The sequence below is a fragment of the Faecalibacterium sp. OM04-11BH genome, from assembly GCF_003482185.1.
Classification (GTDB): domain Bacteria; phylum Bacillota; class Clostridia; order Oscillospirales; family Ruminococcaceae; genus Faecalibacterium; species Faecalibacterium tardum.
In genome coordinates this window covers 1-57,350 of the sequence record NZ_QULS01000007.1, presented here as the reverse complement: position 1 = coordinate 57,350, position 57,350 = coordinate 1, and the positions used below count along the sequence as shown (strand labels likewise).

General features: G+C 53.6%; 55 protein-coding genes (1 of these 55 running past the window's edge). 44 read left to right on the top strand and 11 right to left on the bottom strand.

What is annotated here, in order from left to right:
• The 10 genes from purE to DXB44_RS07825 all read left to right on the top strand — a co-directional run.
• Window positions 1-208 carry the 3' portion of a 5-(carboxyamino)imidazole ribonucleotide mutase gene (gene purE, locus DXB44_RS07870; protein WP_097779922.1) on the top strand. It extends 293 nt beyond the left edge of the window, so only the last 208 of its 501 coding nucleotides appear in the window; the start codon falls outside the window, past its left edge; it ends in the stop codon at window positions 206-208.
• Between the two features lie 10 nt (window positions 209-218).
• Window positions 219-1,697, top strand: a complete 1,479-nt coding sequence (purF, locus tag DXB44_RS07865) for an amidophosphoribosyltransferase (protein ID WP_118658331.1) — start codon at window positions 219-221, stop codon at window positions 1,695-1,697.
• 4 nt (window positions 1,698-1,701) lie between these two features.
• Complete coding sequence (purM, locus tag DXB44_RS07860; protein WP_005922298.1) at window positions 1,702-2,748, top strand: phosphoribosylformylglycinamidine cyclo-ligase; 1,047 nt, start codon at window positions 1,702-1,704, stop codon at window positions 2,746-2,748.
• Entirely contained in the window at window positions 2,742-3,338 is a 597-nt protein-coding gene (purN, locus tag DXB44_RS07855) for a phosphoribosylglycinamide formyltransferase (protein ID WP_118658330.1), read from the top strand. The genes purM and purN overlap by 7 nt, the downstream gene beginning before the upstream one ends.
• Before the next feature lie 122 nt (window positions 3,339-3,460).
• Window positions 3,461-4,261: an IMP cyclohydrolase gene (locus DXB44_RS07850; protein WP_118658329.1), complete on the top strand. Its 801-nt coding sequence runs from the start codon at window positions 3,461-3,463 to the stop codon at window positions 4,259-4,261.
• A gap of 33 nt (window positions 4,262-4,294) precedes the next feature.
• The gene (locus DXB44_RS07845; RefSeq protein ID WP_118658328.1) at window positions 4,295-5,476 is read left to right on the top strand and encodes a phosphoribosylaminoimidazolecarboxamide formyltransferase; all 1,182 of its coding nucleotides are present in this window, start codon (window positions 4,295-4,297) and stop codon (window positions 5,474-5,476) included.
• 199 nt (window positions 5,477-5,675) lie between these two features.
• A complete protein-coding gene (gene purD, locus DXB44_RS07840; protein WP_118658327.1) occupies window positions 5,676-6,980 on the top strand; it encodes a phosphoribosylamine--glycine ligase in 1,305 nt (434 codons plus the stop codon).
• A 201-nt stretch (window positions 6,981-7,181) separates the two neighbouring features.
• Window positions 7,182-10,874 carry a phosphoribosylformylglycinamidine synthase gene (locus DXB44_RS07835; protein ID WP_118658326.1) on the top strand — a complete coding sequence of 1,231 codons (3,693 nt, stop codon included), beginning with the start codon at window positions 7,182-7,184 and terminating at the stop codon, window positions 10,872-10,874.
• 178 nt (window positions 10,875-11,052) lie between these two features.
• Window positions 11,053-12,498: an adenylosuccinate lyase gene (gene purB / locus DXB44_RS07830; protein ID WP_118658325.1), complete on the top strand. Its 1,446-nt coding sequence runs from the start codon at window positions 11,053-11,055 to the stop codon at window positions 12,496-12,498.
• A 119-nt stretch (window positions 12,499-12,617) separates the two neighbouring features.
• The gene (locus DXB44_RS07825; RefSeq protein ID WP_118658324.1) at window positions 12,618-13,319 is read left to right on the top strand and encodes a pseudouridine synthase; all 702 of its coding nucleotides are present in this window, start codon (window positions 12,618-12,620) and stop codon (window positions 13,317-13,319) included.
• A gap of 35 nt (window positions 13,320-13,354) precedes the next feature.
• Here the strand turns inward: DXB44_RS07825 and DXB44_RS14420 are convergent, their stop codons facing one another.
• On the bottom strand, window positions 13,355-13,534 hold the full coding sequence (locus tag DXB44_RS14420) for a hypothetical protein (protein ID WP_143405985.1): 180 nt from the start codon (window positions 13,532-13,534) through the stop codon (window positions 13,355-13,357).
• 49 nt (window positions 13,535-13,583) lie between these two features.
• Here DXB44_RS14420 and DXB44_RS07820 point away from each other — a divergent pair, with 49 nt between their 5' ends.
• The 6 genes from DXB44_RS07820 (at window position 13,584) to rsmA (ending at window position 20,313) form a co-directional block, all read left to right on the top strand.
• Window positions 13,584-14,669, top strand: coding sequence for a helix-turn-helix domain-containing protein (locus tag DXB44_RS07820; protein WP_055185345.1), 1,086 nt, complete (start codon window positions 13,584-13,586; stop codon window positions 14,667-14,669).
• Between the two features lie 141 nt (window positions 14,670-14,810).
• Window positions 14,811-15,575, top strand: a complete 765-nt coding sequence (gene ftsE / locus DXB44_RS07815; protein ID WP_055185343.1) for a cell division ATP-binding protein FtsE — start codon at window positions 14,811-14,813, stop codon at window positions 15,573-15,575.
• Entirely contained in the window at window positions 15,572-16,480 is a 909-nt protein-coding gene (locus tag DXB44_RS07810) for a permease-like cell division protein FtsX (protein WP_118658323.1), read from the top strand. The genes ftsE and DXB44_RS07810 overlap by 4 nt, the downstream gene beginning before the upstream one ends.
• Window positions 16,481-16,499: 19 nt before the next feature.
• Window positions 16,500-17,864: a M23 family metallopeptidase gene (locus DXB44_RS07805; protein ID WP_118658322.1), complete on the top strand. Its 1,365-nt coding sequence runs from the start codon at window positions 16,500-16,502 to the stop codon at window positions 17,862-17,864.
• Between the two features lie 152 nt (window positions 17,865-18,016).
• Window positions 18,017-19,381 carry a S41 family peptidase gene (locus DXB44_RS07800; RefSeq protein ID WP_118658321.1) on the top strand — a complete coding sequence of 455 codons (1,365 nt, stop codon included), beginning with the start codon at window positions 18,017-18,019 and terminating at the stop codon, window positions 19,379-19,381.
• 80 nt (window positions 19,382-19,461) lie between these two features.
• Window positions 19,462-20,313, top strand: a complete 852-nt coding sequence (gene rsmA, locus DXB44_RS07795; protein WP_112121500.1) for a 16S rRNA (adenine(1518)-N(6)/adenine(1519)-N(6))-dimethyltransferase RsmA — start codon at window positions 19,462-19,464, stop codon at window positions 20,311-20,313.
• Between the two features lie 138 nt (window positions 20,314-20,451).
• Here the strand turns inward: rsmA and DXB44_RS07790 are convergent, their stop codons facing one another.
• The gene (locus DXB44_RS07790) at window positions 20,452-20,631 is read right to left on the bottom strand and encodes a hypothetical protein (protein WP_118658320.1); all 180 of its coding nucleotides are present in this window, start codon (window positions 20,629-20,631) and stop codon (window positions 20,452-20,454) included.
• A gap of 331 nt (window positions 20,632-20,962) precedes the next feature.
• Here DXB44_RS07790 and DXB44_RS07785 point away from each other — a divergent pair, with 331 nt between their 5' ends.
• Window positions 20,963-21,988: a hypothetical protein gene (locus DXB44_RS07785; RefSeq protein ID WP_118658319.1), complete on the top strand. Its 1,026-nt coding sequence runs from the start codon at window positions 20,963-20,965 to the stop codon at window positions 21,986-21,988.
• Between the two features lie 165 nt (window positions 21,989-22,153).
• On the opposite strand, the gene spoIID is transcribed toward DXB44_RS07785, so the two are convergent.
• Window positions 22,154-23,170: a stage II sporulation protein D gene (spoIID, locus tag DXB44_RS07780; RefSeq protein ID WP_118658318.1), complete on the bottom strand. Its 1,017-nt coding sequence runs from the start codon at window positions 23,168-23,170 to the stop codon at window positions 22,154-22,156.
• Between the two features lie 232 nt (window positions 23,171-23,402).
• Between spoIID and DXB44_RS07775 the strand changes: the two genes are divergently transcribed.
• The 12 genes from DXB44_RS07775 (at window position 23,403) to DXB44_RS07720 (ending at window position 35,598) form a co-directional block, all read left to right on the top strand.
• Window positions 23,403-24,773 (top strand): citrate synthase, encoded by a 1,371-nt coding sequence (locus DXB44_RS07775; protein ID WP_005922275.1) that lies wholly within the window; start codon window positions 23,403-23,405, stop codon window positions 24,771-24,773.
• Entirely contained in the window at window positions 24,773-25,558 is a 786-nt protein-coding gene (locus DXB44_RS07770; protein WP_118658317.1) for a hypothetical protein, read from the top strand. The genes DXB44_RS07775 and DXB44_RS07770 overlap by 1 nt, the downstream gene beginning before the upstream one ends.
• 198 nt (window positions 25,559-25,756) lie before the next feature.
• Window positions 25,757-26,788: a type I glyceraldehyde-3-phosphate dehydrogenase gene (gene gap / locus DXB44_RS07765; RefSeq protein WP_117930128.1), complete on the top strand. Its 1,032-nt coding sequence runs from the start codon at window positions 25,757-25,759 to the stop codon at window positions 26,786-26,788.
• Between the two features lie 148 nt (window positions 26,789-26,936).
• Entirely contained in the window at window positions 26,937-27,848 is a 912-nt protein-coding gene (locus DXB44_RS07760; RefSeq protein ID WP_118658316.1) for a tyrosine-type recombinase/integrase, read from the top strand.
• Window positions 27,849-29,008: 1,160 nt separating this feature from the next.
• The gene (locus DXB44_RS07755) at window positions 29,009-30,214 is read left to right on the top strand and encodes an AAA family ATPase (RefSeq protein WP_118658315.1); all 1,206 of its coding nucleotides are present in this window, start codon (window positions 29,009-29,011) and stop codon (window positions 30,212-30,214) included.
• 334 nt (window positions 30,215-30,548) lie between these two features.
• Window positions 30,549-30,908 carry a hypothetical protein gene (locus DXB44_RS07750; protein ID WP_118658314.1) on the top strand — a complete coding sequence of 120 codons (360 nt, stop codon included), beginning with the start codon at window positions 30,549-30,551 and terminating at the stop codon, window positions 30,906-30,908.
• 15 nt (window positions 30,909-30,923) lie between these two features.
• Window positions 30,924-31,217, top strand: coding sequence for a hypothetical protein (locus tag DXB44_RS07745; protein WP_118658313.1), 294 nt, complete (start codon window positions 30,924-30,926; stop codon window positions 31,215-31,217).
• 122 nt (window positions 31,218-31,339) lie between these two features.
• On the top strand, window positions 31,340-31,699 hold the full coding sequence (locus DXB44_RS07740) for a hypothetical protein (protein ID WP_147366417.1): 360 nt from the start codon (window positions 31,340-31,342) through the stop codon (window positions 31,697-31,699).
• Window positions 31,700-31,724: 25 nt separating this feature from the next.
• Complete coding sequence (locus DXB44_RS07735) at window positions 31,725-32,303, top strand: hypothetical protein (RefSeq protein WP_118658311.1); 579 nt, start codon at window positions 31,725-31,727, stop codon at window positions 32,301-32,303.
• Between the two features lie 18 nt (window positions 32,304-32,321).
• The gene (locus DXB44_RS07730; RefSeq protein ID WP_118658310.1) at window positions 32,322-32,648 is read left to right on the top strand and encodes a hypothetical protein; all 327 of its coding nucleotides are present in this window, start codon (window positions 32,322-32,324) and stop codon (window positions 32,646-32,648) included.
• Between the two features lie 163 nt (window positions 32,649-32,811).
• Window positions 32,812-33,084: a hypothetical protein gene (locus tag DXB44_RS07725; RefSeq protein WP_147366415.1), complete on the top strand. Its 273-nt coding sequence runs from the start codon at window positions 32,812-32,814 to the stop codon at window positions 33,082-33,084.
• A 201-nt stretch (window positions 33,085-33,285) separates the two neighbouring features.
• A complete protein-coding gene (locus DXB44_RS07720) occupies window positions 33,286-35,598 on the top strand; it encodes a DEAD/DEAH box helicase family protein (RefSeq protein ID WP_118658308.1) in 2,313 nt (770 codons plus the stop codon).
• Window positions 35,599-36,975: 1,377 nt separating this feature from the next.
• On the opposite strand, the gene DXB44_RS07715 is transcribed toward DXB44_RS07720, so the two are convergent.
• The 6 genes from DXB44_RS07715 to DXB44_RS07690 form a co-directional block, all read right to left on the bottom strand.
• Entirely contained in the window at window positions 36,976-37,161 is a 186-nt protein-coding gene (locus tag DXB44_RS07715) for a hypothetical protein (protein ID WP_117948202.1), read from the bottom strand.
• A 51-nt stretch (window positions 37,162-37,212) separates the two neighbouring features.
• Window positions 37,213-37,611 (bottom strand): hypothetical protein, encoded by a 399-nt coding sequence (locus DXB44_RS07710; RefSeq protein WP_118658307.1) that lies wholly within the window; start codon window positions 37,609-37,611, stop codon window positions 37,213-37,215.
• 198 nt (window positions 37,612-37,809) lie between these two features.
• Window positions 37,810-38,010, bottom strand: coding sequence for a helix-turn-helix transcriptional regulator (locus tag DXB44_RS07705; RefSeq protein ID WP_118658306.1), 201 nt, complete (start codon window positions 38,008-38,010; stop codon window positions 37,810-37,812).
• Window positions 38,011-38,079: 69 nt separating this feature from the next.
• Window positions 38,080-38,364, bottom strand: coding sequence for a hypothetical protein (locus tag DXB44_RS07700; protein ID WP_118658305.1), 285 nt, complete (start codon window positions 38,362-38,364; stop codon window positions 38,080-38,082).
• Between the two features lie 69 nt (window positions 38,365-38,433).
• Window positions 38,434-39,096, bottom strand: coding sequence for a SprT-like domain-containing protein (locus tag DXB44_RS07695; protein WP_118658304.1), 663 nt, complete (start codon window positions 39,094-39,096; stop codon window positions 38,434-38,436).
• A 133-nt stretch (window positions 39,097-39,229) separates the two neighbouring features.
• Entirely contained in the window at window positions 39,230-39,505 is a 276-nt protein-coding gene (locus tag DXB44_RS07690) for a hypothetical protein (RefSeq protein WP_118658303.1), read from the bottom strand.
• A 164-nt stretch (window positions 39,506-39,669) separates the two neighbouring features.
• Between DXB44_RS07690 and DXB44_RS07685 the strand changes: the two genes are divergently transcribed.
• Entirely contained in the window at window positions 39,670-39,981 is a 312-nt protein-coding gene (locus DXB44_RS07685; protein ID WP_118658302.1) for a hypothetical protein, read from the top strand.
• A gap of 168 nt (window positions 39,982-40,149) precedes the next feature.
• Here DXB44_RS07685 and DXB44_RS14780 read toward each other — a convergent pair whose 3' ends face one another.
• Window positions 40,150-40,827: a site-specific integrase gene (locus DXB44_RS14780; protein WP_243111086.1), complete on the bottom strand. Its 678-nt coding sequence runs from the start codon at window positions 40,825-40,827 to the stop codon at window positions 40,150-40,152.
• Window positions 40,793-41,296 carry an N-terminal phage integrase SAM-like domain-containing protein gene (locus DXB44_RS14775; protein WP_243111085.1) on the bottom strand — a complete coding sequence of 168 codons (504 nt, stop codon included), beginning with the start codon at window positions 41,294-41,296 and terminating at the stop codon, window positions 40,793-40,795. The genes DXB44_RS14780 and DXB44_RS14775 overlap by 35 nt, the downstream gene beginning before the upstream one ends.
• Window positions 41,297-41,558: 262 nt before the next feature.
• On the opposite strand from DXB44_RS14775, the gene DXB44_RS07675 reads away from it, so the two are divergent.
• The 14 genes from DXB44_RS07675 (at window position 41,559) to DXB44_RS07610 (ending at window position 57,302) form a co-directional block, all read left to right on the top strand.
• On the top strand, window positions 41,559-43,529 hold the full coding sequence (locus DXB44_RS07675) for a Helicase associated domain protein (RefSeq protein WP_118658301.1): 1,971 nt from the start codon (window positions 41,559-41,561) through the stop codon (window positions 43,527-43,529).
• Between the two features lie 15 nt (window positions 43,530-43,544).
• On the top strand, window positions 43,545-44,297 hold the full coding sequence (locus DXB44_RS07670; protein ID WP_118658300.1) for a sugar transferase: 753 nt from the start codon (window positions 43,545-43,547) through the stop codon (window positions 44,295-44,297).
• Between the two features lie 12 nt (window positions 44,298-44,309).
• Entirely contained in the window at window positions 44,310-45,446 is a 1,137-nt protein-coding gene (locus DXB44_RS07665; RefSeq protein WP_118658299.1) for a glycosyltransferase family 4 protein, read from the top strand.
• Entirely contained in the window at window positions 45,443-46,465 is a 1,023-nt protein-coding gene (locus DXB44_RS07660; protein WP_158581882.1) for a glycosyltransferase family 2 protein, read from the top strand. Before DXB44_RS07665 ends, DXB44_RS07660 begins: the two co-directional genes overlap by 4 nt.
• A gap of 73 nt (window positions 46,466-46,538) precedes the next feature.
• Window positions 46,539-47,528: a glycosyltransferase family 2 protein gene (locus DXB44_RS07655; RefSeq protein ID WP_118658297.1), complete on the top strand. Its 990-nt coding sequence runs from the start codon at window positions 46,539-46,541 to the stop codon at window positions 47,526-47,528.
• Window positions 47,529-47,587: 59 nt separating this feature from the next.
• Complete coding sequence (locus tag DXB44_RS07650) at window positions 47,588-48,688, top strand: polysaccharide pyruvyl transferase family protein (RefSeq protein WP_118658296.1); 1,101 nt, start codon at window positions 47,588-47,590, stop codon at window positions 48,686-48,688.
• The gene (locus tag DXB44_RS07645; protein ID WP_118658295.1) at window positions 48,689-49,864 is read left to right on the top strand and encodes a Coenzyme F420 hydrogenase/dehydrogenase, beta subunit C-terminal domain; all 1,176 of its coding nucleotides are present in this window, start codon (window positions 48,689-48,691) and stop codon (window positions 49,862-49,864) included. It begins immediately after the preceding gene.
• A 56-nt stretch (window positions 49,865-49,920) separates the two neighbouring features.
• On the top strand, window positions 49,921-51,036 hold the full coding sequence (locus DXB44_RS07640; protein ID WP_158581881.1) for a glycosyltransferase: 1,116 nt from the start codon (window positions 49,921-49,923) through the stop codon (window positions 51,034-51,036).
• 19 nt (window positions 51,037-51,055) lie between these two features.
• Window positions 51,056-52,045, top strand: coding sequence for a glycosyltransferase family 2 protein (locus tag DXB44_RS07635; protein WP_118658293.1), 990 nt, complete (start codon window positions 51,056-51,058; stop codon window positions 52,043-52,045).
• Window positions 52,046-52,124: 79 nt separating this feature from the next.
• The gene (locus DXB44_RS07630) at window positions 52,125-53,267 is read left to right on the top strand and encodes a hypothetical protein (protein WP_207665887.1); all 1,143 of its coding nucleotides are present in this window, start codon (window positions 52,125-52,127) and stop codon (window positions 53,265-53,267) included.
• Window position 53,268: 1 nt separating this feature from the next.
• Entirely contained in the window at window positions 53,269-54,315 is a 1,047-nt protein-coding gene (locus DXB44_RS07625) for a polysaccharide biosynthesis protein (RefSeq protein WP_118658291.1), read from the top strand.
• Window positions 54,308-54,874, top strand: a complete 567-nt coding sequence (locus DXB44_RS07620) for a lipid carrier--UDP-N-acetylgalactosaminyltransferase (protein ID WP_118658290.1) — start codon at window positions 54,308-54,310, stop codon at window positions 54,872-54,874. The genes DXB44_RS07625 and DXB44_RS07620 overlap by 8 nt, the downstream gene beginning before the upstream one ends.
• Before the next feature lie 11 nt (window positions 54,875-54,885).
• Window positions 54,886-56,082: an NAD-dependent epimerase/dehydratase family protein gene (locus DXB44_RS07615; RefSeq protein WP_118658289.1), complete on the top strand. Its 1,197-nt coding sequence runs from the start codon at window positions 54,886-54,888 to the stop codon at window positions 56,080-56,082.
• Between the two features lie 32 nt (window positions 56,083-56,114).
• On the top strand, window positions 56,115-57,302 hold the full coding sequence (locus DXB44_RS07610; RefSeq protein WP_118658288.1) for a UDP-N-acetyl glucosamine 2-epimerase: 1,188 nt from the start codon (window positions 56,115-56,117) through the stop codon (window positions 57,300-57,302).
• Window positions 57,303-57,350 lie beyond the last annotated feature (48 nt).

Genomic DNA, 57,350 nt, shown 5'->3' with positions numbered 1-57,350 from the left:
TCTGCTGGCTACCGTGCAGATGCCCAGCGGCATCCCGGTGGCAACGGTGGCACTGAACGGTGCCAAGAACGCCGCATGGCTGGCTGCTGAAATTCTGGCACTGAGCGATGACGCACTGGCTGAAAAGCTGGAGGCTGAGCGCGTAGCCATGGCACAGCAGATCGCAGCAAAGGAAGAAAAGCTGCAGAACGAACTGAACGAGCTGTAAAGGAGAACTAATGTCTGATTTTGCATATCCGCTGCATGAGGAGTGCGGCGTTTTCGGCATCTACGACCGTGCCGGTACCGAGGATGTGGCCGCAGCGGCTTATTCAGCCCTGTATGCGTTGCAGCACCGCGGGCAGGAGAGCTGCGGCATCGCCGTCAACGATGACGGCGTGATCACCGGCCACCGGGATCTGGGTCTTGTGAACGAGGTGTTCACCCCGGAGGTGCTGGCAAGCCTGTCCACTACCACGGCACACATGGCCACCGGCCATGTGCGCTACGCCACCGCCGGCACCCGCGTCCGCGCCAACGCCCAGCCCATGATCGTCCGGCATGGCCGCGGCACCATGGCGCTGTGCCACAACGGCAACTTGACCAACGCCGTGGAGCTGCGCCGCCAGCTGGAAAACGAGGGCGCCATCTTCCACGGCTCCTCGGATACCGAGGTCATCTGCTACCTCATCACCCGCAACCGTCTGCGCATGGGCAGCATCGAGACTGCCATCAGCAAGACCATGGACGTGCTGGAGGGCGCATACAGCCTTGTGATCATGTCTGCCACCAAGCTCATTGCGGTGCGCGACCCCCGGGGCTATCGTCCCCTGTGCATCGGCACCCTGCCCGGCGGCGGCTACGTCTTTGCCAGCGAAAGCTGCGCACTGGATGCCGTCGGCGCCGCCCTGCTGCGGGACGTGGAGCCCGGCGAGATCGTAGTGGTGGATACCAAGACCGGCGAACTGCGCAGCATCAAGGATCACTGCGGCCGCCCGGACACCCAGATGTGCGTGTTTGAGTTCATCTACTTCGCCCGCCCGGACAGCGTCATCGAGGGCAGCTCGGTGCACGAGGCCCGCAAGCAGGCAGGCCGCTTCCTTGCACAGGAGCACCCCGTGGAGGCCGATGTGGTCATCGGCGTGCCGGATTCCGGCCTGGATGCAGCACTGGGCTACTCGCAGGAGAGCGGCATCCCCTACGGCATCGGCTTTATCAAAAACAAATACATCGGCCGCACCTTCATTCAGGGCAGCCAGAAGCAGCGCGAGAACAGTGTGCGCATCAAGCTGAACGTGGTGTCCAGCACCGTCAAGGGCAAGCGCGTGGTGCTGGTGGATGACTCCATCGTGCGCGGCACCACCTCTGCCCGCATCATCAAGCTGCTGCGGGATGCCGGTGCTGCCGAGGTGCACTTTATGGTATCTGCGCCTCCCTTCAAGTATCCGTGCTACTTTGGCACCGATATCCCGGACCAGAAGCTGCTGGTGGCTACCGGCCGCACGCTGGAGCAGATCAACGAGGTCATCGGTGCCGATACGCTGGGCTATTTGTCCAACGAGCACGTTGTCCAGCTTGCCAAAAACGCAAAATGCGGTTTCTGCACCGCCTGCTTTACCGGCGAGTATGCCGTAGAGCCGGAAAGTGTGCTTTCTACCGATATTCACGACCGTCACCTGAACGACCGTCCCAAGGACGCCAAAAAGTTAGGAGAGTAAGAACATGGAAAAGAGCTATTCTGAAAGCTACGCCGCAGCAGGCGTGGACATTACCGCCGGTTACCGCTCTGTGGAGCTGATGAAGCAGTATGTCGCCCGTACCATGAACGAGCACTGCATCGGCGGCTTGGGCGGCTTTGGCGGCCTGTTTGAGCTGGACTGCACCGGTTACAAGCACCCGGTGCTGATCTCCGGCACCGATGGTGTGGGCACCAAGCTGAAGGTGGCCATGATCATGGATAAGCACGATACCATCGGCATCGACTGCGTGGCCATGTGCGTCAACGACGTCATCTGCGCCGGTGCAAAGCCGCTGGTGTTCCTCGATTATATTGCCTGCGGCCGCAACGTGCCGGAAAAGATCGCTAACATCGTCAAGGGCGTGGCCGAGGGCTGCGTGCAGGCCGATTGTGCTCTGGTGGGCGGCGAGACTGCCGAGCATCCGGGCATGATGCCGGAGGACGAGTACGATCTGGCCGGCTTTACCGTGGGCGTTGTGGACAAGGAAAAGATCCTGAGCAACGAGACCATGGCAGCCGGTGACGTGATCCTCGCCCTGCCCTCCACCGGTGTGCACTCCAACGGCTTCTCTCTGGTGCGCAAGGTGTTCAACATCGACGCCGACCCCGATGTGCTGTTCTCCACCCCCGCCGAGCTGGGCGGCAAGACCCTTGGCGAGGCGCTGCTGGCTCCCACCAAGATCTACGTCAAGCCCGTGCTGAAGGTGCTGGAAGAGGTGCAGGTCAAGGGCATCTCCCACATCACCGGCGGCGGTTTCTACGAGAATATCCCCCGCAGCCTGAAAAAGGGCTGCTGCGCCCGCATCAACAAGGCAGATGTGCGCACCCCGGCGCTGTTCCACCTGATGCAGAAGGTGGGCGGCATCTCCGAGCACGATATGTTCAACACCTTCAACATGGGCGTGGGCATGGTGCTCACCGTGCCCGCCGAGCAGGCTGATAAGGCACTGGAGATCCTGCACGCCAACGGCGAGCCGGAGGCTTACCGTCTGGGCGTCATCGCAGAAGGTGAGGGCGTGGAGCTGTGCTGAACATTGCCGTGTTAGTGTCCGGCGGCGGCACCAATCTGCAGGCGCTGCTGGATAGCGAGGCCCGGGGCGAGAACCCCAATGGTAAAATTACGCTGGTAGTGGCCTCCAAGCCCGGCGTCTACGCGCTGGAACGCGCCGCAAAGGCGGGCGTAGAGGGCTGCGTGGTGCGCCGCAAGGACTACGCCGCCAGCGAGGAATTTGACGCTGCGCTGCTGGAAACGCTGCGGGCGCACAAGATCGATCTGGTGGTGCTGGCGGGCTTTCTGTCCGTGCTGGGCCCCAGTGTCATCGCAGCCTATCCGCGCCGCATCCTGAACGTGCACCCCGCGCTGATCCCCTCCTTCTGCGGGCCGGGAATGTACGGCCTGCGTCCCCATGAGGCCGCACTGGCTCGTGGCTGCAAGGTGACCGGCGCCACCGTCCACTTTGTCAACGAGGAGTGCGACGGCGGGCCTATCCTGCTGCAGAAGGCCGTGGACATCCTGCCCGGCGACACCCCCGAGGTGCTGCAAAAACGGGTGATGGAGCAGGCGGAATGGAAGCTGCTGCCCAAGGCGGTGGCTATGATCTGCAACGGTGAAGTGGAGTAAAAACTCCTTCTGTCACGCCTGACGGCGTGCCACCTCTCTCAAGGAGGGAGGCTTAAGGCCCCCTCCCCGAGGGGGCTGTCGCCGCAGGCGACTGGGGGAGTTCCGTAAATAGGAGAACAACAATGGAAAAGATCAACCTGAACGAGTATCTGGCCTCCAACGAGTACCCCGGCCGCGGCATTGCTGTGGCAATGGCTCCGGACGGACGGCAGATGTTTATCGGCTACTTTATCATGGGACGCAGCGAGAACAGCCGCAACCGCGTGTTTGACCCCGTGCCCGAGCGCGGCGGCATCTGCACCGTGGCGGCAGACCCTGCAAAGCTGGAGGACCCCAGCCTGATCATTTATAACCCGGTGCTGACCCTTGGCAAGACTCATATCGTGACCAACGGCGACCAGACCGATACCATCTACGACCTGATGAGTCAGGGCAAGAGTTTTGCCGATGCCCTGCGCACCCGCACCTTTGAGCCGGACTGCCCCAACTACACCCCCCGCATCTCCGCGGTGGTGTATGCCGACGGCAGCTACCAGATGAGCATCCTCAAGTCTGCCGACGGCAACGGCGACAGCGTGCAGCGCTATTTCTTTGATTATCCCCAGCCCGTTGCAGGTGAGGGCCACTTCATCAGCACCTACAAGCACAACGGCAACCCCATCCCCAGCTTTGAGGGCGAGCCGCTGCGCTTTGCCTGCCCGCGCACCATTGGCGATTTTGCCCACGATATGTGGAGCAGCCTGAATCTGGACAACAAGGTGAGCCTGTTTGCCCGGGTCATCGATCTGGACACCGGCGAGAGCGGCGATATGATCTTTAATAAATATGATCCGGTGTGCAGCGACCTTGACGACCCCGAGGAGCCGGAACTGCTGCCCGAGGAGCTGGAACTGCTCAAAAAGCTTGACGCCGAGGAAGAATAAGAGTAAACCTTAGGATATAAGGAGGATGCACCAATGAATGAACTCGCACTGAAGTACGGCTGCAACCCCAACCAGAAGCCCAGCCGCATTTATATGGAAGATGGCTCCGACCTGCCCGTTACCGTGTTGAACGGCAAGCCCGGCTACATCAACTTTCTGGATGCCCTCAACTCCATCCAGCTGGTCAAGGAACTGAAAACCGCCTGCGGTCTGCCCGCAGCGGCCTCCTTCAAGCACGTTTCCCCGGCGGGCGCAGCACTGGGTCTGCCCCTGACCGAGGTGGAGCGCCGGATGTACCACATTGCCCCGGAGACCGCGCTCTCCCCGCTGGCCTGTGCTTATGCCCGCGCCCGCGGCGCAGACCGGATGTCCTCCTTCGGCGACTGGATCGCCCTGTCCGACATCTGTGATGTGCCCACCGCAAAGCTGATTCAGCACGAGGTGTCCGACGGCATCATCGCCCCGGGCTACGAGCCGGAGGCGCTGGCCATCCTGTCTAGCAAAAAGAAGGGCAACTACAACGTGGTCGCCATCGACCCCGCCTATCAGCCCGCCCCCATCGAGCACAAGCAGGTGTACGGCATCACCTTCGAGCAGGGCCGCAACGAGCTGGTCATCAACGCCGACACCATGCTGAACAACTGGGTCACCGAGAATAAGAGTGTGACCGAGGAGCAGAAGCGCGACCTCATCATTGCTCTCATCACCCTGAAGTACACCCAGTCCAACAGCGTGTGCTACACCTATAATGGTCAGACCATCGGTGTGGGTGCCGGCCAGCAGAGCCGCATCCACTGCACCCGTCTGGCCGGTCAGAAGGCCGACAACTGGCAGCTGCGCCACATGGACAAGGTGCTGAACCTGCCCTTCCGTGACGATGTGGCAAAGCCCAACCGCGACAACGCTATTGATGTTTACATCGGCGATACCCCGGAGGATGTCATCGGTGATGACGTCTGGGCAGAGACCTTCACCCGTCAGCCCGAGCCGCTGACCGCCGAGGAAAAGAAGGCTTACCTCAGCAAGGTGACCGGTGTCTGCCTTGGTTCGGACGCTTTCTTCCCCTTCGGTGACAACATCGAGCGCGCCCGCCGCTCCGGCGTGACCGCCATCGTGCAGCCCGGCGGCTCCATCCGCGACCAGCAGGTCATTGACACCTGCAACAAGTACGGCATCGCCATGGCCTTCTGCGGCCTGCGGCTGTTCCATCACTAAGGAAAAGGAACGAACCCTCTCAGTCGCCTGACGGTGCCAGCTCCCCCGAGGGGGGAGCTTTATGCGGGAAAACAGGCAGAAATGCTTCTTCCGTTGGACGCGGCTCCTGCCGTCAGCGGAAAAAGCGCCCCTTTTCGGGGGAGCTGGCATTGCGCAGCAATGACTGAGAGGGTCATTCAAAAACGGGAAGGTGAATGATATGGCTGAAAAAATCTTGGTAGTGGGCGGCGGTGGCCGCGAGCACGCCATCATCAAGGCACTGAAAAAGAGCCCCGACTGCGGCGAGATCTGGTGCGCACCGGGCAACGGCGGCATCAGCTATGACGCTAAGTGCAAAAACATCAAGGCCACCGATGTGGATACCATGGTGGGCTTTGCAGTGGAAGAAAAGTTCGATTACGTTGTGGTGGCACAGGACGACCCCCTTGCACTGGGCATGGTGGACGCGCTGGCAAAGGTGGGTATCCCCGCCTTTGGCCCGGACAAGGCCGCTGCCCGCATCGAGGCTTCCAAGGTGTTCTCCAAGGACCTGATGAAGAAATACGGCATCCCCACCGCAAAGTACGAGACTTTCGATGATCCCGCAAAGGTCATGGACTACATCCGCGCCGAGGGCAAGTACCCGGTGGTTATCAAGGCAGACGGCCTTGCGCTGGGCAAGGGCGTGCTCATCTGCGAAAATGAGCAGCAGGCCGTTGATGGCGTCAAGGAGATCATGCTGGACAAAAAGTTCGGCGCATCCGGCAACCATGTGGTGGTGGAAGAGTTCCTCACCGGGCCGGAGGTCAGCGTGCTGAGCTTTACGGACGGCAAGGTGGTCAAGCCCATGGTCTCCAGCATGGACCATAAGCGCGCCAACGACCATGACACCGGCCTGAATACCGGCGGCATGGGCACCATCGCCCCCAACCCCTACTACACCCCGGAGGTGGCTGCGGAGTGCATGGAAAAGATCTTCCTGCCCACCATCCACGCCATGAACGCCGAGGGCTGCCCCTTCAAGGGCTGCCTGTACTTCGGCCTCATGCTCACCCCGGACGGCCCCAAGGTCATCGAGTATAACTGCCGCTTCGGCGACCCCGAAACGCAGGTGGTGCTGCCATTGCTGGAAAGCGACCTGCTGCACATTATGCAGGCCTGCACCGACGGCACGCTGGCAGAGCAGGAGGTCAAGTTCTCCGATGGTGCTGCGGCCTGTGTGATTCTGGCCTCCGGCGGCTACCCCGTGGCCTATGAGAAGGGCAAGCCCATCTCCGGCCTTGTGGACGGCCAGCTGCCCGATGAGGAGAACGTGACGGTGTACCACTCCGGCACTGCCATCACCGAGGACGGCCAGCTGGTGACCAACGGTGGCCGCGTGCTGGGCGTTACCGCCACCGGCCCGCGCCTGACCAACGCCCTGAGCCACGCCTATGAAGCAGCCGAAAAGATCAGCTTTGAAAAGCTGCATAAGCGCAGCGATATCGGCCTGCGTGCCCTGAAAGCGCTGGCAGAGAAGCAGTAAGAAAGAAAACCCTCTCAGTCGCCTGACGGCGACAGCTCCCCCGAGGGGGGAGCTTTATGCGAGAAAATGGATGAGCCTATACTTTCCATCGAACGCAGTCCTTTCCGTCAGCAAAAAAGCTCCCCCTTTCGGGGGAGCTGGCACGGCGTAAGCCGTGACTGAGAGGGTCGGTTCAAAGAATACAAAGGGGGAACCTACCCAATGGTCTATCGTATTTATGTGGAAAAAAAGCCCGGCTTTGATGTCGAGGCAAACGGTCTGAAAAACGAACTCACCAGCCTGCTGGGCATCAAGGACCTGACCGGTCTGCGCCTGCTGAACCGCTACGATGTGGAAGGCATCGACGAAGCACTGTTCAACCAGTGCGTCAGCACCGTGTTCAGCGAGCCGCCGGTGGATAACACCTACGCAGAGCTGCCCGCTGCCGAGGGCGTGTCCTTCGCGGTGGAGTATCTGCCCGGTCAGTTCGACCAGCGCGCAGCCTCTGCTGCCGAGTGCATCCAGCTCATCAGTCAGGGCGAGCGCCCGCTGGTGCGCTCTGCCCGCGTCTATCTGCTGGAGGGTGCTCTGACCCCCGAGCAGGTGGCCGAGATCAAAAAGTATGTCATCAACCCTGTGGAAGCCCGCGAGGCTTCTCTGGAGACCAAGGACACCCTGAAGATGGATTACCCCGTGCCCGCTGCCGTGGCAGTGCTGGAGGGCTTCAACCAGCTGGACGAGGCAGGTCTTGCCAAGTTCATCGAGGAAAAGGGTCTGGCCATGGATCTGGGCGACATCAAGTTCTGTCAGGAGTACTTCCGCTCCGAGCAGCGCGACCCCACCATCACCGAGATCAAGATGATCGACACCTACTGGTCTGATCACTGCCGCCACACCACCTTCGGCACCATTCTGGACGATGTGCAGATCGACGATGCTGTGGTGCAGGAGGCCTTTGACCGCTACATGGCGATGCGCACCGAGCTGGGCCGTGAGAACAAGCCCCGCTGCATGATGGACCTTGCTACCATTGGTGCCAAGGAGCTGAAGAAGCAGGGTATCCTGAAGAATCTGGACGAGTCTGAGGAGATCAATGCCTGCACCGTCAAGATCAAGTGCGACGTCAACGGCAAGGACGAGGACTGGCTGTTCCTGTTCAAGAACGAGACCCACAACCACCCCACCGAGATTGAGCCCTTCGGCGGCGCTGCTACCTGCATCGGCGGTGCCATCCGCGACCCGCTGTCCGGCCGCAGCTACGTCTATCAGGCGATGCGCGTCACCGGCGCAGGCGACCCGCTCAAGCCGGTCAGCGAGACCATGCCCGGCAAGCTGCCCCAGCGCAAGCTGGTCACCACCGCAGCCGCCGGTTACTCCTCCTACGGCAACCAGATCGGTCTGGCTACCGGTCAGGTGGACGAGATCTACCACCCCGGTTATGTGGCAAAGCGCATGGAGATCGGCGCTGTTGTGGGTGCTACCCCTGCCTCCCACGTCCGCCGCGAGTGCCCCGCTCCCGGCGATGTGATCGTGCTGTTGGGTGGCCGCACCGGTCGTGACGGCATCGGCGGCGCTACCGGCTCCTCCAAGGCACACAAGCTGGACAGCCTTGAGCACTGCGGTGCCGAGGTGCAGAAGGGCAATGCGCCCATCGAGCGCAAGCTGCAGCGCCTGTTCCGCCGCGAGGACGCCTGCAAGATGATCAAGCGCTGCAACGACTTTGGTGCCGGCGGCGTTTCTGTTGCCATCGGCGAACTGGCCGACGGCCTGTATATCGATCTGAACAAGGTCACCAAGAAGTACGAGGGTCTGGATGGCACAGAACTGGCCATCAGCGAGAGCCAGGAGCGTATGGCTGTGGCCCTTGCCCCGGAGGATGTGGACAAGTTCATCGCCATTGCCACCGAGGAGAACCTCGAGGCTACCCCTGTGGCCAAGGTCACCGAGGAAAAGCGCCTGAACATGGTGTGGAACGGCGTTTCCATCGTGAACATCAGCCGTGAGTTTTTGAACTCCAACGGTGCAGAAAAGCACCAGAACGTCCATGTGGAAAAGGGCAGCGTCTGGCAGCCCCAGTGGGCCGGCCTGACCTTCAGCCAGAAGATGAAGTCCATGGTGGGCGATCTGAACGTCTGCAGCAAGAAGGGCCTTTCCGAGCGGTTCGACTCCACCATCGGTGCAGCCACCGTGCTCATGCCCTTTGGCGGTGCATACCAGCTGACCCCCCAGAATGCCATGGTAGCAAAGCTGCCGGTGGACGGCGAGACCTCCACTTGCTCCGGCATGGCATGGGGCTATAACCCCTATCTGATGAGCGCCAACCAGTATGTGGGTGCACGGATGGCTGTTATTGAGAGCGTGACCAAGCTGGTAGCCACCGGCTTCCGCTACGAGGACGCTTACCTGACCTTCCAGGAGTACTTCGAGCGTCTGGGCAACAAGCCCGAGCGCTGGGGCAAGCCGCTGGCTGCCCTGCTGGGCGCACTGGATGCACAGATCGGTCTGGGCATTGCCTCCATCGGCGGCAAGGACAGTATGTCCGGCTCCTTTGAGCAGCTGGATGTGCCTCCTACGCTGGTGTCCTTTGCCACTGCCATCGGCAAGGCAAGCCGCGTAGTCTCCACCGAGTTCAAGAAGCCTGAGAGCACCGTGGTGCTCGTGCGTCCCATCATCGACCCGGAGACCGGCTGCCCCAACTTCTTCTCCCTGAAGGCCAACTACAAGATCGTGGAGAACATGATCGAGGAGGGCATGGTCGCCTCTGCCTGCTCTGTGGGCTACGGCGGCATTGCCGAGGCACTGTTCAAGATGGGTCTGGGCAACCGCATTGGCTTCAAGATGCGTGCGGACATGACCACCCACCAGATGTTCGAGCCCATGTACGGCTCCATCATTCTGGAAATGGTGTCTGATTCTCCCGCCGGTATGCTGCTGGGCGAGACCACCAAGGAGTACACCTTTGAATCCTGCGGCGAAAAGCTGGATATGGCCGAGCTGCAGGAGATTTGGGAGAGCAAGCTGGAGCCTGTGTATCCCTACCGCAAGGCCGGCCCCACCGTGGAGAAGATCAACGGCAGCCTGACCGCTCCCGCCGCACCCAAGATCGGTGTGGCAAAGCCCAAGGTCATCATCCCGGTGTTCCCCGGTACCAACTGCGAGTACGACACCGCTAAGGCCTTTGCCCGCGCCGGTGCCGACCCCGAAATTCTGGTGGTGCGCAACCTGACCCCCGCCGACGTCGCCGAGAGCTGCGAGGCGCTGGTCAAGGCCATTGACGCAAGCCAGATCGTCATGCTGCCCGGCGGCTTCTCCGGCGGCGACGAGCCGGACGGCAGCGCCAAGTTCATCGCCTCCTTCTTCCGCAACCCTGCGGTCACCGAGGCTGTGCGCCGTCTGCTGCAGCAGCGCGACGGCCTGATGCTGGGCATCTGCAACGGCTTCCAGGCTTTGATCAAGCTGGGTCTTGTGCCCTACGGCGATATCCGCCCCATCACCGCCTGCGACCCCACCCTGACCTTCAACACCATCGGCCGTCACCAGAGCATGCTGGTGCACACCCGCGTGGCCTCCACCGGCAGCCCGTGGCTCAGCAAGTGCGAGGTGGGTGAGATGCACACCATCGCCATCAGCCACGGCGAGGGCCGCTTTGTTGCTCCGCAGGAGGTGCTGGACACCATGCTGCGCAACGGTCAGGTTGCTACCCAGTATGTGGATCTGACCGGCGTGCCCACCATGGATCAGAGCTTCAACCCCAACGGCTCTGTGCTGGCTATCGAGGGCATCACCAGCCCGGACGGTCGCGTGTTCGGCAAGATGGGTCACTCGGAGCGCAGCGGCGAGTACCTGTACAAGAACGTCACCGGCGATAAATACCAGCCGATCTTTGAGGGCGGCGTGGACTATTTCAAGGTTTGATGGTAGAATAAATAAGCAAAAGGGTGTCTGCCTATATAGGCAGCGCTTTCAACCGCCAATGCAGCGCTGGTAAAGCCTTCCCCCGGACGGGGGAAGGTGGCGCGCAAGCGCCGGATGAGGGCGCACCGCAGGCAGCTGTTGCCCTTGAGTTCCGTCAGATCATAGGAGGAAACAACCAATGTCACAGCATGATCGCTATATCAGCCCTTTTTCCACCCGCTACGCTTCCGATGAGATGCAGTACATCTTCTCGGACGACAACAAGTTCCGCACATGGCGGCGGCTGTGGGTGGCGCTGGCTCGTGCCGAGATGGAACAGGGCCTGACCAACATCACCCCGGACATGGTGGCCGAGCTGGAAGCCCATGTGGACGATATCAACTACGAAGTGGCCATCGAGCGGGAAAAGCTGGTGCGTCATGACGTTATGAGCCACGTCTACGCCTACGGTCAGCAGTGCCCCAAGGCAGCAGGTATCATCCATCTGGGTGCCACCAGCTGCTATGTGGGCGACAACACCGACATCATCGTGATGCGGCAGGGCCTTGAGCTGGTGCGCAAAAAGCTGGTGGGTGTTCTGGCAAAGCTGGCACACTTCGCCAAGGAGTACAAGGATATGCCCTGCATGGCCTACACCCACTGCCAGCCCGCACAGCCCACCACCGTGGGCAAGCGCGCTACCCTGTGGGCCAACGAGCTGGTGATGGATCTGGCCGAGATCGACCATCGCTTGGCAACCTTGCAGCTGCGCGGCGTTAAGGGCACCACCGGCACGCAGGCTTCCTTTATGGAGCTGTTCAAGGGCGATGCCGACAAGATCCGCGCTGTGGACGCTTCCATTGCAAAGGAAATGGGCTTTGACCCCAAGGCTGTTGTGCCGGTGTCCGGCCAGACTTACAGCCGCAAGGTGGATGCCTTCATCCTGAACGCACTGGCCGGTATTGGTCAGAGCTGCATGAAGTTTGCCACCGACCTGCGCCTGCTGGCGAACTTCAAGGAGATGGAGGAGCCCTTTGAGAAGAACCAGATCGGTTCTTCCGCTATGCCCTATAAGCGCAACCCCATGCGCTGCGAGCGCATCTGCGCCCTTGCCCGCTACCTGATGGTGGATGTGCTGAACCCCAGCTTTACCACCGGCACCCAGTGGTTTGAACGCACGCTGGACGACAGCGCCAACAAGCGCGTGGCCATGGCCGAGGGCTTCCTTGCCACCGATGCCATCCTGAACATCATGCTCAACGTCACCGATGGTCTGGTGGTGTACCCCAAGGTGGTGCGCAGCCGCCTGATGGCCGAGCTGCCCTTCATGGCCAGCGAGAACATCATGATGCAGGCTGTGGAAAAGGGCGGCAACCGTCAGGAGCTGCACGAGCGCCTGCGCCAGCACGCCATCGCCGCCGGTAAGCAGGTCAAGGAAGAGGGCCTGCCCAACGATATGGTGGACCGCATTGCCGCAGACCCGGCCTTTGGCCTGACCCGCGAGGAGATCGTGGCAGGGCTTGTGCCGGAGAACTTTGTGGGCCGTGCACCCCAGCAGGTGGAGGAGTTCATTGCCAACGTCCTGCAGCCCATTTTCGATGCTGACCCCGAGGATGTGGAGCAGCACGCCTCCCTAAGCGTCTGATGACAGTATAAATTGCAAAAAGGAGAAGCCTGCGGGCTTCTCCTTTTTTGCGTTTGTGCCTTGCACGATTTTGTCTGTCATGTTACACTGAGGGCATCATCAACAAAGGAGAACCGCTTATGCGTTTGGATAAATATCTGGCCGAGACTGCCCAGTGCACCCGCAGCGAGGCCAAAACCATGCTGGCAAAGGGGCGCGTGCAGGTAAACGGCGCGGTGTGCAAAAAAGGGGACACCCAGCTGAAATGTACCGACACCGTGGCGGTGGACGGCGCACCGCTGCGCTATCAGAAGTTCGTCTACCTCATGCTCAATAAGCCCGAGGGGGTGGTGAGCGCCTCCACAGACAAGCGGGACACCACCGTGGTAGATCTGGTAGGGGATGCCTACCCCCGGCGGGAGCTGTTCCCGGCCGGGCGGCTGGATAAGACCAGCACCGGCTTTGTGCTGCTGACCGATGACGGCGGCTTTGCCCACGATATCCTGTCCCCCCGGCACCATGTTTCCAAGACCTACACCGTGACCATAGACACGCCCCTCACGCAGGAGATGTGCACCGGCTTTGCAGCGGGGGTCACGCTGGCGGACGGCACCGCTCTTTCGCCCGCCGAGGTGACCGCACTTTCCCCAGATGGGTGCACCGTGCGGGTAGTGCTGCGGCAGGGGGTGTACCATCAGATCAAACGGATGTTCGGCGTGTACGGTGCCGGGGTGAATGCTTTGCACCGGGAGGCCATTGGCGGCCTTGCACTGGATGCACAGCTTGCGCCGGGGCAGTGGCGGGAGCTTTCTGACGAAGAGGTGGCAAAAATTACCAGATAAAATGCTGCGCTTTTCACGCGGTTTTCAAAAATGTATCACATTTTATCGGTAAAATAACGGTAAGAACCACGCAAAAAGGCGCTTTTTTGGCAAAAAATGGCCCCGAAAGATAATTTCAACAAGAAAGAATTATTTTTTTTGTTGAAATCTGTTGCAAAAGTAAATTCTTTTGTGTAAAATATAGATTGTAATGCGGCTAAATTGTTTAAAATCACAACCCATGCCGCCGCGGCTTGCACAAACGAGGAAAAGGGGTATCCATTTATGGCCAATAGAGTATTTCAAAGCGTGATCTACCAGATGAAGGACGCGATCAATCGGGTGGTCGGCGTTGTGGATGAGACCGGCGCTGTCATTTCCTGCTCGGAGCTGAACCTGATCGGCGAGGTGCGCGAGGGCTATATGGCCGAGCGCCTGAACGCAGGCGACCGCTTTGTGCGCGACGGCTATACTTACCAGCAGTTCTCCAACGCCAAGCATAACGATTATGCCGTGTTCGTGGAGGGTGCCGATGAGACTGCAGGGCAGTTTGCCGGTGTGCTGGCTATCAGCCTGCAGAGCATCAAGCAGTACCACGACGAAAAGTTCGACAAGTCCAACTTTATCAAGAACGTGGTGCTGGACAACATCCTGCCCGGCGATATCTACGCCAAGGCACGGGAGCTGCACTTTGCCACCGATGTTTCCCGTGTGGTATTCATCGTGCGGGTGATCAGCGGCGGCGATATCTCTGCCTACGATGTGGTCAGCAGCCTGTTCCCCGATAAGCAGAAGGACTTTGTGTTCAATATCAGCGAGACCGATACCGTGCTGGTCAAAGAGATCCGCAAGGGCATCGACCGCACCGATATGGAAAAGCTGGCTGCCAGCATCGTGGATACCCTCTCCGGCGAGCACTACATCAAGGCCGTGGTTGGCATTGGTACCCCCATTGCCAACGTGAAGGATCTGGCTACCTCCTTTAAGGAAGCCCAGATCGCCATGGAAGTGAGCAAGGTGTTCGATACCGAAAAGCAGATCATCCGCTACGATAACCTGGGCATTGCTCGTCTGATCTACCAGCTGCCCACCACCGTTTGCGAGATGTTCCTGCGCGAGGTGTTCAAGCAGGGCAGCATTGAAAGCCTGGATCAGGAGACCCTGTTCACCATCCAGCGCTTCTTCGAGAACAACCTGAATGTGTCCGAGACCAGCCGCGGCCTGTTTGTGCACCGCAATACGCTGGTGTATCGTCTGGAAAAGATCAAGAAACTGACCGGCCTGGATCTGCGTGAGTTCGACGACGCTATCGTCTTTAAGGTAGCGCTGATGGTAAAGAAGTACCTGTCCAACAACCCGGCCAAATACTGATATTCCGCTGTGCGGGTTTTGCCCCGCCGGCGCCGAACCGGCCGCTCGAAACCGATGCTGGCCGGTTCTTTTTGCAGTGTGGGCTGCGGACGGGTTGTCTTGACCGTCAAAAATCTTGATGTCAGGAGCTAATACGATTCCATGATCGATTTTGAACACGTTTCCAAAGAATATAAAAAGGGTGGCCGCCTTGCGCTGGAGGATATCAACTTCCATGTGGATGAAGGCGAGTTCGTCTTTCTGCTGGGTCACTCCGGCGCGGGCAAATCCACCCTGCTCAAGCTGATCCTGCGGGAGACTCTGCCTACCTCCGGTAAGGTGACCGTGCTGGGCAAGGACGTAGCCAAGCTGCGCCGCCACAAGATCCCTTATCTGCGCCGTCAGATGGGCATCATCTTTCAGGACTTCCGACTGATCCCCAGCATGACCGTGTACGAGAACGTGGCCTTTGCCATGCACGTCCTCAATGTGCCCCGCAAGGAGATCCGTCCCCGTGTGGAGTACATTCTGGAACTGGTGCATCTGGAGGATAAGGCCAAGTGCTACCCGGATACCCTTTCCGGCGGCGAGCAGCAGCGTGTGGCTGTGGCGCGTGCGCTGGTGCATAACCCCAAGCTGGTCATCGCGGACGAGCCCACCGGCAACATCGACCCGGAACTGAGCTTGGAAATGATGCAGTTGCTGGAGCGGGTGAGCAAAATGGGCATTACGGTGCTGGTGGTCACCCACGAGCACGAGCTGGTGCACCGTTTCCATCAGCGTGTGGTCACCCTGAGCCATGGGCGCATTGTCTCGGACGTGCCCGCAGACCCCGTGGCCGCCGCCGAGGACGATCTTTCGCTGGATGTTGCCGCCTTTGATGCGGACGATGCGTCCGCTGCCAAAAAGGAGGTGGCTGCCGTATGATGCGACCCTCTACTTTCTTTTTCCTTACCCGGCGCGGTGTGCGCAACTTGGGCAAGCACTGGGCTATGACCATTGCCTGTATCGCTTCTTTGAGTGTTTGTATGACCCTGAACATCTTTGCCAGCTTGGCCGAGGTGAATGTGGGCAGCATGGTGGCCTATCTGGGAAGCCAGAACGAGACAGTGGTCTATCTGGACCCCGAATGTGATGATGCCACCGCCGCGCAGGTAGGCGAGACCCTTTCGGCTATGCCGGGGGTCAGCGGGGTGCAGTACGTTTCCAAGCAGGACGTGCTCGACACCTACCGCGGTTATATGCAGGATTATTCCTCTCTGTGGGATGAATTTGAGACCGATAACCCCTTTAAGGCCAACTACCGGGTCACCCTGAGCGACCTGACCCAGATGGAGCGCATGAGCGTGAAGATGCAGGCCATCCCGGGCGTTGTCAGCGTTACTGCTCCGGTGGAGATGACCAATATCTTTGTGGAAATCCAGAAAGCCGTCACCAAGGGCGGACGCATGATCGTGCTGGTGCTGATGGTGGTCAGCATCATCACGGTGGGCAGCACCATCCGTCTGAGCGTTTTTGCCCGCCGCCGCGAGATCGAGATCATGAAGTATGTGGGTGCCACCAACCGCATGGTCACCCTGCCTTTCTTTGTGGAGGGCCTGACCATGGGCCTGATCTCCGGTATCCTGACCGCAGCGGTCAGCCTTGGCTGTTACACCTATGTGGTCAACGCTGCCGGTGGTCTGGGCGGCATCTGGCAGATGCTCATGGGCCGCGCACTGGTGCCGGTGGCAAACGTGCTGCCGACCATCGTGGTAACAAGCCTGCTCAGCGGCGCCATCGTAGGCGGCGTGGGCAGTACGTTCTCTATCCGCAAACATCTGAATGTGTGACCGAAAGGAGCCGCGTTTTATGAGTAAAGCGATGCACGCAAAGCCCTTCCGGCTCACAGGCCCTTATACCGCCCGGCACGCCCGGCCGGAAAGCCCCCGCAGCAAGCTGATCCGTGTGGTCAGCCTTGGGCTGGCCTGTGTCTGCCTGCTGCTGACAGCCACGGTGTACCCGGCCTCGGCAGCTACCAATAGCACCAGCATGGCCAGCTTGCAGACCAAGCTGGACAAGCTTTCCCAGTCTATCAATCAGCACAAAAAGGAACTTTCGGACGCCAAAAAGAAGGAGTCCGCCGCAAAGGCGCTGGAAAGCGAACTGAAAGAGCGGGTCACCGTTCTGCAGGATCAGATCAGTGTGCTCGGCGGCCAGATCGCTGCGGTGCAGAACAGCATTGGCGAGAAGGAACAGCAGATCGGTGTGATGCAGACCCAGATCACGGACAAGCAGACCCAGATCGAGGAAAAGCAGAACGAGATCGACGGTCAGTGGGATGATTTCAAAAAGCACATGGCTGCCATGCAGGAGCTGCGGGACGGCGGCAGTGTGGCCATGCTCAGCGCGGTGAACGACCTGTACGAGCTGCTTACCTTCAACGAGGTGATGCAGGATATCTCCATCAAGGATACCGAGATCATGAACAACATGAAGTCCGCCAAGCAGGAGCTGGAGGACGATAAAGCCGCACTGGAAGAGCAGAAGGCTGGTCTGGAAGCCGAAAAGGCAGAGCTGCAAAGCCAGAAGAGTGAGTTGGACAGCCAGAACGCCCAGATGAAGGGCAAGCAGAGCGAGCTGAACAACAGCATCTCTGCTGCAAAACTTTCCGCTGCCGAGGCACAGGCGGCGCAGCAGAAGGCACAGGCAGCCATTGAATCCGACGAGATGAACTACGAGGCCGTGAAAAAGGAGATCCAGAAGCTGATCGCCGCGGCCTCTGCCAGCAAGCCGCAGCTGAGCTTTAGCGGCTTTGCCTGCCCGCTGAAGAGTTATAGCCGCATTTCCAGCGAGTACGGTTGGCGCAAGAACCCGGTCTCCGGCGTGAACAAGCTCCATGCCGGTATCGACTTTGCGGCAGCCGGCGGCACGCCTATCTACGCAGCTGCCAGCGGCTATGTGCAGGTAGCAGGCTGGTCCACCGGCGGCTATGGTAACTACGTTATCATCTACCACGGCAAAATGTCCGATGGCAATACCTATTCCACCCTGTACGCGCACATGCGCTCGGTGGCTACCAGTGCAGGCAAGTATGTGAAGCAGGGCGAACTGATCGGTTATGTGGGCACCACCGGCAATTCCACTGGCAACCACCTGCATCTGGAGGTGTGGAAGGGCGGCTCCAAGGCCAACGCCGTGAACCCCCGCAGCTACATCCCCATTCCCCACAACTAATAAGCAACGCAAGGAGTCTGGTTGATCTATGAACGAACAAAAACGCAAGCGCGTGCTGCGCATCGGCTGTCTGGTTCTGGCAGGGGTGTTTGTACTCTCGCTGCTGGGCAGCATCCTTATGATGCTGCTGCTCTGACCGGAGGAAACAAACCATGAACCGTAAAATTTCTTTGGGTATGGCGGTCACTATCGTGATCCTTGCCATGACCGTGACCTTTTCCATCACGATGCTCATCGCTATGCGTCTGTTCGACAGCACGGTCAACAGCGTAAAAGAAAAGGAAAGTATGTACAACAAGATCGCTGAGGTGGACCGCTACGTCCGCAGCAACGATTACTATACCATCGACGAAACTACCCTGTACGACCGCCTGACCGCCGGTTATCTGCTGGGCACGGGCGACAAGTACGCCCGCTACTACACCGCTAACGCCTACACTGAACTGATGAACATCCAGAGCGGCAAGATTTTAGGCATCGGCGTGGAGCTTGGCATCGACCAGACTGGCTACGCCAAGGTGACCCGTGTTTACGACGGCTCTCCCGCACAGGAAGCAGGCATCGCCGTGGGCGACTACATTACCACCGTAGGCGATACCGATGTCAAGAGCCTGTCCAGTGCAGATGCCGTGTACAAAGCCCTGCAGGGCGAGGCCGGCACTACCGTTACCGTGACATGGCTGGACAGCACTGCCGCCAGTAAAACGGCTGAGCTGACTCATTCCGGCTACACCAGCACCACCGTGGATTACCAGCTGCTGGACAATGTGGGCTATATCTGCATCCGTCAGTTCGACGGCACTACGCCCAGCGAGCTGGACTACGCCCTGCGCACCCTGACCGCAAACGGCGCGGCCAGTCTGGTGTTTGACCTGCGGGACAACGGCGGCGGCATTCTGGAAGATGCTGTCAACTGCATTGACCTGATCGCCCCGGAGGGCACTGTGGCCTACGCCGAGGATAAAAATGGCAACCGCACCGTCATCGGCAGCAGCGATGCCGAAAGTGCCGTCAGCCTGCCGATGGTCTGTCTGGTCAACGGCAACACCGCCAGCGCAGCCGAGCTGTTCGCAGCCACCCTGCGCAACATGAACGGAGCCCGTCTGGTGGGTACCACCACCATGGGCAAGGGCACGATTCAAAGCAGCCCGCAGCGTCTGTCGGACGGCAGCGCCGTGGTCATCACGGTGGCAAAGCTGGTCTGCGGCGACGGCAGCTGCTTTGACGGCACCGGCCTGACGGTGGATGTGGAGCGCGCTTTGAGCACAGAGGAAGCGACGAACTTCTACGACTACACCCCCCAGACCGACCCGCAGGTACAGCGCGCTGTCAGCGCTGCCCAGCAGCTGAGCGGCACCACTACGCTGGCGGGCGCAAGCTCTGCCGCAGCAGCGGACAGTGCTGCTTCCTCTGCCGCAGCAGACGATACCGCCCCCGCAGAAGCTGCGGAGGGAGAGCCCGCCGAGGGTGAGACTGCTGCGTCTGAGCTGGAAACAGCTGCAAACGCAGCGGAGTGAACCCCACGATCCTGAACCATAAACACCAAAAAGGCTGCTGCGTTCTGCAACAGCCTTTTTCTGAGAAAGGAAATGACCCTATGCCGGAACTGACCGACCTTTCTGTGATCCGTGCCCTGTGCGAAAAATACGATTTTGCACTTTCTAAGGGCTTTGGGCAGAACTTTATCATCAACCCGGGCATCCCCACCAAGATCGTGGATGCCAGCGGGGTAGACAAGCGCTACGGTGTCATCGAGATCGGCCCCGGCATCGGTGTGCTGACCAAGGAGCTGGCTAAACGCGCCGCCAAGGTGGTGTCCATCGAGGTGGACGAGCGACTGCCGCCCCTGTTGGCCGAGACCATGGCCGGGGTGGATAACTTCAAGCTGGTGCTGCAAGACGTACTGAAGGTGGATCTGAAAGCCCTCATTGCCGAGGAGTTCCCGGGGATGCCGGTGGCAGTGTGCGCAAACCTGCCCTACTACATCACCAGCCCCATCGTGATGAAGCTGCTGGGCGACCGCCTGCCCATTGAGAGCCTGACCGTCATGGTGCAGAAGGAAGCCGCCGACCGTCTGGCCGCCGTGCCTGGCACCCGCGCTTCCAGCGCCATCAGCTGCGCGGTGAACTACTACGCCACCTCCAAGCTGATGTTCACTGCTGCACCGGGCAGCTTTTACCCCGCCCCCAAGGTGACCAGCGCTGTGGTGCGCATGGACATCCGTCCCACCCCCGCCGTGCAGGTGGAGGACGAGGCAGGCTACTTTGCGCTGGTGCGCGCCGCCTTTGGGCAGCGCCGCAAGACTGCTGCCAATGCCATTGCAGGCGGGCTGAACCTGCCCAAGGAAAAGGTCATTGCCGCCATCGAGGCCGCAGGCTTTGATGCGCGAATCCGCCCGGAAGCCCTGACGCTGGAGGACTTTGCCAAGATCCAGCAGGCACTGGGCTGAACAAAAGCAGTATGGTCGGCGGGCAGTGGCTCACTGAAAAAAGATTGAAAAAAACCCGGAATCTTATCGTAGCCGCAAGGGCTCACAAAAAGATTCCGGGTTTCTGTTTTAATAGTTATGCGGCAGCATTCGCCTTACTCAGAAGGGGAAGATGGTGCCGTCCTCCTTCACGGTGCAGGCGTTCAGGGTGACCTTACCGTGAATGTCTGCACCGTCTGCAAGGGTGTTGACGTTTGCTGCGGAGGAGGTGCCGAAGGCCTTGAACTGCCAGCCGTTTGCAGAGGCGCTGTCCTCTGCTGTCCAAACTGCGGCAGACAACGACGGACTGACTGCGGCATTGCCAAGAAGGGTATTATTTTGTGAAATGCCGGGACGGATGTGCAGGCGTACCGGACTTTTTTGTGTCCTCGCGCGTCGGGCAAAAAAGAAATTTCTTTTCATAGTTCTGCGGTGGGTAGAACGAAACTTTGTCAAATGCGTGAAATATCGCAGAAAAAATTGTGAAAAACAACCAACGGATATCCCCTAAACGTGTTGATATTGAGAAAAAAGACGAAGGATTGTTTACAAAAGAATTACAGGCTGGTATACTTTGTAACGGTAGATCCCTATGAGATCCGCAAAGAAACAAGAAAGGAAATACCGAACCGTGAATACCACCGCACCGCACGCCTTGAAAAAACGATTGCTGACCCTGATACTGAGCTTTGCTTTTCTGCTTACCTGTCTGCCCGCTGCATTGGCAGTGGACCTGAACGTGGACGCAGGCTTCTACTTCAAGCAGAGCCGGGGCGGCACCTGTACGCTGGCCTCCGCAGCCATGATGCTGCGCCGACGTGCTTACTTTGACGGGTTGAGCGACTGGACGAACGTGACCGAGAACAGTGTGCGCTCCACAGCATGGGCCAACGGCCTTGCACACAGCTTTACATATAAGGAGATGCAGGTGGGCTACGCCACCCTGCCCTCCGGTCTGCAAAGCAAAACGGCGGTGCTGATCTCCCTGCTGGAGCAGCACCCGGAGGGCATCGTCCTCTACGACCGCACCCAGCCCCATGCGGTGCTGCTGACCGACTACACCAACGGTATTTTCTATTGCTCCGACCCGGCGGGGAACATCGGCTACGGCCGCATCCCCATTACCAGCTCCAGTGTGTCCATTGCAAGAGCATCCTGCTACTGGTACGTCACCGCAGATCACAACAGTGTGGCTGCACAGGCTGATGGGCTGCGGCTGGAGGGTGTGCGCTACCCGGTGAATATCCGCACCGGCAGCGGCATGGCATTGACCGGTACGGCCAACAGCGCCAGCGGCACCACTCTGACCAGCGTGCAGGTGGCTGTTCTGGACGCGGCGGACCAGACCGTGCAGAGCGCTGAGGCGCAGGTGAACGCTGCTGCCTTCTCGCTGAACACGCTGGACAGCCAGATCCGCTTTGGCGAACTGCCGGAGGGCAGCTACACCTACATGGTGCTGATGACCGACTCTACGGGTGAGAGCCTGTGCTTTGCCTCAGACTTCACGGTGTCCGGCAGCGCAAGCAGCACCCAGACCTACTGGTCGGTCAAGGATGCTGGGGGCACCAAGTTGCAGCAGACGGTCAAGCAGATGGAGACCACGGTAGAGACCGCCGCCGAGACCACTGTAAGCTGGTTTGCACAGCTGTTCGGCTGATAAAAGAATATAAATTTGGAGCCGCTGCACAAGGCAATGTGCAGCGGCTCCATTTGCGTAATTGCGTGATTTAGGACTTTTCTGCAAAAAAGTAGTTCAGAGCCGCCCGCAGGCGGTTCTGAACTACAAAATTTAAAATAATTTTTCCGCTTTGTTCTGCCGCTATTACTCCCGCAGCTCTGTGCCGGGGTAGTAGTGCGCCAGAATGGTGCGGTAGTCTGCGCCCTGCTCTGCCAGCGCCTTTGCACCCCACTGGCTCATGCCTACGCCGTGGCCGTAGCCCCTTGTGGTAAAGGAGAAGGTTCCACTCTGGCAGACCACCGTAAAGCAGGCGCTGCGCAGCCCCAGTGCCTTGCGCAGGGCGGTACCCTGCACCGTCTGCCCGCAGACCGGCAGGGTGTCCACATAGCCGGAGGGAGTGAGCACCGGCGTACCGAACCACTGCGCCTGTTGCGAAAGGTCGGCGGCGATGCCCAGCCGTTCGGCCAGCAGCTGCTGTAATTGGGCTGCGGAAAGGTTCAGGGTGTATTCATAGTTGTCGGCGGCGGTGTCGGTGCTGCTGTCTACCGGCACAAGATAGGGCAGGGGAGTGCCCCAGACGTTCTCGCTGGCCTCGGTGCGGCCGTTGGACATGGCAAAGTAGCTTGTCCCGGCGGGGGCGTCCCCATAATATAGCACTTGCGTCTGTACCGCATCCACCAATGCGGAAAGCCGGGCGTAGTTGGCGGCGTAGGCAGTACCCCAGTAGCTGTGCAGCACCGCATCGGTCAGGCAGCCTTGCCGCCGGGTGGGGTCTGCGGTGAACCATGCGCCGTTTTCCTCGGTGCTGTGATCCCGGCGGTAAAGGGCGTAACTGTGCGCGGCCACTGCCTGTGCTTTCAGTGCCTCGTCCGGCCAGCTGACCGGCATCTCGGCGGCAACGGCTCCAATCAGGTACTCTCGCAGCGGCAGCGTTACCGCCTGTCCGGTGCTCTGATCCATAAAGCAGACGGTAGCGGTCATGTCAGCAGGGGAGGGAGCTTCTTGCTCGCTGCTTCCCTCCGAGGCGGCAGAGGCCGCTTCGGCTGCGGACGGAGCGGCACTCTGCGCAAGAGCCATGCAGGCAAGACGGTAGGCGGCACACGGCAGGGCGCAGCCCAGCACCAGCAGAACGGCGCACAGCAGCAAAAAGGAACGTTTCATACTAGACCTCCTCCCGGGATGCAAGCTTCAGAAGCATCATACGCCCGGCAGCGTGCAAACCGGCGGGAAATGCGCAGAGAAAAACCTGCATTTTTGCGCTTTACGGTGAGAAGTGCGCACTTAGCGCTTGAATTTACTGCACAAAAGCGATATTATAAAAGTATGTCCATCAGAGCGTAGGATGGACGGAATCGGAAAGTATAAGAAGTAAGAGACGGAAAGGAGCACTCCTATGAACTTTGCACACGCAGAAGTGGCAACGCTGGACCCGACGACCATGCGTACCCTGTGCGAGGAGTACATCGCAAACAACTACATTGACCCGGAGACCAGCGAGCGGCTGGGGGTCAAGCGCGGCCTGCGCAACCCGGATGGCACCGGCGTGCTGGCCGGCCTGACCAACGTCTGTGACGTTGTGGGCTACAAAAAGGATCAGGAAGGCCATGTGATCCCCACCCCCGGCAAGCTGATCTACCGGGGCGTCAACATCAACGAGATCGTGGACGAGGCTTACCGCAACGACCGCTTCGTGTTTGAGGAAGTGATCTGGCTGCTGCTGTTCGGCAGCCTGCCCACCCGGGAGCAGCTGGATGATTTCTGCGAGATCCTGGCAGAGTCCCGCGCCCTGCCGGACGGCTTCATGGACACCATGAACGCTCCCTCGCCCAATATCATGAACAAGTTGCAGCGCTGCGTGCTGGGCCTGTACTCCTACGACGACCGCGCCGAGGATCTGAGCCTTGAGAACATCCTGAACCAGAGCATCAACCTGATCGCCAGTATGCCCACCATGATGGTGAATGCTTACCAGATGAAGCGCCGCTACTACGATAAACAGAGCATGTTCTTCCACCTGCCCAAGCCCGGTCAGAGCACGGCAGAGCACATCCTCAGCACCTACCGCCCGGATCAGAAGTTCACCCACGAGGAGGCAAAGCTGCTGGATATGTGCCTGCTGGTGCACGCAGACCACGGCGGCGGCAACTGCTCCACCTTTACCACCCGCGTGCTGTCCTCCTCCGGTACGGACACCTACTCGGCCATCTCTGCGGCCATCGGTGCTCTGAAGGGCCCCAAGCACGGCGGCGCGAACCTGATGGTCAACCGCCAGCTGCAGGATATCCTCAAGCACGTCGAGAACCCGGAGGATGACGATGAGGTGCGCGAGTATCTGCGCCGCATCCTGCGCAAGCAGGCGGGCGACGGCTCTGGCCTGATCTACGGCATGGGTCATGCGGTGTACACCATCAGCGACCCCCGTGAGGTCATCCTGAAGCAGCGCGCAAAGCATCTGGCCTACGAAAAGGGCTTTGAGGAAGAGTACAATATGCTGTGCAGCATCGAGCGGCTGGCACCCGGCATCTTTGCCGAGGAGAAGGGCAGCTCCAAGCCGGTGTGCGCCAATGTGGACCTGTTCAGCGGCCTGATCTACAATATGCTGGGCATCTCAGAGGATCTGTACACCCCGCTGTTCGCCATCGCTCGTGTGCCGGGCTGGTGCGCACACCGGGTAGAAGAGGTGATCTTTGCCAATCGGATCATCCGCCCGGCCTACAAGTATCTGGGCGTGCGCCAGAAGTATAAGCCCATCGAGGAGCGTTAATGGAACCGTTAGAGTTAGTTATTGTCCTACTCTGCGTACTGCTTGGCCTTGGCCGCGGCGCAGACCTTGCCTTTGCTACGGACGCTGCCACCGGTCTGTGTACCGCAGGTGCGGTGTGGTGGCGGTATCTTGCCTTGGGCGCTGTGGTGCTGGCCGCAGTGCTGGCCGGGCGCAGCCGCTCGCTGCCCCCGGAGCCGCTGCGCAGCCGCCGCCCGGCGGCAGGCGTGCTGGCCTTTGCGGGGGCAGTGTGTATGTTGGCTGCCGGTGCAGCACAGTTTATGTTCGCTGCCGGTACAGTAAGCACCTTTGTACGCATTCTGCTGGAGGTGATCTGTGCCGTGTGGCTGAGCAACCTCGGACGCAGCTGGCTGCGCCGGGACGGCTGGAAAACGCCCGCCGGAGGTCTGCCGGTGGCCATAGCGGGCAGTGCACTGTTTTACTGGAACGTGCTGATGCGCTTTATGGAGAACAGCTCCAGCTGGCACAGGGTACAGCCTACGGCAGCGGTCTGGCAGGAGATGGCGGCGCTGCTGCTTCTGGCGGCGCTGGCGCGCACGCTGTACCTGCCCCAGCCGGAAAACGGCCGCACCCTGCACGCAGCGGCGCTTGCAGCCTTCTGCCTGTGCCTGTGCTGGGAACTGCCCCGGGTGCTTCTGCTGTTGGCGGCGGGTCTTGGCAGCGGTGCTGCGGCGGTGCTGCCGGAACTGCTTTCCGGTCTCGCGCTGTGCTGCATCGGCGGTATGGGACTTGCCTGTACTGGGCAGGGAAAAACTGGAAACGACTGACAAAAATGGCTGCGCGCCCTTGGTGTAATTGAACAAAAGCTTTGTGGCAGGGTGCATAAAATCATACAAAAGCAAAAAAAGATAAAATTGTGTTGTTAATTTTTTAGCAGACACTTGAAAGTTTGCCGGTTTTGGTCTACAATAAAGATACCGTGATTTATCCGATTATGGGTAAAATAATTAGGAGGTACTATTACAATGGCTGTTAGAGTTGCTATCAATGGTTTCGGTCGTATTGGCCGTCTGGCTTTCCGTCAGATGTTTGATGCTGAGGGTTACGAGGTCGTCGCAATCAACGACCTGACCAGCCCCAAGATGCTGGCTCACCTGCTGAAGTACGATACTGCTCAGGGCTCTTTCTGCGGCAAGATCGGCGAGGGCAAGCACACTGTCGAGTCCACCGAGGATTCCATCATCGTCGACGGCAAGGAGATCAAGATCTACGCTGTTAAGGACGCAAAGGATGCTCCTTGGGGCGAGCTGAACGTTGACGTCGTTTTGGAGTGCACCGGCTTCTACACCAGCAAGGAGAAGAGCATGGCTCACATCCAGGCTGGCGCAAAGAAGGTCGTTATCTCTGCTCCCGCAGGCAACGATCTGAAGACCATCGTCTACTCCGTCAACGAGAAGACCCTGACCGCTGAGGATCAGGTCATCTCTGCTGCTTCCTGCACCACCAACTGCCTGGCTCCCATGGCCAACACCCTGAACAAGACCTTCCCCATCGTTTCCGGTATCATGACCACCGTTCATGCTTACACCGGCGACCAGATGATTCTGGATGGTCCTCAGCGCAAGGGCGACCTGCGCCGTGCTCGTGCTGGCGCACAGAACATCGTCCCCAACACCACCGGTGCTGCTAAGGCCATCGGTCTGGTTATCCCTGAGCTGAACGGCAAGCTGATCGGCTCTGCTCAGCGTGTGCCTGTTCCCACCGGCTCCACCACCATTCTGGTTGCTGTCGTCAAGGGCAAGGATGTCACCAAGGAAGCTATCAACGCTGCTATGAAGGCTGCTGCTTCTGAGTCCTTCGGCTACAACGAGGATCAGATCGTTTCTTCCGATGTTATCGGCATGCGTTACGGCTCTCTGTTCGACGCTACCCAGACCATGGTCGCTAAGATCGACGACGACACCTATCAGGTTCAGGTCGTGTCTTGGTACGACAACGAGAACTCCTACACCTCTCAGATGGTTCGTACCATTAAGTACTTCGCCGAGAACTGCTAATTGCGCAGCTGCGTTAAAAATTGAATGATTTGTCGACCGGAGTTTGTCTTGCTCAACTACGAACAAGCTTGATCTGGTACGATAAGCTCATCTAGCAATTTTTCACCCTTTCTTTTGTGGTTCGCCATGAAGGAAAGGGTGTTTTTTTATGTGTTTGAAAGATCTCCGCGATGAATTTATCTACGACTGTGAATGCCGCCATCTGGCTAAAGGCTCTCTGCGCAATTATAAGGCTGCGACCCGTTTTTTGCTGGAATATCTGGAGCTGAAACAGATCACCGAGCTGGAAGACGTCCGTCCCCGCCACATCCGGGACCTGATGAAGGAGAAACAGGACGCGGGCAGCACGTCCCGCTATATCAACGACCTGCTCAAGGTGTGGCGCACATGGTTCAACTATCTGGTCAATGAGGGCTATCTGGAGGAGCGGGACAATCCGGCCAAAAAGGTAAAGTGTCTCCGCCAGCCCCGGACGATCATCGATACATTTACAGTGGCTGAGATGAAGCGGATGATCCAGTTCTACGACGGCAAGGATTTTCTGGAGGTACGGAATAAGACCATCATTATGCTGCTGTTCGATACCGGGATGCGCTGCAACGAAATGATCCTGATGGAGCCGGAGGACATCAAGCAAGACTATATTCTGGTCAAGCACGGCAAGGGCAGCAAGGAACGGGTCGTGCCAAAATCGCCCGCACTCTCCAAGCAGCTCGTCAAGTACTGCACGCTCCGGGATGGCTACCTGAAGGAGCACCCTACCCGCTATAAGAATCTCTTTCCCAGCAAAAACGGCAAGCCCATGACCGATGAAGCCGTGGCACGGATATTGAAACACGCCGCAAAAGAGGTGGGGGTCTCGTCCTCGGTGCGGGTCAGCCCTCATACCTGCCGCCATACCTTCGCACAGATGCAGCTAAAGAACGGTCTGGATCTGTACAGTGTCTCCCGCCTGATGGGGCACGTCAATATCATGATCACCCAGCGCTACCTGTTGGGCATCAAGGATAAGGACATCGTGGATCGCGGTACCCAGACCAGCCCCCTGATGAACCTGTAAAAACTGAATCGTACACTTCAAGAGTGGCTCCGCCTGGTGGTGGGGCTGCTCTTTTGTTTTAATTCTGTTGATTCAATTGTAAAAGAAGAACAATGAAAAGTACGAGATGCAACTGATTTGAAAAAACGACGTATACACGATGAAAAATCGGGTGCGAAAAGAAGAGCTGAACTGAGTCTATATCTAATTATAAATAGGAAAAACGTGGCTGGAAAAATAATGTGAAAAATAGACGATAATTCGATGAAATCTCTTGCATTAAAGAAAAGTTAAGGAATGCCTATATATTATAATAAGGTATTTATATATTTATAATAAGGTGAGTTGAATGACTTTGAGAATTAACGAAAGAAAATAAAACGATACAACGAATAAAAAATGGCCATTAAAATTTAGTGATTTTTTGCTGATTTGAAATTCATGAATTCTAATACAAAAAGCAACATTATGGAATCAACAGAATGGATTCAAATGATTGAGAAAAGTACAGGAATGGAAATCGAGAATGCTGACAACAGTGGCACACGGAAACCGGGTTGGGTGCAAGGGTGGAGTTGATTCCGATAAGTCTACATAACAAGTATGTTGATATGCTGCTGTGCAGGATACGAAAGCAGAACGGAACGATAAAGAGATATGACTAGTATTCTGATATGCTTATGGCGCGGGCGGCAGAGGTGATACTGGTCGACGAAGTGACATAACTGGTATCTTGATGTGTTGGTTGTACGTGCAACAGAAGGGGTGGAGAATGCTTGACATTTCTTACAACCTGTGGTATGGCACTTGTATTGCTGCAAACTGGTCTTAGAGCCTCAGCAACAGCTTTTTAATACAGTAGTAATGATTTTACTGCAAAATCCGAAAAACGCGTTAGAGATGCCTTGCAGCGCGTGTGGTGAAACTTTTTTTGGAAAACCACTGGACAAGCGATCGGAAGTGTGTTATGCTTATGCACCCGAGGAGGAGAGAGCGGCCGGGAATGCCCCGGACGTGCTCGACATCCCGACGAGCGCGCCCCACGTGCGGGGGCGGTGACCGAGGCGACTCGGGAGCTGCCCTTGAACGGCGGAGCAGGCGACTACCCTGTGAAAGCGGGGTGGAGCACCTTGAAAACTGAACATCGTCAAAAATTTATTTGGAAAAGGAGGAATGTGAACATGGAAAAAAATGACATTTTCAATACGAATCTGCTGCAGTTGCCCATGAAGGCACAGGTGGCTGACGAGGGGGTGGTACAGGATATCGCGCCCGTTGCAGCGCCCGCAGACCTCGCCGGGGGAGTAGCGGAGCTTGAGCTGGATGCTTTGAACCAGAGAGGCGTTGTTCTTCAGCGGTTGAGCGATGTGACGCCCAAAAATCATGAAATGTTGGCATCCGGACGTCTGCAGTGCGGCGAAATTACGCTGCTTTGCGGTGACGGCGGTGTAGGCAAGGGGCAGTTCGTGGCGCAGATCGCGAGATCCCTGACCATGGGCGAGGCCACGGGGGTTTTTCCACAGGCACCCAACCGCACGGGCAACGTTGTGATCCTTGCAGGCGAGGACCCCATCGATGCTGTGCTGTGCCCGCGTATGGCTGCTGCTGGTGCTGATCTGGGCAAGGTTGTGGTGATCGATTCTGATGTATACTACAAAAAGAAGGGGAAAATGCCCTATCTCGGCGACCCGGATCTGGTGAACTGGATCATTGCGGCGAATCCGCTGGTGCTGGTTATTGACCCGCTTCAGGCATTTTTGCCAAATTCTGCTAATATGAACAACCGCCAACAGATGCGGAAGGTGCTTCAGGACCTGCGCATGCTGGCACAGCAACAGGGGTTTGCCATCCTGCTGGTGACGCATACCAACAAAAATCCATCCGCGTTTGGGCGCAAGCGCCTGAATGGATCGGGTGAACTATGGGACACCGCCCGCAGCGTGCTGATTATGGGGCATACGAGGGATGGCAGCAAAAGCTACGTCTCCCACGAAAAAAGCAGCTATGGTGTGCCGGCGGATACGATCCTTTTTACCACTGAGACGGTAGAGGTCAGGGGGATCAAGACGGTAAGGCTGAAGTTTGACTCGACTTCGGATTGGAAGGACGAGGATTTTTGTCGGGAGAAGCCAGACAATAAAGGGCGGAAGTATGCAGAAGTTCAGAGAGAGATCCTGCGTACGTTGAATGCCGCCCCGGGGAACCGTATGGTCAGCAAGGAGCTTCAGCGGCTGGTTCTAGAAAAAACTGGATGCAGTGAAAGCACCTATAACCATGCGCGCAGCGCATTGAGTAACGAAGATCTCATCAAAAACGTCCGGCAAAGTGTACCAGAGGTCGGAGTCTGCGGCGTTACAGCCCTGACATGGAGCGCGGCAGTGGCGTAACGGCTGCAGAGGGTGTATAATTGCAATTTTGCAATGTTGGCGAAAAATGTCGATGAAAGGCGAAAAAGCACAATTTCTGCTTTTGCAATGTTGAGCCCTGCTTTGCAAGGCTGAGGTCGCCATAACAGGGGCAAAAAGGAGAAAGTGGCATGCAGTGCAGTAGACCGCTGAAAATCCCATAGCGCTGGTAGGGTGAAAGATCTGACCTACTTTAGCACTGTTGGGAGCAGACAGCAAGACCGTTCTAAAAAACACGATTCAATTCAAAGGGGGGACCATATGTCGTATGAAACATAGAGCCCGGGCTGCACCCTGCCAACAAGGGATACTGTACATGGACTCTGGCGAAATAAACAAAAAATATGATTCAGGAGTGTTGAAATTGCTAAAAATTTGGAAGAATTATTATCTGGACGCGAGCAGCGTGTATTATGCGTTGAAAAAGGCGCATACGAAGGCCGATGGCGGGGTGGAGTACGATATTTGCACCTATCATGCAAGGCTGGAGGAGGCACTGGCAGAAGCTGTAAGACGCACAATTCGTGAGGGAGTCGCCAGCGGGGAGCTGAAGGAATGGGAGCAGGTGCGTGCCGAGCTCCAGCGGTTGGAGAGCGAGGCGCGGGGGCTGCTGCAGTCCATCTGTCCGGCGGACAAGGCTTTGACCTCAACTCTGAAGAACAACAAATGTGCATGAAAAAGGAAAACTGATATGATCGAACTTTACTTCAATGATGCAAATCTTCTGCCCGAGAACCGTGAAGAGGAGCAGTATGCCGAGGCGACACTCAACAACATTTTGGCTGGAAAAACGGCTGACACGGAGATGTGCATCCTGCCCTGCTTTTACGATGCTCCGCTGCACAAGGGGCTGCTGTACCATCTGAACGACGGCACAACGCTGCGGATCAGACCTATCCTGAATGAGGCGGGAGAACCGGAGCTGCTCATCAGATGCGTTACGGAGGAGACCGTTGAGGAGATAATGGAGGGGGTGAAGCCGTGAACAGAAGACAAGCAGCGGTATCCTGACACTGCAGTACGAGCAAAAGGTTTGACTATGCTAACCACAAATGCAAAAGAAGCCTGCAAAAAAATTACATGTGCGCGCATCGCGCAGGAGGTATAATGATGAATTACAATCACGAAGATGCAGTAACAATCCGGACGAATGGCCGTAAGAATGACGCATCGGCGCTATGTGCGTTGAGGGATGTGCTGGAAGGGAAGGCTTTGATTTATGGTACCTGCACAGACACACCCCACGACAATCTGAATCCCTGCGAAGGAATTACGTTGAAGCTGGCCGATGCGCCGGATTGGGAGTGTGACATGGTAATCACCTTCTTGCCGTACCTCAGCGATGATGGGCGGGCGTTACTGAAAATCGACTGCCATTCTGTGCCCTATCGGAATGATGCGGACGAAAAAATTGTCCCCACGGCATATGACTGGAGGAATGATCCGGGCATTGATACACTTTTTTAATCAACCAAACAGGAGGGATACGACTATGATCGATATTTATATGAACGGTGCAGAGGTCCATGCCGAAACACCTGAAGAAGAGCGGGAAACATCGCTTATTCTGAACGCAGCGCTGTCCGGGAAAACGACCCCGGCGGGCGGATGCATCTGCCCGGATCAAAGGGATTCCACGGTCGGTAAAGGCATTACGATGCGTTTTTGCGATGGTACGGATATGACCATTACGCCTACCTCAGATGCAGAAGGCAACCCTGAACTGGAGATCTGCTGCAGCATGGAGGCTGTCGTTCAGGAGGCGGCAGAGGAGCCGACCTACTATTATGAGGTGCGGCTTGAACCAAAGCCTGTACTGCGAAGCTATATCGCTGCCGCCTATGAGCTCTGCAATGAACTGACCGATAGTGAGCTTGTGCAGATGGGGCACGACCGGAATACGGGACGCATTCGTCTGTTGCAGGCGTTGGAAACGGTGGATGCACTGGCCGATTACAGCGAAGAGGCGGCGACGGAAGAGTTCGGAAACTATATGGATGTGAATTTCCCCAATGTGACGTTCAAGCCGGAGTTTGTGAATCCCCGGGCGGCACGATGGTGTGGAATGTAAAGGACAAGGAGGAAGATTATGACGGATAACAAGACCTGCAGCGTGGACATTTTGAGTGTATCGCTGGGCGAAGAAGGATATTTGATCATCCCACGGCAGACGCGTGAGCTGTGTGAGCCGCTGGTTAAGGCTGCAGACGCGCTGGAGAGGGCGCTGGAGGACCTTCCGGTTGATAAGGCGGACAAGAATAGGATCGCGCGGTTGTCGGCAGAACTGATGGCCCAAGCAGAGCAATATGCGGTAGAGCTGGGGATTCAGGCATACTTGGAGTTTACCAGAACGCTGACCCCAGAGATGAGCGTTGAGCTTGAAGGGCACAAGAATAATGAGGTGCCAGAGACATGATCCACGACAAACAAAAAACGCCTGGCACATGCAAGGCGCTTGACAATAAAAAAGCTGCGGTAAAGGTGGGTACCGGCAGTGAACAGCGCGCCTAAGCAAATGAGCAGGCTGAGAAATGGGCAGAACGTCCAGAGGCAGTGTCATGCTAAAAAAGGAGATTAAAATGAGCTTTTTAGAAGATGTATTTCAGACCGCTGACGAGATCAAGCAGAATGAAGAGAAGTTCAAAAGTGCTGTGGGGGCAAGCTTTCATCAGCTGGATGTGCTTGTTCGACCGTATTTGGGTGAAGCACAGAACGCGATCTTATCTGAAATTCTGGAAGGGCTGGTTGCGCCTATTGCCGAGAGTTCCTTTGAAATTGGCTACAGCAGCGCCATGCAGACGTTTGCAGAAGCGGCGGTAGCACTCGAGGCAGGGTCCCATGGGCAACAGTAAAACAAAAACCGCCTTACCTGTTGGCGCAGGCAAAGCGGTGATAGAGACGGGAATATCTGTGTGTGCGTTCCCGCCCCTATAATAGCACAGAACAAAGCGTTTGACCAGAGCTTTTTTCTGGCAGGCGCTGACAAACCGGCGCATGGTCTGGCAAGATGGCTGGGCTGTGCGCCTTATATTATTATAGGAGAAATATCATATATGAGTGATAAAAAGACACATTGGCCATTTGGTGGCTTTTTTCTGAAGCTGTCCGGTGAAAAGAACGGGACACATGAATATGAGGACTACCTGAAGGAACGTGAGGGAGAAGAGCAGCTACCCGATGAGGAGCTGGAATTCCATTGCTCCAAGGACCCTAAAAAAATGACAATGCAGGAGTCGCAAGAAGAGATAGGTAAGTTCCTGCGCTGGAACAAGATGACGCCGGAGGCACAGAAGGCAGCCACGTGCGACACAGAGCAAGCCGCCGGGGATATGCCCTGCGCCATAGAGCCGGAGAGTGCGCCAGACACCCCACAGGGCGCTGTATTGGATGAGGCGGTGGATGCTCCGTCGGGCGTGGATAGTGTGCCGGGTGATGTATCGGGGGATGCGCCAGAGAGCGCTGCAGACACGGTGCTAGACAACGTCCCAGACGCTACAGAAGGATATGTGCCAGATGCGATAGGAGCCCTGAAAGCACCGGAGAAGGAGGCTGTGAACGCGACTGCACAAGGGGTAATAGCACCGGAGACAACTACAGCGGAGACGCTTATGCAACAAGGGGCAGAGCCCACCAGACAGGCAGCAGAGCCGGAAGCAGAGGCTGAGGGGATATCCAGTCTCCAGACGCCAAAGCAGCCCATCGAGCTGCAGGAGAAGGGCTGTACTGGACAGGAGGCAGAGGAAGTGCCAGAGGTAGAAGTGGTGCCCGCAGAAGTAATCGTGCCATTGGTACAGATAGGAGGGAACGCCCCGGCGGAGAAGGAGCGGTGGGCGTATGCCTCGGAATTGATCGGTGATGCGTTCCAGCATTGGGAAAATGGAAGAGTCCTTCTGGATATGGGAACTGGACGTGGCAAGAACGAATTTATCATTAAGAAGCTGGTGAGCTGGCGCGTTGATGAGATGCTGAAAAAAACGACCATAGGCCGGGTTCTATGCCTCTGCCCGCTAAATACCCTTCACGCCGAGATGCTCCAACGCAGAACGGAAGCCGCTATTGCCGAGGTCGATGGTGAGCCAATGGAAATAGCAATGACTAATGATGCGTTCTACGAGAACATGCTAGAGGTCCGGACCTATCAGAATATTGAGACGAAATACAGGAATGATCCGGCGTCGCTGAAAAAGTATCTGACGGGGTTCAAGTACATCGTTGCGGATGAATGCCACTATTTTACAGATTTTTCCTCTTATGGAATGAATACCTATTTGTCGCTGGAAGTGCTGCAAAAGGCTGAAGTTGACCATGTGGTTATCTATATGAGCGCAACGGGCGAGGAGACCTATAAGCTGCTGGAGGAGACCTCAAAGACTCCCGAAGACCGCATCTACAAACTGCCGCAAGATTACCAGCATATCAAGCAGAAATATTTCTATTCGAGAGAAAATCTGGTCATGATGCTAAAAAGTCTCCCGGAAGACGAAAAGGCCGTTATATTTGTATCATCCGGCGGAGATCTGCTCAAAATGAAGGAGATATTTGGCAATACAGCTGCCTATTACTGCTCCGAGAATAACCCGAAATACGGCAAAATGTTTAATAAGCTGACGGAATGTGTCAAGGACAGAGAGCTCCAAAAAAGATATTTATTCACCACAAAGGCGTTTGGTATAGGCACCGAGATCAAAGACCGTACAGTAAAACACCTGTATATCGACCAATGGAAGCCGACGGACATCATTCAGTCAACAGGTCGAAAGCGCCCACTTGATGTCGACGATACCTGCACGGTCTATTTTCGTGATTATGATGCGGACTGGTATTATGGTGACCTGAAGAAATTTAAGGCCATCGTGATAGAAGAGCTGAGGCCTGCAGTGGCATATCTTGCGGGGGCGGAGGCATTTGAAGTGTTCCGAAACAGTGGAACGCCCGATAGTATCAACAACAAAATAAGAAAGTGCAAGATCATGGAGTTCGATGACGCAAAGGGCGAATACCGCGTGAATCCGCTTGGTGTCCGGCAATTGAAGCGAGAATTGGAGCTGCTTAACGAAATGCTCGAAACGTCATATAAGCAGGTCTTTGCAAAGTATGCGCCGGTGTTAGCAGAGGGAACGGTGCCGTATTGCTTTGATTCGGTGGTGGACTGGATAAACGCACACTTGAATCAGCCGATGTTGAAGGAAGAAATGTACGAAAGTATCATGGCGTTGAAGGTGTTCAAAGAGTATAAAGGACGTCCGATGGGGCAAGACGCATTAAATCGTAAACTTCAAATCTATGGTGTCAAGATTATTACAGTTCGAGAATTTAAGAGAAATGAGAGTCGCAATAAAACATTATGGAAATTGATTCGGATCTGATATGATTTTGGCGCAAAAACTGTACTCGCTCTATATAGAATAGGTACAAAAAATGAGCCAAATTCAGACAACAGAATAGAGAACAAGAGAAAATAACAGACTTATGATATATTTATAATTTGAGATTCGTGAATACTTTGATATCGAGCGTGCGAGATATTAAAGTGTTTACGAAAAAAGAAAGAAGATGAGGGGGTGGGAGAAGAGGGAAACCCACCATTGATTTGATCATAGTGAAATATCTCAGATAATTGATAAAAGCATCTGCCCGGTGTGATTCTGTTTTGATATGATGCCATTAAAAAGTATATCTTAAGAAGAATGTATCGTATTACCGTATAATATAAGAATGCCTGCACTGTGGACACCGTTTGATGACTGAATTTTGCGCTGTCAAAAATGGACCATTCAAGACAATGCCTATACAACATCGAACAAATCGTTCAGCATTCAGAAGCTCACCCGTCAAGCTGAGGGTCGATGAACTGTTATCAAAATGATTACGGTTGGAAAAGCTCAGTAGTCAAAGTGACTGTCGAGATCCATATTCTATCGATGATACAATCAATGAACATTATCCAAATCGGTAAAAGTTCAATAGCGTTCAGATAAAGGCGGTAGGTGGTCGCAGTAGCCCTCGATTTGAGGGGTGCACAAAATTCCGCATAGTACATGACGGCTTTCTATGATGCTACGCAAGTTACGATGGATAATTTTACGGTATTTCGCTTTTTGCGATTAACTGTACCATCAACACCCGTCATTTTGTCCCTAGTTGAAATTGAATCAGGATGCAAAAACGCCCCACTGCTCGACATAGAGTAGCGGGGTGTTGCTATTGAAAGACACTTATTTCAGAATAGAGAGATCGTCATAGCGGGTGACACCATTATAGAGAAGCTCGAGCATGGTCACGGCAGAAGGGCGATCGTTCAGAGGATAGCCAGCCAGCTCCTGAACGCGCTCGGGGCAGAGATCCCATGCGACCTTGGATGCCCGGCGGCGTGAATCGGCAGGGGATAGGAGCGCGACAGCAGGGAGCTTGGCTATGATATATACAGTCTAAAAAGGCATTGGCATTGGGATATGGGCGGCGGCAGATTTCCATGACACCATCGTCTGAATTCCAGAGGGGGTTTCAATTTGAAATCCCCTTGAGAGCGAATCAAGGCGTGCGACCTCAAACAGCTACACACAAAACTGTGCACAAGTTCCATATCGGCTTAAAAGTCGCAAATCCGCCGGGATATCTACTGTCTGATATTAAACGCCGCTCTTTAAGTTCACTTCTTGACCGAATACCGCGTAAAAAAGAGCCCTGCTACTCGTGTCTGAGCGGCAGAGCCCTGTTGCTGTTATAGGAAATGATGGTTGGTGTCAGCGTTCAATGATCTCAGTGGTAACTTTCGTTTGACCCTTGCCAAAAAGTCCGGCATAGCCAAAATCAGCCAAATCCTTGAGCTCCTGTGCTTTTTCTCGTGTTTCACGGTAATCTTCACGAAGCAGAGTATCTCCATTTTCATCATGGAATACCGTTTTGACAACGAATTTATTTTCAGCCATAAGCTTACCTCCTGCTGCTGATAGAAGTGGTGACGATGGGCGCGATGTCTATTACCGCAGCTTTCTCATATAGGCTTGGGACGTTCTTTTCTGGCTCTCATAGAAGGTAACGCCGGTAACATCATCCACGACCAGATCATCATAAGGGATGCCCTTTTTGTTCAGATGATCAATGAACCAGCGCTTTTTCAGATAGCACCACGGGGTTCTGCTGAGGTCGCCGTAACTCGATGCAGGCCGCTCACATGCGTTGTAGGTTTTGCCGCAGATGTTCCACCATTCTTTACGCACTCGCTCCCGCATTTGCAGAACCTCAGATGTGCCATGAAGGCCATGCTCCTCGCCATACCGATAATCTGCCTTCTTGATTTTTGCGTTCTGTCCCGCGCTGACTGCACCAGCTGCACCAAGACCCAACATGCCTAAAAATAACGAAAAAGCGCCTGCCATAATATTATCCTCCTGTATTTTGAAGTGTGTTTGCTTTTGCTGTACCTGAAGTTTACCAAACGATGCATCCGATAAGATGGACTTACAAGGACATTTTTAAAATATGGTGCTTTCTGGCTGCCGTCGCGCGAACTGATGGATGACTGCACTATAGCAGGCAAAAAGTATCCGGTAAGGCTTCCGGTGACGGGGCACACCTCACTCCGTCAGCCCCAACAGATAATCGGTCGACACCTGATAGAATTGGGCAAGCTGGATCAGATGGGGGATCTCGGGGCATTTGTCGTGCTCCCATGCGTAGACTGCCCGGCGGGTCACACCCATGGTTTGGGCAAGGTCGGTCTGGGTATAGCCGTGCGTCAGGCGTAGATGCTGCAAACGTTCTGATATAATGGTCATAGCTGCTCTCCTTTAAATAATGGGCGTCCTCTCACAGCCCGGCGGATCTCTGTCTTTACGGATGCATTTTTAAACAACGTCAAGGGTAATGATGCCGCTCTCTTTGGTGATGATCTCATACTCGGTGGACTGGATATCCCGCAATACCAGCTTTTCAATACTCAGGATGCTGGCAAGGGGGACAGAAAGCATGGTGTGTCCGGCCATGAAATGCAGCTCTGACTTGTTCCGGTGCGTGTGCAGCTGGATGTCTTGGAACGCGATGTCTGCCCCGGAAAAAACGGCGCACCCACTGGCTTTGCACTCGGATGTCTCGGCAAGAAAGGTGTCAATAGCGATTTTATAAGTATCCATGAGGAGCCTCCTGTGATTTTATATATAGCACTACTCTCACTCGTGCCCTCACTCTCTGTCCTGCTATGATTAGTCGGCCTTCACGAACAGCTCCATGCAGTCCGCACAGATGACCCGCACTTCCTTGGTGCTCCGGATGATGGTTCCGCACTTGGGGCATACCCACCGCCGGGTGCTGCTCTTTGCTTTGGGAGGCTTGGGCGCTCCGGTCTGACTGCTGCCGGGTGCCTTGCTGCCTGCTCCGGTGCCTGCCATATCTGACCATGCCAGCCGCTCGCCCATCTGGATGTCCTGCCAGCCTTGGAAGATGATGAAGTCCAACAGCTCTTCGGACGGGCTCGTGATGGTCCAGCCATATTTTTCGTGGTGGTCGACGGTCAAGCCGTGTGTCTCGGCCTGCTCCTTAAAGCGCCGGTTGTGGTAGACCCCGTTGTTGCTCGTGTCCTTGATGCCGGTCTCCATGCAGTACTCATGCACCATCTCATGCAGCAGGGTGGAAGCGGTCTCCTCGATGGGACGGTCAAGGGTAGCCGACGAAATATTGATCTCGTACTTGTTCTCGCCGCCTGCCTGCCAGACCTTGGAGCAGGTGATATGACCATAGGCGGACGGGGTCTTTTTCAGGCTGATGATGGGCTCGGGCAGCTTGCCTGCAAAGTAGTGCTTGTTGAGCTCGCGGAACATCTTTTCCAGCTGACCAGCAGCGCGGGAGGTTTTGACAGTCTGTTTCATGATTTTTCGAACCTTTCTCTTGATAAAAAAGGCCGGGACAGGTATAATATTGGTGTAGCCCGCCCCGGCGGGTGTGTTGGGCTCTATACAACGTCAGCTTTGGTCGGCGCGCGCTGTATGGGGCTTTTCTTTTTCAGGTGATGCTCAGGCGAGTGCCGGTGACAGTTTTGCTGTACTGGTCGTACAGGTCGGGAGCTACGGCCTTGATGGCTTTGCTGTCTAGTCGGGTGCTGGAGAAATCGGACAGGCGGACTTTGTGGCAGCCTACTTCCAGATAGTTGGTAGACCGTTCTGCCAGTGCCTCGCAGATCTGGATCTTCAGCTGCTCCTGCTCAGCCTGTGCGGCCTCGATCAGTTGGGCGGCCTCCTTGTACTGCTCGACAAGGTTCAGTAAAACGTTGATACTCATGTGTGTACCTCTCTTCAAATTGTTGGTGAATGGTCGGATGTGAGAACCGGTGTTCCCGATGGCACTAGTATACGCATACTCCATGAAGTATGCAAGATGGAATGCTGCACAAGAAAAAAGGCTATAAATTGTGGAAAATGCATACTTCATGAAGTATTTGCAGAATGGACAGCTCGAAAAGATATGATATAATACCTATAAGAGTAAACAGAAAGTTGGTGCTTTGGATGGGCGGCAAAACAAGTACAGCCAGCAAACGAAAATGGAATAACGAGAATTACGAGTACACACAGCTCGTGACGCAAAAGGGCGAAAAAGAACGCATCAAACAAGCAGCAAAGCAAGCTGGGCAAAGCGTAAACGCCTATGTGGTGGAAGCTGTACGCCGCCGCATGGAGCAAGAACAGATGCTCAGTGCGTCAGACACCCCGGGGGTAGTTAAAAATCTGGAAGGGGACACTGACCCGGTAGAATGAGATAGTTGTTCCATCTCCCCAGACCTGATTAAAATCTAGCAACAGAAGGCCTCTGTCTTTCACAGAAATGTGATCGGCAGGGGCCTTTTTGCGTTAAGAAAATGACACCTAAAAAACAAAAAAGTATCCTCCACATGGAAAATGAAAGGCCGTGGCCAAAATCAAACGTTATTCCATCAGATTCATCGATTTCCTGCCCCTCATGGACACCTGATGGGAGAAAATTCGGTTCATCTCCCGGCGCTTTCGGGTCAGGTCAGAGTGCACATAGCGCTGCAAGGTGATGTTGGCGTTAGCGTGTCCTAACAATTCGCTGAGGGTCTTTACATCGCACCCCGCCTGCAGACAGGTCGTTGCAAAGGTATGGCGCAGCGCGTGCGGACGTACCTGCCGGACAGCTGCCTGTTTCAGATATGCTCTGATGCTTTTTCGGTAGCAGCGGGGTTCGGTGGGCTTAGACTCGTTGCCAGATAGAAACCATGTGGAATTACTGGCGTTTCCGCGCAGCTTTTTTAGCACAATAAGTAGCTGTTTCGGGATTGGAATTTCCCGGCGGGAGGTGCGGGTTTTCGGCGTTTGGATAACCACCTTTGTATGACCGTTTCCGCAGGAAATTCGGCAGACTGTCCTGTTGATCTTCAGCGTGCCAAGTTTCAGGTCAAAATCACCCCATTGTAAGCCGCAGATCTCGCCAATACGCAGACCTAATTCAAGCCCCAGTAATAAGCCGATTTTGCGAGGCGTGGGGTTCTCCTGCACATACTGGAAGAGCCGTTGCTGTTCTGCCGGAGAAAGGGGCACGGGTGTTTTATCAACAGCTTTTGGCAGCGCAACTTCCAACTCCATCGGACGAATCAGGCGTAAATGTGCGGCATATTCGACGCAGCATCGAGAGGCATTCCCGGGCAGAAGAATTTCCCAGTGGCTTGTGTGCGGCATCTGTGGGCACGATGATCTGCTGCATGGCCTGTTCGAGGAAGCTCTCGTCAAGGGATGCAACGGACACTTTGCTCAAAACCGGAAGAAGATACTTGTGCAGCGTGTACGAATAATGCGCATAGGTGGATTCTTTTACGGCATTTCGCTGGGAGCGCAGCCATACCTCGGCCAATGCTTCAAAGGTTAGGTCGGTTCTTTTCAGGTTATAAAAACCAGCTTCTGCTTTTTTCTGAATCAGAATCTGCTTGACCTCTGCATAGACTGTGCCATAGATATAGCCCCACTGAATCTTTCCATCCGGTGTATGCGCTTTGATATAGCGGCCTTCCCACCGACCATCATTGCGCTTATGAATGTTTTCTCCCCGTCGTGCCATTTTTGTTTCCTCCTGCGTCTTGGACACCCATCTGACCACTTATTCTGTCCACCTTCGTTTTTAGCTGGATTTTTTCATGCAGAACTGGGCAATGTGCAAAAAAGTTTCGGCTTCTGCGAGTTTTTTTCTAAGGTCAGGTGGGATACATTTGTATAATTTTCTATTGATTCCCAGATATAACCATGATAAAATAATAGGGAGAATCAAACAATGATGTCGAAAAATTGGTATCCTCCATTTTCCATGTGAAGGATACCCCTTTATGCGGAAAGGGGTGAACAAGGTGGCATTGCGTCTGTTTGAGCACAACGAGAAAGCGTACAAATCGGCAGTTCGGATGATGGAGCAGTACGGCAAAGCTGCTATTGTTCATCCGACCGGCACTGGAAAGAGCTATATTGCGTTCAAGCTGATCGAGGAAAACCCGGACAAGGTCGTGATTTGGCTTTCTCCCAGTGAATACATCTTCAAGACCCAGCTGGAGAGCCTGAAAAGGAACGACCCGGATTTTCCGCTGGCAAACGTTCACTTTTATACCTATGCCAAACTGATGTGCTGCACGCAGGCGCAGCTGGACGAAATAGCAGCGCAGAAGCCTGCCTATATTATACTCGATGAATTCCATCGTGCTGGTGCTGAATGTTGGGGCGAAAGCACGGTGGCTTTATTAAAGCTATGTCCGGATGCAAAGCTTCTGGGGCTGACGGCAACAAACATCCGATATCTGGATAATAACCGCGATATGGCCGAAGAACTTTTCGATGGACATATTGCCAGCGACATGAACCTTGGCGAAGCAGTCGTCAGGGGCATTTTGCCTGCCCCGAAATATGTGACCACGGTCTACCAGTACCAGAAAGCGCTTGCAAAATATCAGACACGAGTGGACAACCTGCGGACACCGGGCATTCAGGATGTGAATCAGAAATATCTGGACGCGCTCCGCCGCGCTTTGGAACAAGCGGATGGTCTGGATAGGGTCTTTGCCCATCATATTACAAACAAATCTGGAAAATACATCGTGTTCTGCGCCAACAAAGAGCACATGGACGAGATGGTGTCCCACGTGCCGGAGTGGTTCGCCGGGGTCAACCAGGACGTGGTGGTGTACGAAGCCTACTCGGATGATCCGAATACGGACAAGGCGTTTGCGAACTTCAAGACGGATACGACCAACCGGCTGAAGCTATTGTTCTGCATCGATATGCTCAACGAGGGCGTCCATGTGGAGGGGATTTCCGGGGTCATCCTGTTCCGACCTACCATTTCGCCCATCGTTTACAAGCAGCAGATTGGCCGCGCCCTGACCGCCGGGGATACCGCCGCCCCGCTGATTCTGGATGTGGTCAACAACTTTGAGGGCTTGACCAGTATTTCCGGTCTGCAAAGCGAGATGCAGGAGGCGGTTCATCGGCTCTATGCCAACGGCGAAAGCGATAAGATCGTGACCGAGCGGTTCGAGGTCATCGAACAGGTGCACGATTGCCGGGTACTGTTCGAGCAGCTGCAGGCAAGCCTTTCTTCCGGTTGGGAGCATTACTTCTCTGAGGCGAGCATCTACTATGCGGAGCACGGCAATTTGAACGTCCCGAAACTGTATACGACGCCCGGAGGTCTGAGCCTTGGGGTGTGGCTGGTGACCCAGCGCCGTGTGCGCGAGGGACAGATCCAAGGCAACCTGACTGAGCAGCAGATCGCACGGCTGGACAGCATCGGCATGGTGTGGAGCGTTTTTGATGCCAAGTGGGAAATGGCATATGCGCTCGCTGCGGCCTATTATGAGGAGAACGGTAACCTGAACATCCCGCGTTTCTATGTGACAGCGACTGGTGAACGGCTGGGACAATGGGTCGCAAGCCAACAATGGGCGTATCCGAAAGGAAAACTGACGGACGAACAGGTTGAACGGCTGAACCGGATCGGGATGTACTGGGGCAACCGCAATGACCGCCAGTGGAACGAAGGATATCAGGAAGCCAAGCGCTACTTTGATGCCCACGGTGACCTAAACGTCCCGGCTGATTATGTGTCACCGAGCGGATATAACCTCGGAAATTGGGTCAAGCGGCAGCGCTACACCCGCCATAATCCTGAAAAAAGTTGCGCTGTGCTGACAGAGGAACGTATTGCAAAGCTGGATGAGATCGGGATGCGATGGGAAACCAGAAATCTGAAATCTCAAAAATCATGTCTCAAATTAAAAGAAAAGGTAGAACCTGCAAAAGCAGGGTGATAGTGTGAGGAAAACATGGAAGAATTGAATTACCACGTTGATTTTGGACCGTTCTATGTCCATCTAACTCAGAAGCAGAAACGATACCTTGCGGTGAGGTCTATAATTGACCGCATTCTGGCAGCGCTGGCGCTGGTTTTGCTTTCACCTTTGTTCTTGGCGGTGAGCATTGCCCAAAAAATCAGTGCACCGGACGAACCGATTTTCTTTCTGCAAAAGCGAGTAGGTAAAGGTGCGCATTGCTTTAATATCATCAAGTTCCGAACGATGAAGAGCTCCGCGCCTAAAAATGTGGCTACGGGAGATTTGGAAAATCCGCAGATGTACATTTCCAAAGTGGGACGTTTTTTACGCGACACCAGCATTGATGAGTTGCCTCAGTTGGCAAACGTGGTTCGTGGTGAAATGAGCCTGATTGGTCCTCGTCCGCTGGTGTATACGGAACGTGAGATTCGTTTTCTGCGCCGCTGGTACGGGGTGTATCAGGTAACACCGGGCATTACTGGTTGGGCACAAATCAACGGCCGTGACACGGTAGATGTGTATGACAAGGTCTACTATGACCGGGAATATGTCCAGCATGTCAGCCTGAAATTTGATCTGAAAGTCATTTGGAAAAGTATTCAGGTCGTATTAGGTCGAAAGGGCGTTGTGGACGGAAAAATTGACCCGGAGTTCCGGAGGGAGAGTATTGTGCTCCTGCGGGAGAGCCGACCGGTGTCGATAGAGGATACAAACTGTGAAGTACAAAAAACACAAATGGTGTGAGTGAAAACGAGTATGAAAAAAATTCTTTTTGTTACCCATAATGGTCGATTTTTAGTTCAATTCGAATTAAATGACATTAGGATCTTACAAGACATGGGATATGAGGTCCATTGTGCAACGAATTTCAAAGGTGAGTCGATGCGAGTTGATGCCGAGCAAACATTGAAGGAACACGGCGTAATTTGCCATCAGATAGACATTGAGCGTTCGCCATTGAAGATGTGGCAAAACACTCGGGCATATTCTCAACTAAAAAGTCTTTTGAGGAGTGGGGATTTTGCAGGAGTACATTGTCATACTCCGATGGGTGGTGTAATCGGAAGACTAGCAGCAAGTGCAACGCATACAGCCCCTGTGATTTACACTGCACACGGTTTCCATTTCTATAAAGGCTGTCCACTGAAGAACAGATTGATCTATCAGACGGCGGAAACTTTTCTGGCTCGCTATACGGATGCACAGATCACAATCAATCAGGAAGATTTTGCAGCGGCGCAGAAGTTTCCGCTGCGTGGAAAAGCATACTATGTGCCCGGCATTGGTGTGGATGTGAAGAAGATTTCTTCTGTGCAGGTTGACCGGGCAACAAAGCGTGCGGAACTGGGGATTCCGCAGGATGCGTTGGTCTTTATTACAGTAGGAGAATTGATTCCTCGAAAAAATCAGGAATTCTTGATTCGAGCTTTTTCTAATGCAAATTTGACGAATGCGCATCTTTTGATCTGTGGAAGCGGAAGAGAAAAAGAGCATCTTGAGCAGCGGATGCAAGAGTTGAAAGTTGCAGAGAAGGTTCATCTATTAGGATTTCGCCGAGATGTTTATGAACTGTTGAAGTGCTCGGACGTGTTTGTATTTCCATCGAAACAGGAGGGGCTGCCTGTAGCTCTTATGGAAGCGATGGCTGCAGGATTGCCGTGCATTGCCAGCCGTATTCGTGGAAATGTGGATTTGTTGGAGAATAGTCGATATCTGTTTGAACCAGCGGACGAGAATGCGCTCTGCCAATTGCTGAAAGATGCGGCGAATGATGTGCAGACCGAGCAAGAGTGTGCACAGAACCGGGAAATGTTGAAAAGGTATGATACTGAGAATGTAAGCGAGTACATGAAATGTGTTTACATGGAAGTGCTGATAGGAGAAAAAGAATGACGGAAGAAATCGCTACGAGTGAAAAACTGTTGACGTTTATCATACCAGTTTACAAGGTTGAAAAATATATAAATGAATGCGTAGATAGCATTCTTAACCAGCTCACTGATGCTTGTGAAGTCATTTTGGTGGATGACGGTTCGCCGGATCATTCTGGTGTTATTTGTGATGGTTATGCAGATAGGGATTCGAGAGTAAAGGTTGTTCATCAGAAAAACGGTGGACTTGCGGCTGCAAGAAATACGGGGCTTGACTGTGCTCGAGGAGAGTATATTGCATTCGTTGATTCTGATGATTATCTGGACGGACAGTGTGTCTCCAAAATTCTAAACTGGATAACTCTTGGCGGTGCGGATATCTGTTTTATGAGAGCCAAGAAGGTGTTTCCGGATGGCAAGCAGCAGCTGCTTGATGATGAGATGAATGCTGCAGAGCTCAAAGGAAGCAAGGAGTCCGCAATAAAGTACCTGTCGGAATGTTCCAAATATCCGGGAAGCCCTTGTACAAAACTTTTTCGTCGCGCACTGCTGGAGAGAAATCACCTCAGATTCCCGGATGATAGAAGAGTATCCGAGGATTTGGGCTTTGTTCTGCAATGTATCTTGAATGCAGACTCCTACGATGCACTGCCAATAGATTATTACTACTATCGACAGGCGCGGGAAGGCTCAATTACTAATAATGTGACTTACAAATCATTCTTAGGGCTGAGAGCGTTTGTGGAGGAATCGATCAATATTCTGACGGAGAATAAAAGTCCAAAGGGAAATATTGAGCGATATGCGATGAGCTTTGTGGCTTACGAGTTTTCAATCATGATTTGGCAGTATAGCCGAATTGGAAAAGAATTCAAGAGTGAGGCTGCTAAGACGTTAAATGAGTATAGCTGGGTTTTAAGCTACGGAAGAACAAAGAAAACACATCTAGTTCGTTGGACGATGCAGATATTGGGAGTTAATACGACTATGAGAATGCTGGATATTTATATGAGACTACGCAGTAGTAATCGGGGGGGGTAAAGTGCAGTAACTTTACAATAACCCTGCAGCCTTTTGCAAATAGCTATTTGCCTGCTTGCGGAGGTTGCTGCTGATGTCTCCTGTTCTGAGTTTTATTATTCCCGTGTATAACGTGGAAGCCTATTTGAAAAAATGCATCAACAGCATTCTTGAGCAAAGCGGAGCAGACTGCGAGGTGATTCTCGTGGATGATGGATCAACCGATGGTTCCGGCCTGATTTGTGATGATTTCTCTGAGAAGAACACCAATGTCAAGGTGCTCCATCAGAAAAACAGCGGGCATTCAGCAGCACGAAATGCCGGGCTTAAAGTGGCTGTGGGTGAATATGTGTCCTTTATTGATTCAGATGATTATATCGGGCAAGGCTGCGTGAAAGAGATTCTTAACTGGATTAAGACCACTGATGCAGACATTTGCTTTATGGAAGGATACAAGCTCTTCTCGGATGGGACGACAGAGAGCCTTGGAGATGAGATCGACAGATCACAGATTTCAGGCAGAAGCCAGGAAGAAGTATTTCAGCATTTGGCAACACGCCCCAAATATCCGGGCAGTGCATGTACAAAGCTGTTCCGGCGTGAGTTCCTGATGGAGAATGATCTGAAGTTTCCGATTGATTTGACTCATGCTGAGGATTTGACGCTCTGCTTGAACTGCCTTTTGAAGGCAGAAAGGTTTGATGCACTTCCGTGTCCGTTTTATTACTACCGTCAGAATCGCGAAGGTTCAATGACAAGTAAAATCAGCGGTTCTTCCTTCCATGGATTGAGCGAATTTGTGTCAAACTTTGCAGACAGTCTCACGGATAAACAACGAAAACCTCACACGAAGATAACAGGATATGCGATGGCATTTGTAGCCTACGAGTATTCGATTCTATTGTGGGAATACAGCAGACTGAATACCGCTGAAAAGGATGCCGCTAAGGAGTTCTTACAGGATTACAAGTGGGTTTTGAGCTATGGAGCATCGAAAAAAACAAAACTGATTCAGAAGGTCGTTCGCATAGTGGGGATAGACCTGACTGCGAAACTTCTTGATGTTTATATGAGAAACAGATAAAATCCGGCAGTTGCTGTGTGCTGATTGGTGACTGTAGAGGTAGAGAGGGAGAATAAACAATGAAGGTTGCCATTATTACATTGCATCGCGTGTATAATTACGGCTCTGCCTTGCAGGCGTATGCCACACAGACTGTATTCGAGAGAGCTGGATATGAAGCAGAAGTTATTGACTATATAACAGCGCAAAGAACAAAGAAACAAATTATGAAAACAGCTGCAGCTGGAAGTAATAAAGGAATGTCCAGCACTGCATATAGATTTTTTAAGGTGTTTTCCGTTTTTCTGAAGGAAATGACATTCGGAAAATTCGTGGAAAAGAACCTGCACCTGACAAAACAATATATTACGGCAGACGATCTAGAGAAAGAACCTCCGCAGGCAGACATCTATGTCACCGGAAGCGACCAGACATGGAACAGCCAATATAATGGAGGCGTAGACCGTGGGTTCTTCCTGACCTTTGCTCCGAAAGATAAGGCTAAGGTTTCCTTTGTGGCCAGCTTCGGAAAATCGCATCTCAACGATAAGGAAGTGGCTGAGACGAAGCCTCTCATTGCGGAGTACAAAAAGTTATCCGTCCGGGAGGACTCTGCACTTGATATCCTGCATCAGCTTGGCAGAGATGATGGCGTTCAGCTCATTGACCCGACTTTGCAGCTCACAAAGGACGAATGGCTCCGGCTGGCATCTCCCAGATTGGTAAAACAGCCTTATCTCATTCTGATGCTCCTCTACAATGAAGATAACCATGCAACGGAATATGCCCGTAAGATTGCGGATAAAAAGGGGCTGAAGCTGATCAAAATCTCGTGGGAAATGAAGAAACCGCCCATGGTCGATCAGCTGTTCACCCATCGTTCTCCGGCGGATTTCCTGTCACTGTTTGCAAACGCAGATTTTGTTGTGACCAATTCTTTTCACGGTCTGGCCTTTTCCATCAATCTGGAACGGGATTTTGTGGTCGTTCCGAGAAATGAATTCAATTCCAGAATCGAGAGTCTTCTCACGCTTACCGATCTTCAGGAGCGGTTGGTCTCAACAGAAAATGCTGCGCTGGCAGAGTCGGAGAAACCTATTGATTACGGAAATGTCAACACTCGGTTGGCGGAAGAACGTCAAAAGGCAAAAGAGTACATTGAAAGTTTGAGGCAATTATAAATGTTGAACTATCTTGCTACACAAGACGAGAGCAAATGTTGCGGTTGCGGTGCCTGCGTAGAGATATGCCCCCAAAAAGCGCTTTCCATGAAACCAAATAAAGAGGGATTCCAATATCCCGCCCTTGATGTGGATTGTTGTGTCGATTGCAAATTGTGCGAGAAAGTCTGCCCAGAGATGAATCCGCCGCAAAAAGCTGAACCGCTGGATATATACGCATTGCAGAGCAAAAATGCGGAAGAACTGTTTGAGAGTTCCTCTGGTGGTGCATTCCGGTTGGTCGCAGACAGTGTTATCCAACAAGGTGGAGCAGTCGTTGGCTGTGTCTGGAATGAAAAAATGGAGCCGGTGTTGACGATTGCGGATTCTTTGGATGGACTTAGACCCATGCAGGGAAGCAAGTATCTGTCCAGTAGCACAGAGCATACTTATAGCCAGACAAAGAAACTTCTGGATGCAGGAAGAATGGTTCTATTTACCGGTACACCGTGCCAGTGCGCTGGTCTGCTCAATTTTCTGCGAAAGCCTTATGATAATCTGCTCACCATGGACTTCTTATGCCATGGTGTACCGTCACAGATGGCTTTTGATTCTTATAGAAAATCTTTGAAAAGTCTGGCAGAAGATTATCGGTTTAGAGATAAAGGAAAACACGGATGGGGGCACACATCTAGTTATTTGACTAAATCTGGTAAGAAAAGAATTTATTCTGAAGGAAGCATAAACTCATACGACTATGGATTTCTTAATGGCTATTTGAGTAGATATAGTTGCTATACTTGCAAATTTCGAGGTCGCATAAGGGCAACTGATTATACAGTGTGTGACTTCTGGGGATATCAACGCTTTTATGATGAAATTGAGACATATAGTGGGGTGTCTGCATTCCAGGTCAACACGCAGAAGGGTAAAGAGTTTATGACTCGGTTTGAACAAAACGCCCGATATCACATCGCAAAACGGGAGGATGTGGCGGTTGAAAATCCGGCCATTCTCCACTCGCATAAAGAGAACGTGCCGGAACTGCGGAAAACGATCTACCAGCAGATCCAGACAGATGGCTGGGCAGTTGTCGAAAAGAAATACCTGAGGTGCAAGCATTTTTACCTAAAAAAGCTGTGGTATGCGCTGCCAGATGGGGTGACGCGGAAGATCAAGAAAATGGCGAAAGGATAACAATGATGAAAGTACTCTATTTATCCTCTTTGTGTTCTATAAAGGAATACGAGAGGATGTTTAAGACGTATGGTTCAACATCAAGCCATGCTTCTCAGAAATTCAATCGTATGCTGGTCGATGGTTTGATTGCAAATGGCTGCGAGGTTGATGCACTGACGCAGCGCATTATCGTAAAAGGCGGAGAAAACGACCTGACAAGACCTGACGAAGAGGAAAATGGTATCCGCTATAAATATTTACCACGATACGCCAGCAAAAAGAAAAACCGTCTGATGACGATTTGGAACGCATGGCAGGAGATTCGGAAGTGGAAGCAGAGAAACCCTGATGGAGTCGTTATATGTGACATAATTTTAGGGGAACTGTCCATTGCTACATGGCTTTCCTCTTTTGGCTCATCTGTGAAGAACTATGGAATCGTCACGGATGTGCCTGGAATCAGAGCGGGTGACCAGCGAAAGGGAATCAAGGCGATTCCTCAAAAAATCAAGGACCATATGATATCTGTTTATGATGGATATATCTTCTTGACGGAAAAGATGAATGAGCGCCTGAACAAAAAGAACAAGCCTTATGTGGTTGTAGAAGGCATGGTCGATCAGGCGGTTCTTGAGATTCCAAACACGGTTGAGAACAAATATCCGGAAGCTGTATGTATGATGGCTGGTCTTCTGGAAGATATCTTTGGCGTATCAGCTCTGCTAAAAGCCTTTATGAAAACAGATAAGGCAAATGCAAGATTACTTTTTTACGGCAAGGGAAGTGCGGTCTCTGAAATCAATGCGTGTGCAGAAAAAGATCCACGGATAAAGTACTGCGGCGAATTGACCAATCAGCAAATTGTCGCGGAAGAAAAGAAAGCAACACTGCTGATCAATCCGAGACCTGCAGAAGGAGAGTGGACGGCATATTCCTTCCCGTCAAAAAATATGGAGTATATGGCATCCGGAACGCCTCTTGTTGCGTATGACTTGCCGTGCATCCCCAGAGAATATCTTCCTTATTTTTATCAGATTACAGATGAAAATCAGATGGGACAGCTCTTGCAGGAGCTTTTGTGCAAGGAACCTGAAGAGCTGCACGGCTTTGGTTTGAAAGCGCAAAAGTGGGTCACGGAGCATAAGAACGCTAAGGTGCAGGCTCATAAAGTGGTGGGAATGCTTCAATAAGAAAAAATGGAGGATGAAGATGTTTGATATTCCAGTGGTTCTTATAATATTTCGCCGATGCGATACGATGCCAAGAATCATACAGCGACTGGCGGAAGTAAAGCCTAGAAAAGTATACATACTTGCTGATGAAGGCAGAAATGAAAAAGAGATAGAACAGGCTCACGAATGCAGAAAAACAGTGGAAGCTCTCATCAACTGGGATTGCGAGGTGGTAAAAAACTACGCTGAAGAAAACCGTGGTGTTTACCGCAATATTGGTGAAGGCGCAAAGTGGGTGTTCGAGAGAGAGGAAAAAGCTATCTTTCTGGAAGATGACAATCTTCCGGAAACTTCTTTCTTTAGGTACGCCGGCGAGATGCTGGAAAAATATGAAACAGCACCGGAAGTTCTCTGGATATGTGGAACCAACTACGTAACCGATATGAATGGCAAGGAAAGCTATGCTTTTACGCAACACTTGCTGCCTTGTGGATGGGCATCATGGAGCGGTAAATTTTTGAAGTACTATGATGGAGAGTTAAGTACATTCCGTGATGAGGCGCATAAAAGAAAGTTTTATAGCAGCTATTCAAACAGATGGCTGGCACAATGGCAATACCAGTCGGTTCGCAACGAAGTTGAAAGACATGAAAGAACGGGACGATTCATTTCTTGGGACTATCAAATGCTGTGGTCGGTTAGATCGAATGGCTTATGCGGAGTAGTTCCGTTACGAAATCAGATAACGAATATCGGGGTTGATGAGTTTTCGATTCATGGCGGAAATTCAAAAAATAATATCATGACGGATCGCTTTTGCGAGGTCCCTTCCAAGCAGTTGGATTTCCCTCTTGTACACCCAAATGAAATTGCAATAAATAAGTCGGTTGAACATCAATTGGCCGATATTATTTGTCCCCCGCATTCGACTGTTTTGAAATCCTTGCTTAGTTCAAAAATGAAAAGACTGATGAAACAAGATACAGCGAAGTCGTGGAAACAAATATTAAAAGAAATGAGAAGGTGATTGTTTGAATTTGATTATTATTCTAACAATCATCTTCTGTAGCGGCTATTTCCTCTCTATTACAACACTTGGAAGCACAATGACCATCATGGCAATGGCAGTCTGCTCTCTTGTGATTATTCTCGAAGGAGTTCTCCAAAGGAAAAGAAAGCTGCAGGGAGGATTGTTAATAGGTAGGAAAACTTTCTACTTGACTGCATATCTAATAGCAATTGTGCTATTTTCTTCTGGATTGTCCAGCATTGTGGGAAAGCAAGTGATTTTGTACTTTTGTGCGATGCTTATTGTTAGTGTATGCGATTGGAATGACTTTAAAAAAGAATATATTAGGGTAATGGTTGTAATATCATGCTTTGCATTGATTGGATATGCGCTACAATACACGCCAGTTATTAATATGCTGCCCACAATGGTAAACTATAATGGAACAGTTTATGTCAATGGTATTCTATTCTCCTTTATTAAATATACATATTCGGGGTTGACAGAAAGATTGCACGGACTGTTTTGGGAGCCGGGATTGTTTGCGACATATCTGGCGATTGCAATTGCTTTCTTGAAAAAGGAGAATACAAAAAATTATTGGATTACGCTGGGTCTATTTACCGTTTGTTTGATTATGACAAAATCGGGTGCGGGCATTGCAATGATGCCACTGATCTTGATTATTAAACTGACTGATAGAAAAGATGAGGAACTGTCGTTAAGAAGGAATGTACTGCTTTGCGGAGTTCTTATTCTAATCTTTATTATTGGACAGATAGGTTCAGATGTAATTGATCAATGGCTGAACGATTATTTGTTTGTAAAATTAAATGATACATCTAATGTCAGCAATTTTATGAGAACTAATGCCGTTCTTGTTGACTTGCAAATTGCATGGAATCATTTTCCGTTTGGTGTTGGAATTGCTCAGTATGCTTCTGAAGTGGCTAAGTTCAATTCCACGTTGCAATCGTCAGGAACATCAACTATAACGACATACTTAGCTGAATATGGGGTGCTTGGAATTCCTGTTGTTTTGATATGGATTAAAGCTTTATTCCAAATAGCAGGTAGTCGTAAATTTGTTACAAGACTTGCGACTCTTCTTATGTTTTTAACAATCCTGACTAAAGAGCCACACGGTAACTTGCTCTTTATGAATTGCATTCTGTTGTACTTAACTGTTGGCTATCGGTCTGAAAATGACTTGATAAATATAAATACGGAGGAAAATTAAAATGTCTGCATTTGATAACGCAACCCTTATGATTACTGGTGGTACTGGTTCTTTTGGCTCTACCGTTCTGAAGCACTTCTTGGACTCTGACCTGAAGGAGATCCGTATCTTCTCTCGTGACGAGAAGAAGCAGGACGATATGCGCCACGAGCTTCAGGCCAAGCATCCGGAGAATGCCAAGAAGGTTAAGTTCTACATCGGTGATGTCCGCAATCCTCAGTCTATCCGTGACGCTATGCCTGGTGTTGATTACATCTTCCATGCTGCTGCTCTGAAGCAGGTTCCTTCCTGCGAGTTCTTCCCCATGCAGGCCGTCCAGACCAACATCATCGGTACTGATAATATGTTGCACGCCGCCATTGATGCCGGTGTCAAGCGTGTCGTCTGCCTGTCCACCGATAAAGCAGCCTACCCCATCAACGCTATGGGCATCTCCAAGGCCATGATGGAGCACGTCATCTACGCCAATGCCCGTGTGGCTGCTGAGCGTGGCGGTACCACCATCTGCTGCACCCGTTACGGCAACGTCATGTGCAGCCGTGGCTCTGTCATCCCTCTGTTCATCGACCAGATCAAGGCTGGTAATCCCATCACCATCACCGATCCCAACATGACCCGCTTCCTGATGAATCTGGACGAGGCTGTGGATCTGGTTATGTTCGCCTTCCAGCACGCCAATCCCGGCGACCTGTTCATCCAGAAGGCGGATGCCTCTACCATCGGCGATCTTGCCAAGGCCGTCCAGCAGCTGTTCGGTGACACCGGCACGAACATCATCGGCACCCGTCACGGCGAGAAGCTGTTCGAGACCCTGATGACCCGTGAGGAGCGCCTGCGTAGTGAGGATATGGGTCACTACTTCCGTGTTGCTGCTGACAACCGCGACCTGAACTACGATAAGTTCGTGGTCAAGGGCGAGGTTCATACCATGGCTGACGAGTCCTACACCAGCCACAACACCAATCGGCTGGATGTGGAAGGCACCGTCAAGAAGATCATGACCACCGAGTATGTCCAGAACGAGCTGAAGGGTATTCCTAATGTCTAAGGAGAAGCTCCTGTTGGTCGGTGCCGGCGGCTTCGGGCGCATGGTGGCGGAACAGGCGATGCTCCAATACGACTGTGCCTTTGTGGATGATGGACAAGCTGTGGGCACTAAAATCTGCGGCATTCCGGTGGTTGGTGGTCTTGCTAATCTGCCGGAGCTGCGGAAGGAGTATGGATTGCTGGTGGTGGGAATCGGCAACAACCAGTTCCGGGCACAGGTGTATGAAAAGGCAAAAGCCCTTGGCTATGCGTTTCCAAACATTGTTGCCCCCAGTGCCTACATCAGTCTTTACGCCAAGTTGGGCTGTGGTTGCGTGGTTCTGCAAAACGCTTGTATCCAGAATGGAGCCTCTGTCGGAAGCGGTGTTTTGCTGAATGTCGGAACGGAAGTCCACTGTGATGCAGCGGTAGGGGACTACGCCCTGATTTACACCAACAGCGTCATTCGCACTGGTGCGACTGTGGGCAACTTTACCCGCATCGGCAGCAACTGCACCATCTGCAATAACGCAACTGTGCCGGATGGCGCAGATATTCCGGACTGCACCGCAGTACACTAAGAGGTGAGAGAATGAACATTCTAGTCACAGGTGCCAAGGGCATGGTGGGGACCGCCCTGTGCAATAACCTGAAAAATATCCGGGATGGGAAGAACAAGACCCGCCCGGCATTGAATATTGAAGAAATCTTCGAGTATGATCTGAACTCCACCCCGGAGGAGCTGGACGAATACTGCCAGAAAGCAGACTTCGTGTTCAATCTGGCAGGCGTGAACCGTCCGGAAAACCCGGAAGATTTCATGAAGGGCAACTTTGGCTTTGCATCCGACCTGCTGAACTGCCTGAAAAAGCACAACAACAAGGCAACTATCATGCTGTCCTCCTCCATTCAAGCTACGTTGGCTGGCCGCTTCGGTAATAGTGAGTATGGTCGTAGCAAAAAGGCGGGCGAGGAACTGTTCTTCCAGTATGCTCAGGAGACTGGAGCAAAGGTTGCTGTCTACCGTTTTGTGAACCTGATGGGTCACAGCCGCCCCAAGTACAACAGCGCCGTCAGCACCTTCTGCTGGGCGGTTGCCAACGATGAGCCATTTACCGTCAACGATCGCAGCACCGAGCTGGAACTGCTGTACATTGACGATCTCGTAGAAGGAATGTTCGACCTGCTGGAAGGCAAGGAGCAACACTGTGAATTTGACGGTGTGGAGACTGTTCTGAAGACCGATGGCCGCTACTGCTGCGTCCCTGTGACACACAAGGTAACACTGGGCGAGATCGTTGATCTGTTGCAGGAGTTCAAGGCACAGCCGACTACGCTCATGATGCCCAAGATGCCGGACGGCTCCTTCGCAAAGAAGCTGTACTCCCTATATCTGACCTATCTGCCCACGGACAAATTTAAGTACGCTCTGAAAATGAACGCGGACAACCGTGGCTCTTTTACTGAACTGGTGCATACCGCCGATTGCGGTCAGGTGTCCATCAATATCAGCCGCCCGGGCATCACCAAGGGACAGCACTGGCACAACTCCAAGTGGGAACTGTTCATTGTGGTGGCTGGGCACGGCTTGATTCAGGAACGGAACATCAACACCGGAGAAACGGTGGAATTTGAGGTTTCTGGGGATAAGATCGAGGCTGTCCACATGATTCCCGGCTGGACTCACAATATCATCAATCTGTCTGAAACAGAGAATCTGGTGACAGTGATGACCTGCAACGAAATCTTCAACCCGAACCACCCGGACACCTTCTTCGAGCCGGTGTAAGAGAAGATACTGGTTGTCGATAGGAGATTTTTATGGAACACAATTTTACATGGAAAAACGACGGGCGCACCAAGGTCGTGATTGGCTGCGGCACCCGTCCGGAGATTATTCGGCTGGCTGCTGTCATCAAGCGCTGCCGGGAATATTTTGACTGTTGTGTGGTCTACTACAACCAGAACTGGGACAGAAACCTCTCCACCGTTTTCTGGGAAGACTTTGAACTGAAGAACACCTTCGGGGAATATGGCCCCGACATTCTGGTGCCCGTGGTAGGCGAGAATCTGGGCGTGACCTGCGGCAATATTCTGGGACGCAGCTATGAGCTTCTGTCCGAGTTGCAGCCGGAGGGCTATCTGGTGCTGGGCGATACCAACTCCTGCCTTTCTGCCATCAGTGCAAAACGACTGCACATCCCGCTGTTTCACATGGAGGCAGGCAACCGTTGCAAGGACGAGTGCCTGCCCGAGGAGACCAACCGCCGTATCGTGGACGTAATTTCTGACGTGAACCTGTGCTATTCCGAGTTTGCCCGGAAGTATCTGGCAGATACCGGTTTGCCCAAGGAGCGCACCTACCAGACCGGCTCTCCCATGGCGGAGGTGCTGCACATGAATCTGGAAAAAATCCAGAAAAGCGATGTGCTGGAACGTCTGGGACTGGAAAAGGACAAGTACATTCTGTTGTCTGCCCACCGTGAGGAAAACATTGACTCTGAAAAGAATTTCCTGAGTCTGTTCACTGCTATCAACGCACTGGCGGAGAAGTACGATATGCCCATCCTGTATTCCTGCCATCCCAGAAGCAAGCACCGTCTGGAAAAGAGCGGTTTCCAGCTGGACCCTCGTGTCCGTGTCAACGAGCCGCTGGGCTTCAATGACTACAACAAGCTGCAAATGAACGCTTTGGCAATCGTCTCCGACTCCGGCACCTTGCCCGAGGAGAGCAGCTTCTATCTGTCCATTGGTCATCCCATTGCAGCCGTGTGCATCCGCACCAGTACGGAACGCCCTGAGGCGCTGGAAGCCGGTGACTTCATTTTGGCTGGTATTACCACTCGGGAACTTCTCAACGCTACCGATATGGCTATCGAAATGAAGCAGAAGGGCGTTCTGGGTAAGCCCTGCCCCGACTACGTGGACGAGACCGTGTCCATGAAGGTGGTTCGCATCATTCAGGGATATGTCAACGTGGTCAATAAGATGGTGTGGAGAAAGTTCTGATCCCTATTCTCCGAAATGACCTGAAGGAGTACATTTTATATGGTGGAT

What these genes read in the sequence shown, in the direction of transcription:
- gap (WP_117930128.1), top strand. Translation starts at nt 25,757, where the DNA reads ATGGCTGTTAGAGTTGCTATCAATGGTTTCGGTCGTATTGGCCGTCTG.
- DXB44_RS07805 (WP_118658322.1), top strand. Translation starts at nt 16,500, where the DNA reads ATGAGTAAAGCGATGCACGCAAAGCCCTTCCGGCTCACAGGCCCTTAT.
- DXB44_RS07645 (WP_118658295.1), top strand. Translation starts at nt 48,689, where the DNA reads ATGTTGAACTATCTTGCTACACAAGACGAGAGCAAATGTTGCGGTTGC.
- DXB44_RS07715 (WP_117948202.1), bottom strand. Translation starts at nt 37,161, where the DNA reads ATGGCTGAAAATAAATTCGTTGTCAAAACGGTATTCCATGATGAAAAT.
- DXB44_RS07665 (WP_118658299.1), top strand. Translation starts at nt 44,310, where the DNA reads ATGAAAAAAATTCTTTTTGTTACCCATAATGGTCGATTTTTAGTTCAA.
- DXB44_RS07670 (WP_118658300.1), top strand. Translation starts at nt 43,545, where the DNA reads ATGGAAGAATTGAATTACCACGTTGATTTTGGACCGTTCTATGTCCAT.
- spoIID (WP_118658318.1), bottom strand. Translation starts at nt 23,170, where the DNA reads ATGAAACGTTCCTTTTTGCTGCTGTGCGCCGTTCTGCTGGTGCTGGGC.
- DXB44_RS07685 (WP_118658302.1), top strand. Translation starts at nt 39,670, where the DNA reads ATGGACAGCTCGAAAAGATATGATATAATACCTATAAGAGTAAACAGA.
- DXB44_RS07620 (WP_118658290.1), top strand. Translation starts at nt 54,308, where the DNA reads ATGTCTAAGGAGAAGCTCCTGTTGGTCGGTGCCGGCGGCTTCGGGCGC.
- ftsE (WP_055185343.1), top strand. Translation starts at nt 14,811, where the DNA reads ATGATCGATTTTGAACACGTTTCCAAAGAATATAAAAAGGGTGGCCGC.
- DXB44_RS07675 (WP_118658301.1), top strand. Translation starts at nt 41,559, where the DNA reads ATGCGGAAAGGGGTGAACAAGGTGGCATTGCGTCTGTTTGAGCACAAC.
- DXB44_RS07660 (WP_158581882.1), top strand. Translation starts at nt 45,443, where the DNA reads ATGACGGAAGAAATCGCTACGAGTGAAAAACTGTTGACGTTTATCATA.
- DXB44_RS07820 (WP_055185345.1), top strand. Translation starts at nt 13,584, where the DNA reads ATGGCCAATAGAGTATTTCAAAGCGTGATCTACCAGATGAAGGACGCG.
- DXB44_RS07845 (WP_118658328.1), top strand. Translation starts at nt 4,295, where the DNA reads ATGAATGAACTCGCACTGAAGTACGGCTGCAACCCCAACCAGAAGCCC.
- DXB44_RS07695 (WP_118658304.1), bottom strand. Translation starts at nt 39,096, where the DNA reads ATGAAACAGACTGTCAAAACCTCCCGCGCTGCTGGTCAGCTGGAAAAG.
- purD (WP_118658327.1), top strand. Translation starts at nt 5,676, where the DNA reads ATGGCTGAAAAAATCTTGGTAGTGGGCGGCGGTGGCCGCGAGCACGCC.
- DXB44_RS07825 (WP_118658324.1), top strand. Translation starts at nt 12,618, where the DNA reads ATGCGTTTGGATAAATATCTGGCCGAGACTGCCCAGTGCACCCGCAGC.
- DXB44_RS07720 (WP_118658308.1), top strand. Translation starts at nt 33,286, where the DNA reads ATGAGTGATAAAAAGACACATTGGCCATTTGGTGGCTTTTTTCTGAAG.
- DXB44_RS07650 (WP_118658296.1), top strand. Translation starts at nt 47,588, where the DNA reads ATGAAGGTTGCCATTATTACATTGCATCGCGTGTATAATTACGGCTCT.
- DXB44_RS07700 (WP_118658305.1), bottom strand. Translation starts at nt 38,364, where the DNA reads ATGGATACTTATAAAATCGCTATTGACACCTTTCTTGCCGAGACATCC.
- DXB44_RS07775 (WP_005922275.1), top strand. Translation starts at nt 23,403, where the DNA reads ATGAACTTTGCACACGCAGAAGTGGCAACGCTGGACCCGACGACCATG.
- DXB44_RS07735 (WP_118658311.1), top strand. Translation starts at nt 31,725, where the DNA reads ATGATCGATATTTATATGAACGGTGCAGAGGTCCATGCCGAAACACCT.
- purB (WP_118658325.1), top strand. Translation starts at nt 11,053, where the DNA reads ATGTCACAGCATGATCGCTATATCAGCCCTTTTTCCACCCGCTACGCT.
- DXB44_RS14775 (WP_243111085.1), bottom strand. Translation starts at nt 41,296, where the DNA reads ATGGCACGACGGGGAGAAAACATTCATAAGCGCAATGATGGTCGGTGG.
- DXB44_RS07690 (WP_118658303.1), bottom strand. Translation starts at nt 39,505, where the DNA reads ATGAGTATCAACGTTTTACTGAACCTTGTCGAGCAGTACAAGGAGGCC.
- DXB44_RS07740 (WP_147366417.1), top strand. Translation starts at nt 31,340, where the DNA reads ATGATGAATTACAATCACGAAGATGCAGTAACAATCCGGACGAATGGC.
- rsmA (WP_112121500.1), top strand. Translation starts at nt 19,462, where the DNA reads ATGCCGGAACTGACCGACCTTTCTGTGATCCGTGCCCTGTGCGAAAAA.
- DXB44_RS07850 (WP_118658329.1), top strand. Translation starts at nt 3,461, where the DNA reads ATGGAAAAGATCAACCTGAACGAGTATCTGGCCTCCAACGAGTACCCC.
- DXB44_RS07640 (WP_158581881.1), top strand. Translation starts at nt 49,921, where the DNA reads ATGTTTAAGACGTATGGTTCAACATCAAGCCATGCTTCTCAGAAATTC.
- DXB44_RS07755 (WP_118658315.1), top strand. Translation starts at nt 29,009, where the DNA reads ATGGAAAAAAATGACATTTTCAATACGAATCTGCTGCAGTTGCCCATG.
- DXB44_RS07705 (WP_118658306.1), bottom strand. Translation starts at nt 38,010, where the DNA reads ATGACCATTATATCAGAACGTTTGCAGCATCTACGCCTGACGCACGGC.
- DXB44_RS07730 (WP_118658310.1), top strand. Translation starts at nt 32,322, where the DNA reads ATGACGGATAACAAGACCTGCAGCGTGGACATTTTGAGTGTATCGCTG.
- DXB44_RS07725 (WP_147366415.1), top strand. Translation starts at nt 32,812, where the DNA reads ATGAGCTTTTTAGAAGATGTATTTCAGACCGCTGACGAGATCAAGCAG.
- purM (WP_005922298.1), top strand. Translation starts at nt 1,702, where the DNA reads ATGGAAAAGAGCTATTCTGAAAGCTACGCCGCAGCAGGCGTGGACATT.
- DXB44_RS07625 (WP_118658291.1), top strand. Translation starts at nt 53,269, where the DNA reads ATGTCTGCATTTGATAACGCAACCCTTATGATTACTGGTGGTACTGGT.
- DXB44_RS07810 (WP_118658323.1), top strand. Translation starts at nt 15,572, where the DNA reads ATGATGCGACCCTCTACTTTCTTTTTCCTTACCCGGCGCGGTGTGCGC.
- DXB44_RS07800 (WP_118658321.1), top strand. Translation starts at nt 18,017, where the DNA reads ATGAACCGTAAAATTTCTTTGGGTATGGCGGTCACTATCGTGATCCTT.
- DXB44_RS07635 (WP_118658293.1), top strand. Translation starts at nt 51,056, where the DNA reads ATGTTTGATATTCCAGTGGTTCTTATAATATTTCGCCGATGCGATACG.
- DXB44_RS07750 (WP_118658314.1), top strand. Translation starts at nt 30,549, where the DNA reads ATGGACTCTGGCGAAATAAACAAAAAATATGATTCAGGAGTGTTGAAA.
- DXB44_RS07770 (WP_118658317.1), top strand. Translation starts at nt 24,773, where the DNA reads ATGGAACCGTTAGAGTTAGTTATTGTCCTACTCTGCGTACTGCTTGGC.
- DXB44_RS07615 (WP_118658289.1), top strand. Translation starts at nt 54,886, where the DNA reads ATGAACATTCTAGTCACAGGTGCCAAGGGCATGGTGGGGACCGCCCTG.
- DXB44_RS07655 (WP_118658297.1), top strand. Translation starts at nt 46,539, where the DNA reads ATGTCTCCTGTTCTGAGTTTTATTATTCCCGTGTATAACGTGGAAGCC.
- DXB44_RS07745 (WP_118658313.1), top strand. Translation starts at nt 30,924, where the DNA reads ATGATCGAACTTTACTTCAATGATGCAAATCTTCTGCCCGAGAACCGT.
- DXB44_RS14780 (WP_243111086.1), bottom strand. Translation starts at nt 40,827, where the DNA reads ATGGAGTTGGAAGTTGCGCTGCCAAAAGCTGTTGATAAAACACCCGTG.
- DXB44_RS07835 (WP_118658326.1), top strand. Translation starts at nt 7,182, where the DNA reads ATGGTCTATCGTATTTATGTGGAAAAAAAGCCCGGCTTTGATGTCGAG.
- purF (WP_118658331.1), top strand. Translation starts at nt 219, where the DNA reads ATGTCTGATTTTGCATATCCGCTGCATGAGGAGTGCGGCGTTTTCGGC.
- DXB44_RS07610 (WP_118658288.1), top strand. Translation starts at nt 56,115, where the DNA reads ATGGAACACAATTTTACATGGAAAAACGACGGGCGCACCAAGGTCGTG.
- DXB44_RS07710 (WP_118658307.1), bottom strand. Translation starts at nt 37,611, where the DNA reads ATGGCAGGCGCTTTTTCGTTATTTTTAGGCATGTTGGGTCTTGGTGCA.
- DXB44_RS07760 (WP_118658316.1), top strand. Translation starts at nt 26,937, where the DNA reads ATGTGTTTGAAAGATCTCCGCGATGAATTTATCTACGACTGTGAATGC.
- DXB44_RS07630 (WP_207665887.1), top strand. Translation starts at nt 52,125, where the DNA reads ATGACCATCATGGCAATGGCAGTCTGCTCTCTTGTGATTATTCTCGAA.